This is a genomic window from Streptomyces sp. MMBL 11-1, from assembly GCF_028622875.1.
Taxonomy (GTDB): Bacteria; Actinomycetota; Actinomycetes; order Streptomycetales; family Streptomycetaceae; genus Streptomyces.
In genome coordinates, this window is record NZ_CP117709.1 from 7,861,929 (window position 1) to 7,916,912 (window position 54,984).

Here is a 54,984-nt window from a genome sequence, read left to right on the forward strand (position 1 = left end):
CCTGCCACGGATGCTCTGCAGTTCCATCGTCCGGCGCAGCGGCCCGCTCATCTGCTGGAAGACGTCCCTCAGCAGTGAGAGGTCGGCCTCGTCCGGGGGCGGGTTGCCCCGGCAGGTCGCGATCGTCGCCAGTGCGACGGTCCGGCCGTCCACCACCACGGGCACCAATGCCACGCCGGTCGCCCCGGCCTCCCGCAGCCACCGCAGGGAAACGTCCGAGAGCCCGTCCCCGGGGGGCCCGTCAGGAGGGAAGACCAGCAGCCGGGCCTCCTGGCTTTCGATGGCCCGCTGGGCGACCGGACCGAGCACGAAGTCAGGGTCCAGTGGGGGCAGGGAAGGCAGTCCGGGGGCAAGCCCCACACGCTCCGGCGATGCCGCGGTCGGTGCGTCTGAGGGCCGCCCATCGAACTCGTCGCCGTCCACCAGGCGAAAGATGGCCACCGCGTCAGCGAGCTCGGGCACAACGGCCGCCGCCGTCGTCAAGAAGGCCTCCGAGAGATCGCGGGCCGCGGGCACCGCCGCCATACGCGCCAGCAGCTTCTCCCGCATACGGCCGCGCCAGTGCTCCTCCGCGTCGCTGGCCGTCCCGACATACTCGACTTCACCGCTCTCGTCGACCACGGGCGCAGCGATGATCTTGACGTGGCGGAAGCGGTCGACGGCACCGTCGACCCGCACTCTGACGATCGTGTCGAGAGGGGACCGCTGCTGTGTGGCCCTCCGCCACGCCCGCCGGAACCAGTCGCGGTCCTTGGGGTGCACGGCGTCCATCCACGAGGCGTCGTCCCCGGGAGTCCACAGCTTCTCGGAGATCCCATTCCCGGACAACACGGTGACGACACCGTCGGGTGACATCACCCATACCGACTGCGGCACGGCCCCCATGAGCGCCTGGTACCGCCGGAGGAGATGCTCCTCGTTCACGGCCGTCCCCTCCGACGCCGGGCAGACGAGCCCGAGGACCAGGCCGACGGCATGGCACCGCCTACGGCCGTCTCCGTTCGCCTCCGCCCGCCCCGCTCTCCGGGCGGCACCAGTGGATCATCACCACTCATGCTCCGATGATCTCGCGCATCCCGGATATCAGCACACCCAGCGGCTCCGCTCGACCACCGAGCCTCCAGCGGCCGACGGCGCCGCGGTGCGTACCGTCGGCCGCAGAGTGCGCTCGCGGGGGCAGGCCCGGGCACCCGGAAGCGAGGACCCGCCCCTGAGCGCGACCGGGGGCCTCAGAACGCCACCGCCGTGCGGGTTCCGGGGACACCGCCCGCCTACGGGCACACCCATTCTCTGTGCCGGACCGACTGTCACCGTCAGGACGCCGGTGCCGGACGGGGGGCGGTCCGGGGAGACGACGAGCCGGCCGAAGAGCACCCGAGGTGCGCGCCGCCCGGGTCCGGGACCGAGTGGAAGCGCGGACGCCCCGGTCCCGCCGAGGTGAATACGTCATGGGCGGCGCTCCGCTCTGCTCGCCGGGATCGCTGTCCGCCGCCAGGGCCACCCAGGAAGCCACCGTCTCGCCCTCCCGTCCATGGGCTTTCGTGCCCTCCTACGTCGTCGCCGTCGGCCTCCGCGACAGGCTCGGTGCGCGGAGTCGTCGCCGCGGGGGCCGTGGCAGGACGGCTCAGGCGGTGTCGACGACCAGGCGGAGGTAGCGATCCCAGTCCCAGTGGACGCCCGGATCGGTGTGGTCGCTGCCGGGCACCTCGTGATGGCCGACGATGTGCTCCCGGTCCTTGGGGATGCCATGACGCTCGCAGATGTCCGCGGTGAGCCTGGCGGACCGCAGGTACATCACGTCCGTGAAGAACTCCGGGCGGTCCACCCATCCTTCGTGCTCGATGCCGACGCTCCGGGTGTTCCAGCTCCAGTTGCCCGCGTGCCAGGCGATGTCCTTCTCGCGTACGCACTGGGCGACATGGCCGTCACCGGAACGCACCACGTAGTGGGCCGACACCTGCTTGGAGGGATTACGGAAGATGCCCGCGGTCGGCGTGAACAACTGTTGGGCGACATGGATGACGACGCGGTCGATCCGGCGCTCCGAAGGGCGGGCGGGGACGGTGTAGTTGGCGGGGGCGGCCGGAGCCCACAGTGCCGTCGCGTAGTCGGTGGGGCCTGTCGGCGCCGACACCACGGCCCGCGCGGAGGCGGGCAGGACGGCGGCTGCCGCCATCGTCGCGGCGGCGCACTGAATGATCCTTCTGCGATGCAACGGCACTCCTGAGGCCGGGCCCGGGGGGCCGAGGCACGGACGGGGACGGGGCGGGAACGGGGCAGGACGGGAACGGGGCGGGAACGGGGCGGGAACGGGGCACGGGCGGGAACGGGGCACGGACGGGGACGGGGGCGTACGGAGCCGATCCGGAGCCGGCCCACCGGCTCGTGGATCATTCCCGCCGATGCGGATGACGAGCCCGCCGGACATCCGGTTCCCCGCAGTCGCTGTTCGGACACGCCACGGCTCCAGCGCGGGCGGGAGACGCGCCTGTGGCTGCCGTGCCTCCGGCGCTGCCGTGCCTCCGGCTCCCGTGTCTCCGGCGCTCCCGCGCCCGGGACACCGGGTTCGCCGCGAGCGAAGAGTTTCGCGCCGGGCGACGGACTCGCCAGGCCCCAGGCCCCCGGCGCCCTGCCCGTTGCCCCCAGCCGCCGCCCCGCCGCCCCGCCGACCCTTCCCCGACCTGCCCCGGGAACAGGACGGTTCACACAGCCCCGTCCACCTCCCCGCCGTCGGCTCCCGCCAGCGCTCCCGCCGGGTCGTCGTCCGCCGGTCCGGCAGGCACCCAACGACCGCGCTCCTTGCGGTAGGGCCACCACCGCCCGGACCGGTCCCACCGGAGCTGGAGGTCGGCGCCCGCGACGGTCCAGCGGGCCCGCCCGCTCGCCCGCAGCGCCGGCCGCTCGCCCGCCTCCCACGCGTCGTCGAGCCGGACGCGGGCCCGCCCCAGGTCCTCCGGGCCCGGCGTCCACTCCTCGTCCAGCACCGCGAGTGCCGCGACCCCTCCGTACCGCCAGGCGCGGACCGCCGCCTCCAGGTCCGCGGCCGGCCGACCGGATCCCGTGGCCAGCCGGGCCCTGACCCGCTGCTCCGGCCGGGTGTCCGCGGCCAGCCGCACCGCGTCCTGCCGCGGAGTCAGCTCGGCCGGGAGCGGCTGTCCTTCGTGCCCCGGGGCCAACGCCTCCAGCAGCATCCGGTGGGCCCGTACCGCGCTGTCGGCCGCCAGCACCTGCAGTGCCGCCGGGTCGATCCCCGGTGCGGGCCCGGTCTCCGTGTCCAGCGAAGGCCCCAGCCCCGGTTCCTCGGGGACCGGCGGGGGAGCGGGGAGCGGCGGCAGGATCCCGGCCGCCGCGAACGCCTCGCCGGCCGGTACTCCGCGAACCTCCGGCTCCCCGTCGTCGGCGCCATCCCGCGCCCCGCCGTCCGCCCGGACCGCGCGGGCGGCGCTGCGCACCTGGAGCTCGTCCAGCAGCCGCCGCTCATCGCGCCCCCGCATCAGCAGCAGCACGAACGGGTCCTCGTCCAGCAGCCGCGCCACCTGGTAGCAGAGAGCTCCCGAATGCGGACAGTGGTCCCAGGCCCCACAGGTGCACTCCGGCTCCAGGTCCCCGATGCCGGGCAGCAGTTCGACCCCGGCGTCCGCCGCGTCCTCCACCAGATGCGGCGGCATCTCCCGGTCCAGCAGCGCCGCGATGTGTCCGGCCCGGTCCACGGCCATGTCCAGGAACCGGTCCCAGGCGCCCGCGCCGAGCTGCTGGAGCAGGACGTCGCTGCGGTAGGCCGTGCCGTCCCGGTCCCGCACGACGGCCGTGATCCGCCCCGGCCGTACGGAGACCGCCCCGACCCTGCCCTCCCGGGCCAGCCGCCGGCCCTGCTTGAGTTGCTGACCGTCCAGCGCGGTGTCCTCCAGGGCCTTGAGCCAGGCAAGTCCCCACCAGGACGTGGCGAAACCCCGGCCCTGCGCGGGGGGAAGCGCGGCGAACACCCGCTCCGCTCCGCGTCGGCCGTCCCGCGACCTCCCGCCGCCCCCGTCGGAGGCGTCCGCGTCGTCCGTCCCGTACTCCGCTCCGTACGCGTGGTCGTCCTCGTAGTCATCGCTCATCGCGCGCCCCCTCGCAGCTCGACCAGGTCGGCCAGTTCCGCATCGGTCAGTTCGGTCAGCGCGGCCTCGCCCGAGCCGAGCACCGCGTCCGCGAGTCCCTGCTTGCGGGCGAGCATCGCGGCGATCCGGTCCTCGATCGTGCCCTCGGCGATCAGCCGGTGCACCTGCACCGGCTGCGTCTGTCCGATCCGGTACGCGCGGTCCGTGGCCTGCGCCTCGACCGCCGGATTCCACCAGCGGTCGAAGTGCACGACATGACCGGCCCGGGTGAGGTTGAGCCCGGTGCCCGCCGCCTTGAGCGACAGCAGGAACACCGGCGCCTCGCCCGCCTGGAAGCGGGCCACCATCTCCTCGCGCCGTGCCACCGGCGTACCGCCGTGCAGGAACTGCGTGTTCACCCCGCGCGCGGCCAGGTGCTGCTCCAGCAGCCGGGCCATCCGCACGTACTGCGTGAAGACCAGCACCGAACCCCGCTCGGCCAGGATGGTGTCCAGGAGTTCGTCCAGCAGCTCGACCTTCCCCGAACGGTCCGTGATCCGCGGATGCTCCTCCTTGAGGTACTGCGCCGGATGGTTGCAGATCTGCTTGAGCGCCGTGAGCAGCTTCATCACGAGCCCCCGCCGCTCGAATCCGTCGGCGGCGGAGATCTCCGCCAGGGTCTCGCGGACCACCGCCTCGTACAGGCCGGTCTGTTCCGGCGTCAGCGACACGGCCCGGTCGGTCTCGGTCTTCGGCGGCAGCTCCGGGGCGATCCCCGGGTCGGATTTCCGCCGACGCAGCAGGAACGGCCGCACCAGCGCCGCGAGCCGGTCGGCGGCGCCCGGATCGTTGCCGCCCTCGACCGCTGCCGCGTACCGCGTACGGAAGGTGCCGAGCCGGCCGAGCAGACCGGGCGTCGTCCAGTCCAGGATGGCCCACAGTTCGGAGAGGTTGTTCTCCACGGGCGTGCCGGTGAGCGCGACGCGGGCACGGGCCCCGAGGGTACGCAACTGCTTGGCCGTCGCCGAGTGCGGGTTCTTCACGTGCTGCGCCTCGTCGATCACGACCATGCCCCAGGACACGGCGGCGAGCCGTGGCGCGTCGAGGCGCATCGTGCCGTACGTCGTCAGCACGAACTCGCCGTCCGCCAGGCCGGCCAGGGAACGCGACGCGCCGTGGAAGCGGCGGACAGGGGTACCCGGTGCGAACCGCTCGATCTCCCGCTGCCAGTTGCCCATCAACGACGTCGGGCACACCACCAGCGTCGGGCCGGCGGCGTCCCGGTCGCTCTGCCGGTGCAGATGCAGGGCGATGAGCGTGATCGTCTTGCCGAGGCCCATGTCGTCGGCGAGGCAGGCGCCGAGGCCGAGTGAGGTCATCGTGTGCAGCCAGTTCAGACCGCGCAGCTGGTAGTCGCGCAAGGTGGCGGTGAGCGCCGCGGGCTGTCCGATCGACTGCTGGGCGGCGGACTCAGGGTCTGCCAGCCGGTCCCGCAACTGCTGGAGCCAGCCGGTCGCCGCCACCTCGACGCGACGGCCGTCCACCTCCGTCGAACCGGTCAGCACCGCGCCGAGAGCGTCGATCGGGGTGACCTTCCGGTCCTGGGTCTCCCGGGCCCGGCGCGCCTCCACGGGGTCGATGAGCACCCACTGGTCGCGCAGCCGCACGATGGGCCTGGTGGACTCGGCGAGCCGGTCCAACTCCTCACGGGTCAGCTTCCGGTCGCCGAGTGCGAACCGCCAGTCGAACGAGAGCAGCGCGTCGGCGGAGAGGAACGAGGGCATGTCAGCAGTGGTGCGTCCGCGCGTCCCGGCCCGCTGCCCGTCGCCCTCCTGGACCAGGAAGTCCCGGTCCGCGGAGTCCAGGTCCGTGGCGCCCCGGTCGTCCGGGCCGATCACGGCGCGCGCGGTGAGCTTTCTGGCCAGTTCCCTGGGCCAGTGCACCGGAACACCGGCGGCCGCCAGGGACCGCGAGGCGGCCCCCAGCAGCTCGGCGATCTCCTCGTCGGCCGGCTCCACCGAGTCCGGCACCGCGGCGGAGAGCAGCGGCGCCAGCGGCGGCCAGGCGCGGGCGGCCCGCCGCAGGGTCAGCAGGGCGTCCATCCGGGCCCGGGGCCCGAACGCGGCGGCGGTCCGCGAGTCGCCCGCCCATACCTCGGCCGCGTCGGCCACCAGGGAGGGATCGCTGACACTGTGGATCTGCAGGACGGCGCGGAACGACGGCGTGGCCAGGTCCGGACCGGACCCCTGCCCCATCGCTTCCGGGCCGGCCCCGGTGCCGGCCACCGTGCCGACCCGCGGCGAGGTCACGCCCGTGACCTCGATACGCAACGAGAGCCGTACGCCCGCGTCGTGACCGGCCGCCACATCGGCCGCCCAGGCGCGCCCCTCGGGCAGGTGCTGCGGCGGCTGGGCGGCGAACGCCGGCCCGGCGGCCGCGAACGCGGCGGCCGGTGTACGGGGCATCGCGTCGGCCACGGCGTCGAGGAACGCACGCAGCAGGCGCTCCGGTTCGGGCAGCAACGTTTCGCCCGTGGCGCCGTCCGTCGCGTACCGCTTCCCGGCTCCCGCCGCCCGACCCGCACCGTCCGCCCGACCCGCACCGCCCGTGCCGCCCGTGCCGCCCGACCCGCCGGGCCCCTCCGGCGGTTCGTCGCCCTCGCCCTGAACGGGGGTCGCGTGGGCGGTCGGTGGCATCGACGCCGCCAGTTCCCGGATCCGTTTGAGGTCGTCGGCGCTCAGCGGCCCGATCCGCCAGGCGTCGTGGTCGGTGCCGCTCAGCCCCGGCAGCAGGAGGCCGCGGGCGACGAACTGGAGAGCGAGAAGCGCGGCGGCGCCCCAGAAGGCGGTGGCGGGTGAGACACCCGCGACGGCGCGTGCCCGGGTCAGGACCGGCAGGGCGTCCCGCACGGGGAGGTACCGCACCGTGACCGTACGGGGTCGCAGGTCGGTTCCGACGACGGTCAGGTCCGACGAAGCCCGGGGAGTGTCGGCATCGGAAGGGGTGCTACCGTCCGGATCCCAGAACGCGATCCTGCCGGTACGGGCTGGATCCGCGGGGACGAAGACCGCTGAGTAGCGGGACAGTTCGGCGATCTCGGAGGGCGTTGCCGCAGGGTGCCTGTGCACAGCGATGTCAGATTCCTCAAATTTGACTAGTGGGCGGAGTCGCCGAGGGTACCCCATCTCGGGCGGCGATAGGTCATCAAGCTATGTGGCGTGCGTCACTCATTCTCTTTCCCTGATCCCGATGGTGCAGCCAGCCCCACCATCGGGACCGGGGGTTTGCCGCAGGGGAACCGGGGTGGTGACGCCATGGCCCCCATGGACCCGCGGTCCGTACGTTCGACCAGGTCAGCGCATATGTTCCAGAGACCGGAGACGTCATGCCCCAGGCGACAGCCACTGTTGCGCATCCCGCCGACGAAAGCGGTCCGGACCGCCCGGCCGACGGCCGCGGGGCGGCGGCCGGAAGCGACTTCGCGCCGCTGCTGCGCGCCGTGAGGGACCAGGGCCTGCTGGAGCGCCGCACGGACCGGTATGTGCTCGGCATCGCCGCCAATCTGGCGGCTCTGACCGCGGTGATCACCGGCTTCGTCCTGCTCGGCGACACCTGGTGGAGCCTGCTCCTCACCCTGCCGCTGGCGGTCCTGTGGACCCGTACGGCCTTCGTCGCCCACGACGCGGGGCACGCCCAGATATCCGGCGACCGCAGGACGAGCAGGCTGATCGGTCTCGTACACGCCAATCTGCTCCTCGGTATGAACGAGGCGTGGTGGAACGACAAACACGTACGTCACCACGCCAACCCGAACCACATCGACAAGGACCCCGATGTCGGTGTCGGCGCCCTGGTCTGGACCCAGAAGCAGGCCGAACAGCGTGAGGGATTCGCCCGCTGGCTGACCAGGAACCAGGCCCGGCTGTTCTTCCCGATGCTGTTGCTCGAAGGCATCGCGCTGAAGATCTACGGATTCCAGTTCCTGCGCCGACAGCCCCTCCGGGAACGGGCTGTCTCGGGGCTGCTGCTGACCGCGCACTTCGCCCTTTACGCGACGCTGCTGCTCAGCACGCTCTCCCCGGGCAAGGCGATCGTCTTCGCCCTCGTGCTGCACGCGCTGTTCGGCCTTCACCTGGGCATGGCCTTCGCCCCGAACCACAAGGGCATGGAGATGCCCGACCCCGACGGCGAGCGCTGGGGCCACCTCCAGCGGCAGGTCCTGACCTCGCGCAACGTACGCGGCGCCGTCCTGACGGACTGGTTCCTCGGCGGGCTGAACTACCAGATCGAGCACCACCTCTTCCCGAGCATGCCCCGCCCCCACCTGCGCCTGGCCCAGCCGCTGGTCAAGGCGCACTGCTCCGGCATCGGCATGCTGTACGTGGAGACCGGACTGATCGAGTCCTACCGGCAGGCGTTGTCGCACATGCACGAGGTCGGCGAACCGCTGCGATAGCGCGGCCGGCGGGGAACGTACGGGCGCGTGGACGCGTTCACACAACAGGAGCGGCGTCGGCCGCGAAGGAGGCGTGGACCATGTCGAATGGTGCGAAGGCAGCTGTCGCGGGAGTGCTGGCGGCAGCCATCCTGTGGCCCCTCATCGGATTCTGGTGGGCGCTGCTGATCGTGATCGGGGTTCCCGTGGCGGGCTATCTGCTGCTGGATCCGTCCCAGCGGCGCAGGCTCCGGAGGATCAACCGCAAGGAGATCGGTCGCTGAGCACGAGGGCGTCACGCGGGGTGGGCGGCCAACTCGTCCAGGGCCGTGAGCAGTCCGGGCAGCGTTGCTCCACGGCCGACGGGGATGACCGTGCCCGGCTCCTCGTCCAGCAGGAACAGAGCGATGTCGTCGGTCCGGGCCACCATCGACCACCCCGGGCCGTCGACGCGCAGAGTGCGCGCGTCTGCCGAGGCGTACGAGGAACGGATCCGCCCGGGCGGCGGCGGGGCCTTCGTATAGGCGGTCGCCTCCGACAGGGCCCTGCGTACACCGGGGTGCCGGGGAAACGTTGAAGGGGCGCTCTCCGGCTCGCCATCGGCGCCGTTCCCCGGCTCGCCCCCGACGCCCGGCCGCGAGAAATGCGCCTCGTCGAGCTGCTCGCGCCACACCGACCACTGCGCGGCGATCTCGTCCGCCCCCAGCCGCCGCTGCGCCGGGCCCCAGGCCTCCGCATCGGGAGGGGCCAGCGGCGCGGGGCCCTCCCCGTCCGTCTCCGGATCGTGCGGTTCCGGCACGCCGGGCGCGGCGACGGCCAGGTCCATCGGCCAGCCCGGCAGCGCGCACACCATGGAGCGCTCGTCGGGGGAGAGATCGTGCTCCATGCCGCAGTCCCACGCGGCGATGGCGACAGCCACCTGGGAGGCGTCCTCGACGACCACGGTCCACCGAGCCCCCGCGCTGTCCTGCCCGAGGACGAGTCCGTAGCCCTCCTCGTACGGTTCGAGCGCGAGAGAGTCGCACGCGGCTACGTAATCGTCCCCCAGCACGCCGGGAAACCGCGCGGGCGTCAGCAGCATCGCCGTCAGCACCAGCAGTGCGTCGTCGGCGACAGCGCCGTCCGCACCGGCCACGGGGCCCTCCCCATCGCTCATCGCCCGCCTCCTCATCCCTCGGTCCTGCGTCCCTCGGTCCGTCGGCGCACCCTAACTACTCGGTAACCCCCTCGTCGAGGCTCTGACGAGCAGGAGCGAACCCCAGCCGCGCCCTCCCTTGTCCGGGTGCGGGGAAGCCGAAGGCCCGGGCGCGGGGGAGGCGTCCGCGTAGGATTGGACGTCCGGCCGAACGAGGGGACAGCGTGGTGAAGCGGTACGACCGGCTGAAAGAGATTCAGCGACTGGACCCCGAGCGGGACTTCCTGGAGATCTACCGTCTCACCGTCACCCACGAGTTCCCCTGGGACATCACCCGCGCCCTGGAACTGGCCCTCTACCGCACCTATGCCGTGCCCAGCATCGGTCGGCTCCTCGACGAGACGGCAGAGCTGACGGACCGCTCCCAGAAGCGCTACGACGACACCGCCCTGCTGCTCGACACGGTGGTGGAGCACGGTTTCGACTCCGACGACGGCCGCACAGCCGTCCGCCGGATCAATCGGATGCACCGCAGTTATGACATCAGCAACGACGACATGCGCTACGTCCTGTGCACGTTCGTCGTCACCCCGAAGCGCTGGCTGGACAGTTTCGGCTGGCGGCGCCTGTGCTGCCACGAGCTGGGCGCCTTCGCCGCCTATTACCGCACACTCGGCGCCCGCATGGGGATCAAGGATCTTCCGGAGACCTACGAAGACTTCGAGCGCACCCTCGACGCCTATGAGCACGAGCACTTCGGCTGGGACGAAGGAGCCCGCCGGGTATCCGACGCCACCCTGGCGCTGATGGCGTCCTGGTACCCGGCGCCCCTCGCCCCGCTGGTGCGCGGTGCCAGCCTCGCGCTCCTGGACGACTCGTTGTTGAGGGCGTTCCGCTACCGCCGCCCGGGGCCGGTGGCCCGCGGCCTGACCAGGGGAGCACTGCGGCTCCGGGCTCGTGCCGTCCGGCTCCTGCCGCCCCGGCGGACTCCCCATTACGCGCGCCAGAACCCCGAGATCAAGGGATATCCGAACGGATACGAGATCGAGGAGCTCGGTACGTTCCCCACGCCGGGCGTCCGTGGCTGCCCGGTTCCGGGCCGCCGGCCGTCGCAGCCGCCCGCCGAATGACGCGACGCCCTGACGGTATGACGCGACGCCCTGACGGTCCATGCGCCGGGCCCGCTACGGCTCGGACACTTTCTGTACGGCGGCGGGCCCGGCCGCGCCGTCGGTATCAGGCCTGCCTGACGGCGAGGGCGAGGAAGCGGTCGTCCTCGTCGGTGTAGGACTCCAGCCGCCACCCCGAGCCGGCCAGCAGCGCGCGCAGCCTGGGCTCGGCACGCAGGTCGTCGTCGGTGACGGTGCGCCCCTGGCGCGCGGCAAGGGCGGCCCGGCCGATCGGGTGGAACAGAGCCAGGACCCCGCCCGGCCGGACCACACGGGCGAATTCCGCCATACCGGCCTCGGGGCAGACCAGATGCGAGACCAATCCCGCTCCGAACACGCCGTCCAGGGCTCCGTCACGCAGCGGCAGCCGCGCGACGTCGGCACGCAAGAGTGTTCCGCTCTCCCCCCGTCCCGCCCGCACCGCCGCCTCCAGCATGGCCGGGGTCAGGTCGGCTCCCAGCACCGTGCCCTCCGGCCCGACCGCGGCCCGCAAGGCGGGCAGCGCGCGCCCTGTTCCACAGCCCGCGTCGAGCACGGCATCGCCGGGACACAGCCCGAGCAGTCCGGCCGCGGTGGTGTAGGCGGGGCCGTCGTCGGGGAACCGGCTGTCCCAGCCGGCCGCACGCGGGGTGAAGAAGTCCAGGACGTGATGGGTGTGGTCGTCGGCCATGGAGACATGATCGCGCAACCGGCGCGCGGCATGCCATCACCGGAACCCGGGCTCTCCGGTCAGACATCGCCGCCGTGGTCCGAGGCGCTCAGGTCGTAGCGGGCGCCGGTGACCGGGCGTCCGGAAAAGAAGTCCTGATCCGTACGGTCGAGTACGCCGGGCGCATGCCCACCGCCCGGCTCCTCGCCTCCGGCTGCCGACGGCCCGGGCATCGCGGCACCGTCCGTCAGCCGACCATGTCGGCCATCGCGACCACTTTGTCGATCCGCACCCGCACGACCAGTTCGCCGGGCACGCCGTTGCGCCGGCCGAACTCCTCGGCGGCGTCGGCCTCCACGTAGCGGTGGGCGATCAGTGTCGCCCACCGCAGGAGTTCCCCGGGGTCCTCGCTCAGCTCGGCATGCCCCTGCACCACCACGAACGCGTACGGAGGCCGGTCGTCGTCGACGCAGAGGGCGACGTGTCCGTCGCGTGCGAGGTTGCGTCCCTTCACGCTCTCCCTGCCGGTGTTGAAGACCACCGAGTCGCCGTCGAGAAGGAACCAGACAGGTGCGATGTGCGGGCTGCCGTCGGCCCGCACCGTCGAGACTTTCGCCGTACGCGTGCCCTTCGAGAGGAAGGCCCGCCATTCTTCTTCGGTCATGTGGTGTGCCATGGGCCCATACTGAGCCGGAGCCCCGCATGGCGCGAAGCGGCGCCCCGAGAAGTGAGGGGCGCTTGCCCCCACGGTGTCGTTGCGCAAGGCTTGCGCGCGTAGCGGGGCACGGGGAACGAGGGTACGGGGAGGACGAGCACATGCCGCTTGACCGGGGACTTGACTGGCTCCTTGACGATCTCACCAGCAGGGTGCAATTCATACGGCACGCGTTGGTGCTGTCGAACGACGGCCTGGTCACCGGGGCCAGCACCGGGCTCGCCCGCGAGGACGCGGAGCACCTGGCAGCGGTCTCCTCCGGTCTGCAGAGTCTGGCGCGCGGCTCGGGGCGCCACTTCCGGGCGGGCAGGGCCCGCCAGACCATGGTCGAGTTCGATGAGGCGCTGCTCTTCGTGACGGCCGCGGGTGACGGCAGCTGCCTGTGTGTGCTGACCGCCGCTGAAGCCGATGTCGGCCAGGTCGCCTACGAGATGACCCTGCTCGTCAACCGGGTCGGCGAGCATCTCGGTGTTGCCGTTCGCCAAGGTGGGCCCGATGACGTCGGGCCCTTCTGACCTGCACTTCTCGTCGCCTGTGGAGAGTTATCCACAGGGGTGACGGATGACGCCTCCCTCGGGCTACCGTGATCACGGAGAGTATTCGATCCGACGGGGGAGGACAGTCATGACGGTCAAGGAAGCACTCCGGGCGCACGCCAGGACCCAGGGTGCGCACGCCAGGACCCGGGCCGCGCGGGCCGAGGGCGCGAAGGCACGGGCCGACGCCCGTGCCGGGGGTGTCACGGAGACGGAGTGCGAGGGCGGGCGCACCCCATCCGCCGCTCCGGCGGCGACGGTCGCGGCCGGGCGCGCGGCCCAGGAGCTGAACATCCGGCGTGCGGAGTTCGAACTCGCGGTGCACCTCGGGCTGATCGCCGTCGTCGGCGCGCCGGGCGGTGGGCGGCCACGGGTGCACGAGGAGGAGATCGCGCGTCTGCGCGAGCAGCCGGGCTTTCCCGATGGTCTGGCGGAGCGGGTACGCACCGTCGGAACAGCGGAAGGGGCGGCTCTGCTGGGCATCGCTCCGGCACGGTTCACCCGGCTCGCTCGGGCAGGCTGCGTCTCCCCGGTCACGTTTTATCTCAACCGGTATCGCGCGGTGGTCTGGCTCTACCTCGCGGACGAGGTCGCCGCCTTCGCGGCCCGGGAACCCGAGCTGCTCGCGGGGCGGACGCCGTCGGGGATGCGCACGATGCTCGAGTCGGGCACCGACCGGCGGCCGCGCAACTGGCGCTCGCAACGCATCGACCGGCTGCTGAACCGCACGGCGGACCCCTGGGCGCGAACGGCGGTCCAGGCCTCGGCACTTGACCCGGTGCAGCTCGCGGAAGTGGTGGACGACCCCTACGAACGCGCCTATCTCGTGCGGGTCCGGCCGGAGCCGGTCTTCGGACGTCCGGGGTCCATGGCGGCGAGGGAAGCCATGGGGGAGCTGATGCTGGCCGACGACCCCGATGAGATCCTCTGGCGGCGGGTCAACCTGACTCTGGAACTGGACAGGGCGCGCGAGGACCGGCCGGCCCCGTGCCCCGGGGACGACGGAGAAACCCGAGCGGTGCCGGCCGTCCGGCCCGCCGCCAATGCCCGTCCCCGGGCCGAGGTGCCGCTGTCCGCCGCCGATCCGGCTCCGCCCTCCGCCTGTGCAGGGGCGTCACGCTCCGCTGCGGCGGGCGCGCCGACCGGGAAAGGACTGCTCGCCAGGTTGGGGTGGCGTGGGAGGGGCGCCGGATAAGTCTTCGCGCTGATCGTTCGGATGGGTCATCCTGTCCGCATGCTGATCAGGGAAGCAACCTCCGAGGACTGGCCCGCCATCTGGCCGTTTTTCCATACGATCGTCTCCACGGGCGAGACGCTCACCTTTCCGCTCGATCTCGGTGAGGAGGACGCCAAGGGGTGGTGGTTCGTCGCAGCGCCGAGCCGCGTGGTTGTTGCCGTGGACGATGCCGGGACCGTGCTCGGCACGGCGAAGATGAACCGGAACCACATGGGCAACGGGTCGCACATAGCCAGCGCCACGTACATGGTCGACCCCGCGCGCTCGGGCCGGGGAGTGGGGCGCGCGCTGTGCGCGTACTCGGTCGACTGGGCTCGCGCCGAAGGATATCGGGCCATGCAGTTCAACGCGGTGGTCGAGACCAACACTCACGCCGTCAAGCTGTACCGCTCCATCGGCTTCGACGTGATCGGAACCCTTCCGGAGGGCTTCAACCACCCGACCGAGGGCTATGTGGGGCTTCACATCATGCACAAGGCCCTGTGACGTCAGGGCGACTTCACCCCGCCGCGCTCCCACCGGCGGGAGCGCGGCGATCAGGCGAAGGGGTCCGCTTCCGGCCCCAGATCCCGGCCCGGCAGTGTGCGGCCCGCCGGGCCCCCGTCCGCCTCGCCGCTCGCGGTGACCCCCGGGACGACCGTCCCGGCCCAGGAGAGAGCCGTCCATCCCGAGTCCGGCGAGCCCTCGACCACCACCACGCCCGTGTTGTCCAGGCCGTGTTCAGCGGCGAAACCGACCGTGACGTTTCGTGCGCGGGCGGCGGTCCACACACGGATGGCGGCACCGTGACTGACGAGTGCCACGGTCCCGGGCTCCCCGGCCTCCGCCGCCTCGGCCACCACGGCGTCGAAGCGGGCCAACGCCTCCGCCCCGCTCTCGCCCCCGGGCATCCGGCGGGCGATGTCCCCGGCGGACCAGGCGAAGGCGGTCGTCAGGTACTGCCGCACCGCGTCCTCATCGGCCCGCATCTCCAGGTCACCGGCCGACAGTTCGCGGATCCCGTCACGGATCCGGACCTCGATGCCCCGCTCTGCGGCGAGGGGTGCGGCCGTGAGTTGCGTACGGGTCAGGGTGGAGGCGTACACCGCGGCGATGCCCTCCCCGACAAGGGCCCCGGGGAGGGCCGCAGCCTGCCGCAGGCCCAGGTCGGTGAGGCCGGGGCCGGGCCGCGCGGTGTCCAGGAAGTTGCCGACGTTCGACGGTGTCTGTCCGTGACGGATCAGCAGCAAGCGCATAGAACGGGTCCTGCTCCGGGCTCAGGCGCACAGGCGGCGACGGATGGATGCGCGGTCCACCCTCTCATTCGGCCGCCCCGGAGGACAGCGCGACGTGAGGCCTGCTCGCATGAGGCCTGCTCGCATGGCCGGAAGCGGCGCTGGGGGACTCGTGGCCGTTGCTGTCGCCTGTCCGCCCTGAGATGTCACCCGCGCGGGCCCGGGCGCGGCTCACCCCTCTCCCCGGGCCGCGCCCCGCTCCGAGGGGTGTGCCGTACCACCGCGGCGACGCGGCACACGCCTGTACGGCCGTCACCGTTCCGCGACCGGCGGCGGTGCGGTGGCCGGTGGGGGAGCGGGGCCGATCTCGCACCAGACGGCCTTGCCCTCGCCCCTCGGCTCGATCCCCCAGCGCGAGGCGACCGCGTCGAGCAGGAGCAGTCCCCGGCCGGAGGTGGAGGTCTCGCCCGGCCTACGCCGACGGGGCCAGGCGCTGGACCGGTCCTGGACCGACAGCCGGACCCGCCGTACCGGGTCGGGCAGCACCTCCAGGGTCAGGACCGCCCCACCCTCGGTGTGCAGGAGCACGTTCACCAACAACTCGCCCGTGACGAGCTCGGCATCGTCGGCGAACTCGGCCATGTCCCAGTCGGCGAGGGCCTGGCGCACGGTCGCGCGGGCGTCCGAGAGCCCTTCCGGGTCCGCCTGGTGGATGTACTGGTGCAGCCGCGGCGCGTGCGACGACCCCACGTCGGGGCTGCGGCGCAGGACGAGGAGCGCCACATCGTCCCCCGACCCCCACCGTTCCCACAGCCGTTCCGACAGGTGATCGGCCAGCGCCTCGGCCCCGGCGGGCCCGGTGCTCACCTCGTTGCGCAGCGCGTCGATGCCGGTATCGAGGTCGGCTCCGGGCTCCTCCACGAGTCCGTCCGTGTACAGGACGAAGGTCTCACCGGGCACCAGGTCCAGGCGGGTCTCCGGGTACTCCTCGTCCTGGAGGTCCGTGGAGGTTCCCAGCGGCAGCCCGCCGCGCACCTGCGGGCTGCCGACCCGCCCGTCGAGGTGGCGGATCAACGGGCCGAGGTGTCCGGCCCGTACTACCTGCGCCGCTCCGGTCGCCAGGTCGACCTGGGCGTACGTGCAGGTGGCAAAGCGCTCGGTGTCCAGTTCGGCGAGGAAGCGGGAGGCCCGTGCCAGCACGGTGGCCGGCGGGTGCCCTTCGGCGGCGTACGCGCGCAGGGCGATACGCAACTGGCCCATGATCGCGGCCGCGTGGGTGTCGTGCCCCTGGACGTCCCCCACGACAAGCCCGTAACGGTTCTTGGGCAGGGTGATCACGTCGTACCAGTCGCCACCGACCTGTCGGCCGCTCCACGCCGCGTGGTACCGGACCGCGATCTCGCCGCCCTCGACCTCCTGTATCCGGGGCGGGAGCATCGCGGACTGGAGCTGGGTGGCGAACTCCCGCTCCTCGTCGAAGAGCATCGCCCGTTGCAGGGACTGGGCCACGATGGCGGCGAGGCCCAGACACAGAATGCGCTCGTCCGCGTTGAACACCGTGCGCTCGCGGTAGAAGAGCGCCAGACCACCGAGCGACCGGGCCTGGGCCACCAGGGGAAGGTAGGCAGCCGCCCGGAATCTCAGCCTGCCGAGATGCGGTTCCAGTTCCGGGTAGCGGCGGGCGAGCGCGGCGAGAGAGGTGATGAACCGGGGGCGTCCGCTGCGGATGGTGTCCGCGAGGGGGAGGTTGCGGTCGAGGTCGCCGGAGCCGAGCCCGTCGAGGACCTCGAGCGACTCGCCGCTCACCGCGACGATGCTCAGAGCGGAATTCTCCACGAGTCCCAGGGCGAGACCGTCGGCGCCGAGCCGGGCGAGCCCGCCGGGCCCGGTGAGGGCGGCCGTCACGTCGTCCACGGTCACCGCGCGGGACATGGCACTTGTTGTCCGTTCAACGATATCGGTCTGGCGCTGTCGTCGTTTTTCCAGATCGAGAACGAAGGCCGAATGGGTGACCTCCGCCGTCGCGTCCCGGACGACCCCCACGATCCTGTGTGCCATCCCGTCCTTCGATCGCAGGATGCGGGCCTGGACATGGGTCCACTGCGTGGTCCCGTCGTCCAGCGGCACCCGGAAGTGGACGCTGTAGGAATTGCTGCCGCCGGTGATGGCCTCGTCGATCGTGACGTCGAGCCGAGCCCGTTCCGCCGGTTCCAGGTGCTCCAGCAGTGCCCCCGGGCGCGCGTCGAACGTCGCCGGATCCACGCCGAACACCATGAGCCCGGCCTCGTCGATGTCCAGTGTCCGGGTGTCCAGGTCCCAGTCGAAACTGCCGGTCCGATTCATGGCGAGGCGTTCCGTCGGCCGGATCTCACCGTTGGACTTCCGGTCGATCCGGCGGAGCGGAGGGGCTTCGGCGTCCTGCGGCCGTTCGTCGTCGGTCATTCCAGCTCCGGAGGTCGTCCGGCGGGGCCGCACGTCGGCGGACCCCGTAGGCCTCAATTGTCGAGCCGCATCCATCGGAGTGCCACAGGGCTCGCCCGCGATGCCTTACGCCCGCGCCGCCTCGCGCTCCCGCGTGCCCGCTCCCGAGCGCACGGGTCCCCGGTCCCGCCCTCCACCGGCCCCGCGGCTCCCGGCACCGATCCGGGGGCGCGGAGTGGCGGCCGACGGCCTTCCGCGATCATGGAGGGCGACGCACGTGTCCACGAGCCCGGCGAGCGGAGCGCACGCATGAACGACGACCAGCCCGTCCTGCTGGAGAAGAGGGGCGCGTGCCTGCGCCTCACGCTGAACCGCCCCCGGGCGCTCAATGCCCTCAGCCACACCATGGTGAGGCTTCTCGACGAGGCCCTGTCCCTTGCCGAGCAGGACGACTCGATCGCATCCGTACTGCTGTCCGGGGCCGGTGACCGGGGTCTGTGCGCGGGTGGCGACATCCGCGCCCTGCACGACGACGCACGGGCCTCGGGACGGGCTTCCCTGGAGTTCTGGCGTGACGAGTACCGCCTCAATGCCCGCATCGCCCGCTTCCCCAAGCCGTACGTCGCACTGATGGACGGCATCGTGATGGGCGGAGGGGTCGGAGTGTCGGCCCACTCCGCGATCCGTGTCGTCACCGAACGGTCACGCGTCGCCATGCCCGAGACCGCGATCGGCTTCGTGCCCGACGTCGGGGGCACTCGCCTGCTGGCCGCCGCCCCCGGCGAACTGGGCACCCATCTGGCGCTCACGGGACGCTCCGTCGGGGCGGCCGACGCCGTTCTCTGCGGTCTGGCCGATCACCACGTCCCGGCCCGTCTTCTGCCCGAGCTGACCGACGCGCTGGGCGAGCCGGCCGGTCCGGACACGTCGGTGGCGGACATCGTCCAGCGCTTCGCCACGGAGCCGCCGCCCGGTGAGCTCGCGGCGCAACGCGACTGGATCGACGGTTGCTACGCGGCGGACAGGGTGGAGGACATCCTTCGACAGCTGCGCGACAGCGGTGTTCCCGCGGCGGAGGCGGCCGCGGACGAACTCCTGACCAAGTCGCCGCTCGCGCTCAAGGTCACGCTCGCCGCGGTCCGCCGGGCAGCCCGGCTCGACAGCCTGGAGGCCGTGCTCGATCAGGAGTTCCGTGTCTCCAGCCGGGTGTTCGAACACCCCGACTTCGTGGAAGGCGTGCGAGCCCGGATCATCGACAAGGACAACGAACCGCAGTGGAAGCCGGGCTCCCTCGTGGAGGTCGACGACCAGGAGGTCGCCCGGTTCTTCGCACCGCTCGGCCCCGGCGAACAGGAGCTCGGACTCGCTCCGGAGCCTGCACACGCCCCCGTCGACGAGGGGCAGGCCGGACAGGGCGGGCCGGCAGGCGCACCCCCGCTGCGCCTGGGCGTGTTGCGAAAGGAACGCCGAGCAGGCAGGACTTTCGAAGCCCGCCCCTAAGGGCTGTCCCGCAATTCCCGGCGGGCGCGCGACGACAGCTACGGCACCTCGCCGCGTTGTCGGAACGTCCACATACATCCAGTATGCGGACGTCCCTCCGCCTTGCGATGCACCGCATCTGACGCCGCGCGCCTATCCACCGGGAATTGCGGGACAGCCCTTAACCGTCGCTGCCGGAGAGGCTCGGCTGCAATGCCCGTACGAGAGCGAACAGCCGGTCCTCGTTGCCGGTCAGCCCCGCGCTGCGCAGGGCACGGTCGGCCTCCCTCATCGGAGACGTGAGCAGCGGCAGGTAGACCGGGGCGTCGTCGGGGTCCGCGAGCGCTGCCCGGGTGGCTTCCAGCAGGCGGACGTACGCCTGCGCCGCGGCGAGCTCGTCGTTGTCCATCTCAGCATCTCCTCGTCAGAGCTGTCGGACCGTCAAGCATCCCCCATGGGTCTGACAACGCCGCCCCTCAGGTTCGGCCGTGCCCTCCGGACACCCCGCCCGGCGGTTCCACCTCCAGGTAACGTCGCTTGCGCGGACCCCGATAAAGCAGCACCGTCCAGCCCAGTTCCCGCAAGGCCGAAGCGCAGCCGGCCAGCGCTTCCTCCTCGTCGTGAGCCGCGCCACTGCCAGGTGGCCCGGTCCACTCGACCCGTACCGAACCGGCCGACTCCCCGTCGCTCACCCGGTATCCGGCCGATACGCGGCGTCCCGACGGGTCCACGGCCGAAGGGGTGGCACCCGACCTCTCCAGCGCCAACGCGACCGCTCTGACCGGGCGGTTCATTTCCCACGGAGCCGGTGCGGCCACAGGGTCGGGCTGCCCGGCCCCGGTGAGCCGGCGGATCTGCAGCAGCCCATCGAACGCGGTCCGCACCGAAGCGGCTCGTGCCGCCGGGGGCTCGGCGGCCGGTGGGCCGTCACCGGTCGCAGGCTCGAATCCGCTGTTCTCCCCGATGCCCATGCGTCCCCCTCGCGTTCCGTACCGTGCCCAGTGTGCACCGGGGGCAAGAACACCGGGCAGCCCTGCCCCGACCCTGAGCGCGACCTCCGCTCAGCTTCCGGTGCCCCGGGCGTCCGCCTCCAGGGCCGCCTTGAGACGCTTCAACGTCGTACGGATGTTGCCGCGCTGGAACTGCGCGAAGGTCTTCCCGCCCGTCGCCACGCGGTCGAAGGCATGGGCGAGGAAGTCGGGCCAGCGGCGCCGGTCGTCGGTCCACGTCTCGGTGACCCGGGTCGCACCGTCCACCTCCTCGAAACGGTACTCCCACGTGGCGATCGGCCCCGGAAGCCGAGGGCGCCGCAGACCGATCGCGTGCACCCGGAAGGCGAAGCGCTCGCCGGGGTCGGCCGCCGTCACCGTGCACCGTGTTGTCCAGCGTGCCGCACCGCGCTTGTTCCGGCCCTCGAAGACCATGCCGACGTACGCACCGCGCTGATCGCCGTGCACGGTCGCACCATGGTTCTCGGGGCTCCAACGCCCCATGGCCGTGGGGTCGCTGAGCTGTTCGTAGACCTGCGCCGGGGTGGCGGCGATGAGGATGCTGTCGGCTACGGACATGATGCGGGGCATGGGGCCACTCCCTTGTCCACGGCCGTCGACGGACCACGCCCAGGTGCCGTACGGGCCGTGGGCAGGCACCCGGGACCCATACCTTACTTGCGAGTAGATTCTATGGTGAGGCGGGTAGCGGGAGGAGGTCCGGAGCACAGGGCCCGCACATCCCCGTTTCCCGCCCGGCCGGATGGTCGCCCGGTCGTCCCTCCCGCGTGACGCCCGGTGTCAGGCGCGCCACTCCGCCGTGCGCTCCGGCGACGCTTCCGAGAGGGCCTTCACGATGGCGTCGACGTCGCCCTGGCTGCCGTACACCGGAGTACCGGGCTGCTGGCGCCACGAATCGTCCAGGCCGCCGCTGTCGACCGTGTCGAAGCCCAGCGCGTCGATGAGGTCGCGGACCGCCTGCTTGGCCGTCGGGTCGTCGCCGGCCACCGGGAGCGCCTGCCGGCCGGGAGTGTTCCGCGGACGGCCCCGGTCCAGGATGTCCTGGGCGTACGTGCCGTTGAACGCCTTGATTACGGGGTGGCCGATCTGCCGCTCCGTCCACCGGCTCTCGGGCAGCCCGTCCTCGATGGCGGCGATGCGGCCGTCGCGCTGCCGCGGGTAGTAGTTGCCCGTGTCGATGACCGCGGCTCCCTCCGCCGCGTCGTCGAGGAATCCGGCGGGCAGATCGGGCACGGCCTTCAGGGGCACGGTGACGACGACCACCTGGGCGCCCCGCGCGGCCTCCGAGGCGGCCACCGGTTTCGCCCCGGTCTCTTCGGCGAGGGCGGTGAGTGTGTGGGGGCCGCGGGAGTTGGCGACCGCGACCTCGTGCCCGAGTGCGGTCAGACGGCGCGTCAGGTTGCCACCGATGTTGCCCGCGCCGATGATGCCGATCTTCATGGATCCGACCTTCCGAAACGTGCCGAGTGGACAGGAGCGAGGAGAGAAGTGGTTCTGTCGATTCACCAACTCCGGCGCCGGAGTGGCTATTCCGTTGTTCACGAGGGAATATCTGATCGGATCCCGGACGTTGACGCCATCTTTCGGACGCGTCGGCCGAGGCCGGAGCGCTCGCCGTAGGCCATTTGAGTGTCCTTGTCGGCCGCTCGCCCCGGACGGGGAAGGATGTCCCACCGCACCGATCGCCGCGGGTCCATTCTGGTCGCCGAGTCCACACGGGCCGTCGACCGAAGGAGCGTCGTAGTGACGACGAGGGGCATCTCGCAACCGGTGGAGACCGATACCGCCGACCAGGACGAAATGCCGGTACGGCGCGGCGAACCCGGCAACGTGGTCATCAAATGGATGACCAGCACGGACCACAAGACCATCGGCACGCTCTATCTCGTCACCTCCTTCGCGTTCTTCTGCGTAGGAGGGCTCATGGCGCTGGTGATGCGGGCCGAGCTGGCCCGGCCCGGTATTCAACTGATCTCCAACGAGCAGTTCAACCAGGCGTTCACGATGCACGGCACGATCATGCTACTGATGTTCGCGACGCCGCTGTTCGCCGGATTCGCGAACTGGATCATGCCGCTGCAGATCGGCGCGCCCGACGTGGCGTTCCCCCGGCTGAACATGCTCGCCTACTGGCTGTACCTCTTCGGCTCGCTCATCGCGGTGGCCGGATTTCTCACCCCGCAGGGCGCCGCGGACTTCGGCTGGTTCGCCTACGCCCCGCTCAATGACGCGGTCCGCTCGCCGGGCATCGGCGCCGACATGTGGATCATGGGCCTCGCGTTCTCCGGCTTCGGCACGATCCTCGGCTCCGTCAACTTCATCACCACGATCATCTGCATGCGCGCACCCGGCATGACGATGTTCCGCATGCCGATCTTCGTCTGGAACGTCCTGCTGACCGGTGTTCTGGTCCTGCTGGCCTTCCCGGTCCTCGCCGCGGCCCTGCTGGCGCTGGAGGCCGACCGCAAGTTCGGTGCGCACGTCTTCGACGCGGCCAACGGCGGCGCCCTGCTGTGGCAGCACTTGTTCTGGTTCTTCGGCCACCCGGAGGTCTACATCATCGCCCTGCCGTTCTTCGGCATCGTCACCGAGATCTTCCCGGTCTTCAGCCGCAAACCGGTCTTCGGCTACATCGGCCTGGTCGCGGCCACCATCGCCATCGCAGGCCTGTCCGCGACCGTGTGGGCGCACCACATGTTCGTCACGGGAGGGGTGCTGCTGCCGTTCTTCTCGTTCATGACCTTCCTCATCGCCGTGCCGACCGGCGTGAAGTTCTTCAACTGGATCGGAACGATGTGGAAGGGCTCCCTCTCCGTGGAGACCCCGATGCTCTGGGCGGTCGGGTTTCTGGTCACCTTCCTGTTCGGCGGTCTGACCGGGATCATCCTCGCCTCACCGCCCCTTGACTTCCATGTCTCCGACTCGTACTTCGTCGTCGCCCATTTCCATTACGTCGTATTCGGCACCGTGGTGTTCGCGATGTTCGCCGGATTCCACTTCTGGTGGCCGAAGTTCACCGGGAAGATGTTGGACGAACGCCTCGGGAAGATGACGTTCTGGACACTGTTCGTGGGATTCCACGGCACGTTCCTGGTGCAGCACTGGCTCGGCGCCGAGGGCATGCCGCGTCGGTACGCGGACTATCTCGACGCCGACGGCTTCACCGCGCTGAACACGATCTCCACTGTTTCCTCCTTCCTTCTCGGCCTGTCGATGCTGCCGTTCTTCTACAACATCTGGAAGACCGCGAAGTACGGCAGGAAGATCGAGGTCGACGACCCGTGGGGTTACGGCCGTTCGCTGGAGTGGGCGACTTCCTGCCCGCCGCCGCGGCACAACTTCGTCACCCTGCCGCGGATCCGTTCCGAATCCCCGGCGTTCGACCTGCACCACCCGGCGCTCCGTTCGCTGGAAGAAGCCACCAACCGTCCCCAGAACTCCACGATCGTCGCCCCGGGGGACAAGCACGAGTGAACACGGTCCCAGCCATGCGCGTGCGAGGGAGAGGAGGACAGGGTGAAACCCGACAAGGACTGCGCCCGGGGCCTGGCGCAACTGGAGGGCTTTCTGCTGTGGAACGCCGAGGTGGAGCGGGCGCGACGACAGGCACGGCGGTTCACCGACCGGTTGCCCTGGTTGACCACGGCGCAGCGTGAGGACGTCGAGCGGGTGTTCATCGCCGAGCGCGTCGCCGCTTCCCGGGAGTCGCTCACCCGCGTCCGCGACCGCGCGGACGAACTGCGTGAGGAGTACACCGGGCGTTACCTCCGGCTCCGGGCCCGCTGCGTCGCCGTCTCGGCCGGCGCGGTGGGCGCGGCGACCTGCCTCGGGACGGCGCTGACGTTGGTCCTGCGCTGACACCGCGCGAGCCGCGGTGAGGTGCCGCGAGGTCCGGCGTGTCCGGGGCGGCCGGTCGTCGGCCGCCCCGGGCGGACCCGGGGCGCGCGAGCGGTGCCGGAACGGTCAGCTCTTCACCAGGCAGAAGGGGTGCCCGGCGGGATCGGCGTACACGCGCCAGCCGCGTCCTTCGTCTCCGGCGTCGAGCAGGGACGCCCCGCGTGCCAGAACCTCCTCGTGCGCGCGTTCCTGATCGGTGACGCGGAAGTCCAGGTGGAACTGCTGGGGCGGGTCCTGCCCGGGCCAGCGCGGCGGCAGGTGGTCGGCCACCCGCTGAAAGGCGACGACGAGCCCGCCGGGTGTGTGCAGCGTGGACCAGTCCGCGTCGCACTCCCACCGCCGGTCGGGGCGGTCGACCTCACCCCCGAGCAACGACGCGTAGAAGCCGGCCAGGGCCCTCGGGTCCGGGCAGTCCAGGACCACGCACTCCAGTTCAGCGATCATGGCCGCATATTAAGGGCCCCGGACGCCGCCCGGCAGGGGCCGGTCTGATCGTCAGGTCCCCTGAGGGGTGGCCCGCCGATCCTGGCCGTGTCCACGCCGCCCGGTGCGGCACCCCGGGACCGTGGGGCCGGGCCCTTGGGTGCCGCCCCGCGTGGTCTCAGCGGGCCCCGAACACCTGCGTCCACACCGGACCGCCGCCGGAGTCCTGCTTCCCCACGCCGATCTCCTCGAAGGAGCAGTTGAGGATGTTCGCGCGGTGCCCCGGGCTGTCCATCCAGGACCGCATCACGTCGGCCGGGGTCCGCTGTCCTTTCGCGATGTTCTCGCCGTAGGTGGACCACTGGTAGCCGGCGGCGGTGATCCGGTCGCCGGGGTTCCTGCCGTCCTGCGAGGTGTGCGAGAAGTAGTCCTTGGCCTCCATGTCGGCGGAGTGCCGTAGCGCGGCCGTGTTGAGCCGGTCGTTGACGGTCACCGGTCCGCAGCCCTCCTTGGCCCGCTCCGCGTTGACCAACTCGGTGACCTGCTCGGCCGTGCCCGCCGGGGCGGGCGGCGCGGGCGCGGGCGGTTCTGGCTTCGGGGCCGGAGCAGGGGCGGCGGTGGTGGGCGCGGGCGGTGGCGGGGTGCCCTTCTCCGGCTTCGCCCCGGGCGTACGTGAAGCGCTCGGCGACAGGGCGGCGCTGGGCGACACGGACGCGGTGGGCGGGGGAGAGGCGGACGGCATCGGTGAGGCCGACGTGGGCGCCTGGGAGCGGGGGGCCGGAGCGTCGGCGGTGACGGTCGTCGCGTCCCGGTCGTCGCCGTCGGTGTAGAGGTGTACCGCTGCGCCGCCCGTTCCGAGCGCGGCGACCGCGACCACGGCGGCGACGGCGGAGTTACGACGGCGCCGCCGGGCCTGCACCCGTCTGCGCTCCGCGCGCCCCGCCCCGGCGCCGTGCGAGCCCCGGCCGGGCGCCTGGAGGTGCGCAGCCGTGGTGAGCAGTTCGGGAGCGGCCCCCGCCCCCGCCGCGGCCACCGGGACCAGGGCGAGACCCACCAGCAGCCCTTCGGCGGGCACGAGCCCCGAGCGGAGTCCCGCGCACACCGTGCATGCGCGGGCATGGCGGGCCAGCCGCTTGCGCCACAGGGCGGAGGGTACGCCGTCCCAGCCGGTGGCGAGGTCCTCCAGCAACACGCACGGCGGTTCGGCCGCCAGTGCGCCCACCACGACCCTCGCCGCCTCCAGCTGGGCCTTCATCCGCTGCACCCGTACGGCGGTGTGCTGCGGGGAGAGTCCGAGAGCCGCGGCGACCTCCGCGCGGGACAGGTGCCCGGCGGCCTCCAGCCACCACAGCGACAGCAGGGCGCGGTCGTCCTCGTCCAGCCAGCGCGTCGCCTCCGCGACCTGGCGGCGCTGGCCGGTCAGGCCCAGTTCCAGGATCGTCGCCTCGACGAAGTCCGCCCGTGGATCCGGCAGGTCGTACGCGGCGTCCAGCCGGTCCGCCGCTGTCGCACCCGACTGCCTCTCGCGCCAGTGCGCGCGTATCTCGTTCATGGCTATCGCCACCAGCCAGGAACGGAAGCGCGACGGGTCGCGCAGTTCGGGCAGCCCCCGGAGCATGCGCAGCACCGTCTCCTGCACCACGTCGTCCACGTCCGCGTGACCGTCCAGCGCACGTCCGACCACGTTGTACAGCAGCGGCAGGTACGCCGAGACGAGCTGGTCCTTGGCCTGCTGATCGCCGCTCCGCGCCGCCGCGATCAAGACCGTCGGGTGATCCTTGCCCATGCTGTGCTCACTCTTCCGGGGTCCGGTGCTGTCACTTCCCACACTCGGGAGACGGGGTGCGGGCGGGGCGATAACAACAATCCGGCGGGCAACCCCGGAAACTTCGCCCGCCGCACCCCGCCACAGGGCCACGGCGGCCCCGGTGGTGGCGGTGCGCGCGTCAGGCCGGAACGCACTCCGCGCACCGGTCCGGGCCACGGAGAGCGCTCCGTGGCCCGGACCGGTGCGCGGGACGTACGGCAGCCGTACGGTCGCCGGCGGGGCGGCTCAGGTGCGGGGCGGCCCGTCCTGGTCGCGGTCCGTCCCGAACTGCTGCCTGAGCTTGTCCTGGGCGGTGTCGACGTGGCCCTTGTACTTGCCCTTCGTACGGTCGTCGACCATGTCGCCGGCCTTGTCGACGCCCTTGCCGACATGTTCCTCGTGACCCTTGAGCATCTTCTTGATCTTGTCCAGTGCGGACATGCGTCCTCCTCGTCGACTCTGCGCCCCCACCACCTCAAGGGTCACCGCACCGAGCACCGCGCGCATCCCCGCCGGGCACGACGAGGACGCCGACAGGTGGGACGGAGGAGGATGGGACGTGTGAAGCGGCGCCCACTGGGCACATACCGGTTGACCAGGAGGAGGTGGTGGCAATGGGCCGCATCCGAGTCGTCGTCCGTCGTCCCCCGCCCCCTTCGGGGCCCCCGCCACTGGATCTGCGCACCCCGTCCGGGCGCCCCCTGCCGTACTGACCGCCGGCGCCCCGGCCCCTGGAGTCACCGGTGCGCCACCGTGCTATCGGTGATCCGGGTGGGGACCGCCGTCGAGCGGTCCATGCCGTCGTGGTCGGTCCTCGTACCGCGCCGCGGCCGGCCCCGACAGCGGCGCCAGCCGTTCCACCAGGGCCTCCAGCTCCTCGACGGCGTGTTCCGTCTCGCGACGGATGTTCTTGTGCTCCGCGACGACGGCCCCGAGCAGCAGCGCGGTGAGCGCGACGCTGCCGTTGAGCAGCGAGAGGTTGGCCATGATCTCCATCAGGCTGTGCCCGGCGAACGGCCCCAGTCCATCCGTCGCGGCGATGATGGCGAGCACCGAGACGACCAGGGCGCACGGAGCGCTGCCGGGCAGCTGGAAGCGCAGGGCCGCCCAGATGATCACGGGGAACACCAGATAGATCATCGACAGCGAGCTGCGCGTGGCGATCAACGACGACACGACCACGACGGTCGCGAGGACCGACGCCTCCAGCCACCGGTCGGACGGGCGGGGCCACCGCACCCCGCGCAGGACCAGCAGCACAGGGGTGACCACCAGGACCCCCATCACGTCCCCCGCCCACCAGGACGCCCAGACCAGCCAGTACCGTCCCGGCGGAGCCTTGCCGTCGAGCAGCAGCGTGAAACTCCCGATGCCGGCGCTGATCAGCATCCCCGCGAACGCCCCGAGAAACACCAGGCAGACGCCGTCCCGCAGCCGCACCAGCTCACTGCGGAAACCGACCTTCCGCAACAGGGCGTACGAGGCGAGCGGGGCGACCGTGTTGCCGAACATGATGGCCAGACTGCTCACGGTGAACGCGCTGCCGGTCTCGAGGACGGTGAGCAGCGCGCCCAGCGCGATGCCCGGCCAGACGCGGACGCCCAGACACAGCAGCGCGGCCAGGGCGATCCCGGTGGGGGGCCACAGAGGCGTGACGACCGCGCCGTCCACGACGACCTGACGCATCAGCCCGAGATGCCCCGACAGGTAGTAGGCGGCGGCCACGCCCAGGATCTGCGCCACGTACACGGCCCGGCGTCTGGCTTCCTCGGTGCGGATCACACCCCTCATCAGACACCGACCGTGACGGGACTCGGCAGGTGACACGCGCGGTACGGTCCGGCGTCACCGCGGCCCGCGGCGAGCCGCAGCATGCCGCAGGACCAGTACGGCGGCATCGTCCTCGTGCCCCGTCACCTCCGTCGCGCGCAGGACTTCGTCGGCCAGCTGCGCCGCGCTCGCACCGACGTGCGAGGCGACCAGCCCCCGTACTCGCTCCAGGCCGTCCTCGATCAGCAGCGAGGGCCCCTCGACGACCCCGTCGGTGAGGAGCACGATCGCCCCGTCCGAGTCGAGGGTGCGCCGGGTGACGGGGTAGCCCTCGCCGGGCTCGATGCCCAGCGGCATACCGCCCGGGTCCTCGGTGACGCCGGAACGGCCCTCCGAGGTGGCCCACACGCATGCCACGTGCCCGGCCCGCGCGCAGTGCAGTTCCCAGGTCGTCGGGTCCAGACGCATGAAGGTGCAGGTGGCGAAGAGGCTCGAGTCCACGGACACCAACAGATCGTTCGTCCGGCCCAGGACCTCGCCCGGATCGGACGCCGTGCCCGCGATGGCCCGCATCGCGATACGGACCTGTCCCATGAAGGCGGCGGCCTCGACATCATGACCCTGTACGTCGCCGATGGCGAAGCCGAGGGTCCCGTCCGCGAGCGGGAAACCGTCGTACCAGTCGCCGCCGATGTCCAGGCCGTGGCGGGCGGGCGCGTAGCGTGCCGCGGACTGGAGACCGGGGAGCGTGGGCAGGGCCGCCGGAAGCATGTCGCGCTGGAGTGCCTGCGCGAGCTCCACCCTGGCCTGGTGGAACTCCACTTCGCGCCGAGCGCGGGCAGTGAGGTTCTGCAAGGTGTTGAGCAGGTCTTCGGCGCTAGCTGAGCGGGGAGTCCGACGCCGGTTCATGTGCCGCTCCGCGGTGCGTTATGTCCCTGAATCATAGGGCGGGCGACCCCGAGCGGCGACTGCGGGCGCTTTCGCGTCCCCGCCGGCCCGGGGCACCGCTCAGGACGGCCGGGCGCGATACAGATCGCGGAGCAGGGCGATCTCGGCACCGTGGTGCAGCACCTCCTGGTTGACCCACCAGACGACGTCGACGAAGAGGTCCTCGGCGTCGCTGCCGTTCGGATAGGTGCTGTAGCCGACGGTGTCCAGGGCCGCGTCGTCGGCGGTGAGCAGGGCTTCGCGCCAGGCGGCGGACGCGGTCTCGAAGGCGGCCACCGCCCCGGCGGCGTCGCCCGGAGTCCGGTAGCCGTCGCGCGTGAGCGTCCTGCCGCCACGGGTGTGGTCGGCACGGAGGGTGAGCATCTCGGCAAGATGACTCAGACGCCACGCGAGGGTGGTGAACGGAGGGGGGAACGGATGCGGGGAGTCCGCCGAGTCCCGCCCCCAGTCCCCGGCTCCCGCCAGTACGGTCGCCCGCGCCCCGGGGCCGTCGCCGCGACGGCGTACGGACCAGCAGTCGGGCACGGGCTCCCAGAGGAGCTCGTCGTCATCGAGCGGGGTGACGCCGATGTCCGTGCCGTTGCCGCTGTCCATGACGGGGCCGGCCAGGCGGGCGAGGAGCCGTTCGCAGGCGAAGTCGAACTGTTCCAGGAGCGGAATCAGGCGGAGTGGAAGGGCCATCGGAGGAGCGTGCCACGGCCGACGGACGGGCGCGAGCCCAATTTCCGGCGCCCGCACCCCGCAGGGCCGCACCGGCCGCCGCCAAGCCTGACGCTGGCCGGATGGACCCTCGTACCGAGCCGTTGTCAGTGCCCGGTGGGATGCTGCCCGCATGGACGAGCTGATGAGGCAGCGACGGGTGTACGGCACCGACCACGACGACCCCCGCCCCGGGCCGAGGCCGGGGCACGACTACCGGGAGCTGGTCGGCGGCCCGCTCGACGGGCTGCTGCTCGACGTCACCGGCTGGGGCGAGGCGGATCTGCGCGACGGCGTCGGGCTGGTCACCGAGATCGGCGCCTACGGGCCCGGAGGACGTGCCGAGTACGGGCCGCGGTCGCCGGACAGCCACCAATGGGACTGGCGCGGCGACGTGCGGTGAGAGACCGGGTGACGAGGGCAGGGGCGGCAGGAATCGAACCTGCGACATACGGTTTTGGAGACCGCCGCTCTGGCCGCTGAGCTACGCCCCTTGGTTACGGGTGAAGCCTGGCACGCGCGCGCCAGGACACCAACAGATTTACCGGGCGTGGCACGGGACCCCGTCAGGCACGCGGAACGGCCCCACGCGCGGCCGGGGGCCGGATGACGGTGGGGAGCCGCCCCCGGGGCGCCGGGCGAGCCGGGGGACGGGCTGTGGGCCGGGCCACGCCGTCCGATAGGTTGGCCGGTCATGTGGGCTTTGAGCGCGGTCGGGCACCGTCGGCTGGGTGTGGCGGGATCCCTGACGATCGTCGTCGGTGGCTGGTTCGCCGGGAAGCTGCCGGTTCACGACCCCTGGGGTCTGTGGACCGACCACGGCTCCGCCACGAAGGCGGCGGCGGCCGTCCTCGCCTACGTCGGACTGACCGTGCTCCTCGTGGCCTGGTGGCAGTACGGCAAGACCGGCTCCACCGGCCGTGACACGCTCGTCACCCTCGCCTGGTGGACGGCACCGTTCCTGCTCGCGCCCCCGCTCTACAGCGCCGACGTCTACAGCTACATCGCCCAGGGCGCGATGGTCCTCGAAGGGCACGACGTCTACACCGCGGGACCTTCCGCCCTGGACCCCGGCGGAATCGGCGGCGATGCCGCGGCGAGCGTCGGCAACCACTGGCGCGACACCCCGGCCCCGTACGGACCCCTCTTCCTGCTGCTTTCCGCGGCCGTCGCCTGGATCACCGGCGGAACGATCGTTCCCGCCGTTCTGGCGATGCGGATGCTCGCGCTCGTCTCCCTGGCCCTGATCGTCTGGTCCCTGCGCCGCCTGGCGCGCGAACACGGCCGCAGCGAGAGCCGCGCCCTGTGGCTGGGAGCCCTCAATCCGCTGCTCCTGATGCATGTGGTCGGCGGCGTGCACAACGACGGGCTGATGATCGGCCTGATGCTCGCAGGCCTGGTGCTCGCCCTGCGCGGCAGATGGATCGCGGGCAGCGCCCTCGTCGGCCTGGCCATGATGGTGAAGTCCCCGGCGGCCGTGGCACTCCTGTTCATCGGGGTTCTCGTGCACGCGTCCGCGGCCGGCCCCCAGTGGCGCCGTTGGGCCAAGGGACTGCTCGCGCCGGGCGTGATCGCGTGCGCGGTCGCCGGAGGTGCCACGCTGATCAGCGGCACCGGATTCGGCTGGCTCCAGACCCAGGGCGTCGCCGCGAACATCCACACCGCGCTCTCCGTCACCAGCGACGTCGGCCTCGGCCTGGGGGAGCTGGCCCGGCTGCTCCTGGGTGTCGACGCGGCGCCGGTCAAGTCCGCCGTCCAGACACTGGGCCTGGCAGCCGCGCTCGCAGTGATCATCCTGCTGGCCCGGCGGGCGATGCGGGGCAGCATGACGCCCGCCCACGCCCTCGGCCTGTCGCTGCTCGTCCTGGTAGCCCTCTCGCCCATGGTCCAGCCCTGGTACCTGCTGTGGGGCATGGCCGTCGTCGCCGCGACCGACCAGTACGGCCGCCTCTCCGCCGTTCTGATCGTGCTCTCGGCGGCGCTGGTGTACGAGACCCACCCCATGGGCGCCACCCCGCCCTACGGATTCGCCCTGGCCGGACTCGCCGCCGTCCTCGGTACTCTCGCGATCCGGCGGGCCCCCGTCGTGCCGCCCGGCGTTCGGCTGCCCGGCCAGCGGGGGCCCGCGGATCCGGCGGAGAACCAGGAGACCTCCGCGTCCGTCACCTCCCCCGCCCCGGCCCCGCAGAACGCTCCCTGAACACATCCTCTCGACGCCCGGCAAGATCGTCGGCTACGCTGAGCAAGTCCTGTTGTCTCCGATAGAGGTGGACGTTGCGCATCTGAGGTCCGCGATCATCGCGCGGTACGGCCCTGGCCCGTACACGGTCACGACGCTGTCGGCACTTCTGCCGCCCGTGGCTTCCGCGTGGATGCGACCTCGGTGCTGAGCCGTCCCTCACCTTCGCAGGACTGTTCTTCCCACCACTTTCCGGCCCCCGGCCGGGTCGCCGCGTGCTGTTCGCATACGAAGCCCCCCGTTCCTTCCGCTTCCGACTGCGAGAACCCCATGACCCATCCCCCCGCGCCCAGCGCCTCCGTGGCAGCCTCCAACCTCACCTTCCGGTGGCCCGACGGCACGAACCTCTTCGACGGGCTCTCCCTCACCGTCCCCCGGGGCCGCACCGGTCTGGCCGGGGCCAACGGCGCCGGCAAGTCGACCCTGCTGCGCCTGTTCGCCGGACTCCTGCGACCCTCGCAGGGATCCGTCACGGTCGGCGGCAACCTCGCCCACCTTCCCCAGAACATCACCCTGGACACCTCGCTGCGCGTCGACGCGGCCCTCGGCATCGCCGAGCGTCGGGCCGCACTGCGCGCCATCGAATCCGGAGACGTACGGGAGGAACACTTCGAAACGGTCGGCGACGACTGGGACGTCGAGGAGCGCGCCCTGGCCACGCTCGGCTCCCTCGGGCTCGGTGCCGTCGAACTGGACCGCACCGTCGGGCAGTTGTCCGGCGGCGAGACCGTCCTGCTGCGGCTGGCCGCGCTGCTCCTGGAACGCCCGGACGTCCTCCTCCTCGACGAGCCGACCAACAACCTGGACCTGTTCGCCCGCCGCAGGCTCTATGACGCCGTCGACTCCTGGCGCACCGGGATCCTGATCGTGGTCAGCCACGACCGGGACCTGCTGGAGCGGGTCGACCGTATCGCCGAACTGCGATCGGGCTCGGTCAGCTGGTACGGGGGCGGCTGGTCCGCGTACCAGGAGGCCCTCGCCACCCAGCAGGAGGCCGCCGGGCGGATGCTGCGTGCCGCCGACGCCGACGTACGCCGCCAGCAGCGTGAACTGGAGGAGACCCGGATCAAGGTGGCCCGCCGCCAGCGCCACGACAAGAAGCTGGACGGTCAGCGGAAGGCCCCACGCATCGTCGCGGGGGAGCGCAAGCGCTCGGCCCAGGAGTCCGGGGACCGGCTGCGCGGCCTGCACGAGGACCGGCTGGACGAGGCCCGCGAGCGCAGGGAGGAAGCCGCCGAAGCCGTTCGCAGGGACGCCGAGATCAAGGTGAGCCTGCCCCACACCGCCGTACCCGCGGGCCGCACCGTGCTGACCGTACGGGACCTGAGCCTCCCCTACGGGCGGCTGCGCGAGGGCAGTCTCCAGGTGAAGGGACCCGAACGTATCGCCCTGGTCGGCCGCAACGGGGCCGGCAAGTCGACCCTGCTGCGGGTTCTCACCGGGGAGCTCGCACCGAGCACCGGGGAGGCCACGGCCGCGGTGCCGCTGAAGTTCCTCCCGCAGCGACTGGACATCCTCGATGACGCGCTGAGCGTCGCCGACAACGTCGCCCGCACCGCCCCGGGCACCACCGACAACCAGATCCGCTCCCAGCTCGCACGGTTCCTGTTCAAGGGCGCCCGCGCGGAGCAGCCGGCGGGCACCCTCTCGGGCGGCGAACGCTTCCGGGCGGCCCTCGCGGCGACGATGCTCGCCGCCCCCGCCCCGCAGCTGCTCCTCCTGGACGAGCCGACGAACAACCTCGATCTGGCCAGCGTGCGGCAGCTGACGAGCGCCCTGGGCTCCTACGAGGGCGCCCTCGTCATCGCCAGCCACGATCTGCCGTTCCTGGAATCAGTGGGCGTCACCCGCTGGATCCTGCTGGACGACGCGTTGCGGGAGACCGACGCCGAGGGGGTCCGAGAACTGTTCGGAAGCCCGGATTCCACCCCGGCGGACACGGCGTGACACCGACCGAACGAGCGAACGAGCGAACGAGGAGGAGATCTTGATGGGCGCTGACCTCGGCCCGTGTGTCGTACTGATCACCGGCGTGATGGCCGCCGGAAAGTCCACCGTCGCCCAGCTCCTCGCGGAGAGCCTGCCACGGGCCGTCCATGTGCGCGGAGACGTCTTCCGCCGCATGATCGTCTCCGGCCGCGCGGAGATGACACCCGACGAGGCGGAGGAGGCACGGAGCCAGCTCGACCTGCGCCAGCGGATCTCGGCGCAGGTGGCCGACGCCTACGCGGACGACGGATGGACGGCCATCGTCCAGGACATCGTCCTCGGCGAGGACCTGCCCCGCTACGTCGACAGGGTCCGCACCCGCCCGCTCCATGTCGTCGTGCTCGCCCCCTCGCCCGCGACCGTGCGCGAGAGGGAGGAAGCGCGGGCGAAGACCGGGTACGGGGAGTGGACGGTCGAAGCGTTCGACGCGTATCTGAGGAGCGGGACGCCACCTGTCGGCCTGTGGCTCGACACATCCGGTCAGACGCCCGAGGAGACGGTTTCGGCCATCCTCGACGGGCTGCGCGGGTGATCGGCGGTCCGTAGGTCCGGGGCCTGAACGGGGAGGCACGGGCCCTGCCCCAGGGGTGCGGGCGGCGGGCGCGGCGCGGCCTCTCAGGCCGCTTCGTAATGGTGGGCGCGCCCACCCCGCCACTCCACCCAGACCGGGTTGTCGAGTATCCGGTCCGCTTCTTCGAGGCCGGCCTCGTTGAGGAACACGATCACGTCCTGGTCGCTGTGGGCCAGCCCGAGTATCTCGTCCCGGCCTTCGTAGTGCACGGTCACCCGGCGGCCGCCCGAGGGGGTCGGACGGTGGATGACGATCGGGGGATTAGCCATGGGTCCACCCTGCGACGCGCCCTCCGCCCTCGCATCCCCGGCCCGCCCCCTCCGACGGCGAGCCGGGGCCGGCCGGAAAAAGGCTCCCCCGCCCTCCTTGGGGGGCGAGGAGGGCCTCATCGCGCGTCGGCCCCGAGTTCCACCGTTGTGGTGACACGCACCAGGGAGGGGCCGCGCGGGGCGGAACCGAATCCGAAGGCGACGGGCGGGTCGAGCGGGGAGAGGGGCCCCAGGCTCACCCCGTCCAGCACGGCGTCGGCGGCCACGACCGGCCGCAACCCCCGCGCCCCGTACCACTCCCGCCGCCCCGGGCCCGCGCGGCCCAGGGTGCGTACGCCGGGCATCAGCAAGCGGGCCGGCACGTCGCACAGCGCGGCCCAGACCGGGCTGCGGGCGAGCGGGGCCGGTACGGCGGACAACAACAGGCCGAGGGCCGAGCGGCGTCCTGCCCGCAGCCACAGACGCAGCGGTCCCGCCTCGACGAGCCAGGTGTCGCCGGCGACGGTGACGGTCACGGGCACCACCTCGATCCGGTCGAAGCGGTAGGTGGCGGCCACGAAGTCAGCGACCCGCCGGGACGGGGCCAGCAGGACCCGTTCACCGTCGGGACGCTCCACCATGACGTCGCTGAACGCCCCGAAAGGCGAACGCGGCCAGTGGCCGACCACCAGCCGGGTACCCGAGGCGGTACCCACACCGGCGATCCAGCCGTCGAACCGCAGTCGCTCACCCGTCACGCCCGCCAGTCTCCCCCGTCACGGGCGGCGGGGGAGGACCGGCGGCCGGCGCGGCGGGCTCCGCCGCCCTATGGGCGACTCGAAGCGGGAGGCGTCCCCGGCTCCGCGGCGTACGACCTCGGGCTCGTCGCCGGAGAAGTCGATCACCGTGGTCAGCTCGGTGCCGCAGTCGCCGGAGTCGATGACGGCGTCCACCTCGTGTTCGAGCCGCTCCTTGATCTCCCAGCCCTGCGTCAGCGGCTCCTCCTCGTCCGGCAGCAGCAGGGTGCTCGAAAGCAACGGCTCGCCGAGCTCGGCGACCAGCGCCTGGGTCACGACGTGGTCGGGGATACGCACGCCGACCGTCTTCTTCTTCGGGTGCAGCAGCTGGCGGGGAACCTCCTTCGTCGCCGGGAGGATGAAGGTGTAGCTGCCGGGCGTCGCCGCCTTGATCGCCCGGAACACGTCGTTGTCCACGCGGACGAACTGCGACAGCTGCGCGAAGTCGTGGCACACCAAGGTGAAGTGGTGCTTGTCGTCGAGATTCCGGATCGACCGGATCCGGCCGAGAGCGTCACGGTTGCCCAACTGGCAGCCCAGTGCGTAGCACGAGTCGGTCGGGTACGCGACGAGCGCACCGGACCGGATGCTGTCGACCACCGTGCTGATGGTGCGGGGCTGGGGATTTGCGGGGTGCACGTCGAAGTACTTGGCCATTCACCGAGCTTACGCGCTCGGGCCGGAACGGTAGAGCCCTCCGCCGGGAACGGTGAGGGGCGGCCCGTCGTGCGACGGGCCGCCCCTCCTTCCGCTTCACGCGGTGGCGTTCACCGCCGTGCCGGTCAGACCGCGGCGGCCCCCACCAGCTCGTCCAGTACGTCCTCCATGGTCACGAAGCCGATGACCGTGCCCTTGTCCCCGGCGACGGCCGCGAGATGCGTACCGGCGGCACGCATCGCGGTGAGGGTGTCGTCGAGCGGGGTGTCGATCTCGACCCGGATGACGGGGTGGAGGGCGCTCGTGGGCAGCGCTTCGGCGCGTTCCGCGACGCCGAGGGCGTCCTTGATGTGGAAGTAGCCCAGCAGTCCGTCGTCGGGTCCGGTGACCGGCAGCCGGGAGAAGCCCGAGGCGACGGCGGCCCGCTCCAGCCCCTGCGGAGTGATGCCCAGGTCGACGGTGACGGTCCGGTTCAGCGGGACCATCACCTCGCCGACCGGCCGGGTCCCGAGCTCCAGCGCGTCCCGCAGGCGCTCCCCGTCGGCCGGGGCCAGCAGCCCGGCGTCGCTGGAGTCCTTGACCAGCCGTACGAGCTCGTCATCGGTGAACACGGAGGCGACCTCGTCCTTGGGGTCGACCTTGAGCAGCCGCAGCAGCATGTTGGCGAAGGCGTTGATGCCGAAGATGACCGGCCGCAGCGCCCGGGTCAGGCCCACCAGGGGCGGCCCCAGCGCCAGCGCCGTGGCGACGGGGGCGGCCAGCGCGATGTTCTTCGGGATCATCTCGCCGATGAGCATGTGCAGATACGTCGCCAGCGTCAGCGCGATCACGAAGGCGATCGGGTGGACCAGCGCCTCCGGCACGCCCACCGCGTCGAACGGCGGCTCCAGCAGATGGGCGATGGCCGGTTCCGCGACGGCACCCAGCACCAGTGAGGAGATGGTGATGCCGAGCTGTGCGGTGGCCATGGCGGCCGACAGGTGTTCGAGGCCCCACAGGGCGCTCTTCGCGCGTCGGCTGCCCCGCCTGGCCTGCGGTTCGATCTGGCTGCGGCGGACCGAGATGAGAGCGAACTCCGCGCCCACGAAGAACGCGTTGGTGAGAAGGGTGAGCGCGCCGATGGCGAGCTGGATGGCGGTCATCGGGCGTCCTCCTCCACGAGGGCCGGCGCCGGTGCGGGCGCGCTGATCCGGACCCGGTCGGCCCGGTGGTGCTCGATGTCGAGCACGTCGAACTGCCAGCCGTCGACCTCCACCCGGTCCGTTCGGACCGGGATGCGGGCCAGCTGGTTGGCGAGCAGGCCGGCGAGCGTCTCGTAGGGGCCCTCCGGCGCGGCGAAGCCGATCCGGTCGAGCTGGTCCAGCCGGATGCTGCCCTCGGCCTCCCAGACCGGGCGCCCGTCGCCGAGCGGCTCCACCGGGGCCAGGTCGGGGCGCTCATGGGGGTCGTGCTCGTCGCGGACCTCGCCGACGACCTCCTCGACGATGTCCTCGACGGTGGCGACCCCCGCCGTACCGCCGTACTCGTCGATCACCACCGCCATCGTCCGGTGCTTGCGCAACTGCGCGAGCAGCCGGTCCACGGGCAGTGAGTCGGGCACGAGGAGCGGCTCGGTCGCCAGGGCGGTGACGGGGGTCCGGGCCCGCTCGGACTCGTCCAGAGCGAGCACATCGCGGATGTGGACCGTCCCGATGACCTCGTCCAGGCTGTCCCGGTAGACCGGGAAGCGGGACAGGCCGGTGGCCAGCGTGAGGTTGGCGGCGTCGGCGGCGGTGGCGTGCGCCTCCAGCGCCCGGACGTCGACGCGCGGCGTCATCACGTTCTCGGCGGACAGCTCCGCCAGGTGCAGGGTGCGGACGAACAGTTCGGCCGAGTCCTGCTCGATGGCGCCCTCGCGCGCGGAGTGCTGGGCGAGCGCGATCAGTTCCTGCGGCGTACGGGCGGATGCCAGCTCCTCGGCCGGCTCCAGACCGATGCGGCGCACGAAATGGTTCGCGGTGTTGTTGAGGTGCCGGATCAGCGGAGCGAAGCAGGCCGTGAAGGCCCGCTGCGGTGTCGAGACGACCTTGGCCACCGTGAGCGGGCTGGAGATCGCCCAGTTCTTCGGGACCAGCTCACCGACGACCATGAGGACCACGGTGGAGACGGCCACGCCGAGGAGGGTGGCGACCGTGGACACGGCGCCGGCCGGAAGCCCGGCGCCCTCCAGCGGGCCGCGCAGCAGCACCGCGAGGGACGGTTCGGCCAGCATGCCGATGACCAGGGAGGTCACGGTGATGCCGAGCTGGGCGCCGGAGAGCTGGAAGGTGAGCCGCTTGGCTGCCTTGAGCGCGCTCTCGGCACCACGCTCCCCGGCCTTCACCGCGCGTTCGAGTTCGCTGCGCTCGATGGTCGTGAGCGAGAACTCGGCCGCGACGAATACCGCACAGGCCAGTGTCAGCGCGAGGGCGAGGAGGAGAAGGGCCACTTCGCTCACCGTGTCACCTCCGTCCCCTGGTGCGTGGGGTCAGGGATGACACGGTTCGTACTGGGAGGCTCACCCATTGCGGTGCGCAGCTCCTTCTCTGTTCGGGTCGTCGGGATCGACGGTGGAAGACGGGTGTGAACCCGCCCCATAGATAGTAAAGGGAGCGCAAAGCAATGGGGAGTGGCGGGTGTCACACGGAGTGCCGTCCCGGGGCGGCACGTCATCCGCGGCCTTGACGGCCGGAGCGCGGGGCCGCTCGGAAACGGTGGCCTCAGCCGGTGGGCCGGTCGGCCGCGTCCGGAGCCAGCCGGTCGGCGAGAGCGGGCAGATCCGGGACGAACCAGATGTCCCGGCCCCGATTGGCCTCGCGGACGAGGGCGGGGAGGGCAGAACCGGCTGCCAGGTGATGCCCGATGTCCCCGACGACGACGAGGCGGAGCCGGTAGTTCGCGAACTTCTGCAGGATGGCTCCGGCGAGTCCGGTGCTCAGGTCGAAGAAGCGGTCGTCCAGCCGTGTGGAGGGCACCGCGACCACCTCCGCACACGCGAACGCCGCACCGATCAGATGGTCGAGTGCGTCCTGGACATCGGCGATGGCGACTCCACCGGCGTCGCATACGAGGACCGGGATGCCGTGGTACTCGACGACGTCAGGCACGGTCCGCCCCCTGCGTCGGCGTGGAGGCGGATGGGAACAGGCCGCTCTCCGGGCCCAGCAGGCCGTCGATCATATGCAGCAGATCGGCGGTGGCGGTAGCGCCGCCGAGTATGACGATCTTCATCCGGGCTCGCTCCTTGTCGTAGACCGTCTGGATGCGCAGGGGGTCCGACGTGTCCCGCGCGGACTGCGCGCCGGCCGTGACGAACGTACTCAGCCGGTGCGCGGCGTCCGGGCCGACCGCCTCGATCTGCAGGATGCTGGACACCTCGACGTGCCCCGGCACGGTTGCCGGTCCCGGGGCTGTGGCGTCCACCGGCCGCCCGGTGAGGGCGGCCAGATCCTCCTTGCTGATCCGGTACTGCTTGCCGATCCGGACGGCCTTGAGCCGACCGTCGCGTACGTAGTTCCGGACGGTCCGCACATGCAGCCCCAGCAGCTCGGCGACCTCGCCGACCGAGTAGAGCTCCCGCTCGTCATTCCCCATAGTTCCGTATCCTACGCTAAAGCGCTGCGATATTACGTCAATGCATGAGGATGAGGTTCTTTGCGGTAAACCGCAGCTGACGGCGGCCCACCCCGGACGTACTCGGCGGGTGCGGTGAAGCCCCGGGTAGCAAGCTGGAAGGCGGTAACACGGCAGGAGACAAACGGCCGCCCACGGACAAGGAGCCCCATGAACCCCGAATCCCGGCCGCCCCATCCGCGGCACCAGCGACCCGAAGGCGTGACCGACGCGACCGTCGAGGCCCTCGGGGCCCTTTCGAAGGCGCTGGAAACCGCCGAGCGTGCCCGCGGCTCCCTCTACGACTTCCATCAGCTCACCGGGAGTGCCGACCTGGAGCTCGACGACGCCGTACGGCTGCTCCGCGCCGCGGGGCACGGACAGCACGCCGAGCGGGTCGAGCGGGAGATCCTCGGCCGCAACGTGATCCCCGGGCACTGGACGTTCCAGATCGTCGAGGAGTACAACGCCACCTACTACGACGTCTTCCGGACGACCGAACGGCAGATCAGACAGGAGCTCGCCGAGGGCCGCGACCACCTGTACGAGGCCGAGATGAAGGAGGCCCGGCGGACCGAGGGGCATCCGGACCACACCGCCGAGTGACGGGCGTGCCCCCCCGTGTGTTCCGGCGGGCGGACCCGACGCCCGTGACCGCGTCGCCCCTGCCCGCACGGACCGCCGCCGGTACGGGGAACGCCCGTGCCGGCGGCGCCGGTCACGACGGATTGGCGGTCGCCGCCCTCGGAATCCAGGCCTTCGCCGTCACCGAACGTAGCCGCACGAGATGCGGACCGCACCGACTCCGGTGACGCTGGGGCTCCAGTCGCGCACGCAACGCTGGTTGCGACGGAGGACCGATGACGGAGGACGTCCCATGAACCTGTACGACACCCCGGGGGAGCGAGCCCGCCGCACCCGTGAACGCGCCGAGGAACTGGGCCGCGCCGCAGACCGGGCCACCGACCCCGAGCACCGGCAGCGGCTGCGGGAGAAGGCGCTGCGGTTGCTGCGCGATGACCCGGCGGCCGATTCCCGTCCCTCCTGAGAGCTGTCCCGCGCTTCCCGGCGGGCGCGCGACGACAGCTACGGCACCTCACCGCGTTGTCGGAACATCCCTGCACATGCCGTATGCGGGCGTCCCTCCGCCTTGCGACGCACCACGTCTGACGCCGCGCGCCGATCCACCAGAACCTGCGGAACAGCCCGTGGCCGACGTCTCGCCGGTGTGCGGGGAATGTCGATTGCCGGGCTGGCCTCGCCCGGGTAGCGTCACGCGCCGTGACCCCGACCCTGCGCACCGAGCGACTCCTGCTGGAGCCGTACGTCCCCGAGGACGAAGAGGACTTCGTCGCCCTGTTCCAGGACACCGAGGTGTCCCGCTGGATGGGCGACGGCCCTTCCTCCGAAGCGGAGGACCGAGCCCTGTTCGGGCGGGTCTTCACCAAGGTCTACGCCCAGGACCTGTTCGCGGTCTGGGCCGTCCGCCGCCACGGACTCCTCGTCGGGCACGCCGAGATCAAGCGGACCGACGCCGTCGACGGCCACGAGATCATCTACGCCCTGGCACCCACGGTCTGGGGGGCCGGCCTCGGGACCGAACTGGCACAGGCCGTCGTCGCCCACGGCTTCGGCGCCCTCGGACTGACCGAGGTCCATGCCACGGTCGCCGCCGCGAACGAGGCCTCGCTGGCCCTGCTGCGCGGAATCGGCTTCGCGCACACGAGGGACATCGAGGAGGATGACGGCAGCATCACCCATGTGCTGACCCGCCGCCGCTGAGGCGAAGCGCGCGCCCTTTCCCCCTGTCGGCCCGCTGATCCTCCTGATGCCCGTCCCCGACGAACCCGACGTCGGCTTCCCCGTCCCCATGCCCTCAACCGATGGTGTCCGCAGGGTGTTCAGCCCGCGGGCGCCACGATCGCACCCTCGGCTCCATGACGCTTCAGGGCGTCGGCGACGAAACCGTCCGCCTTCATCTCCTCCACGAACGACGCCAGCAACTCCTGCGCCGCCGCCCCGCGCCCGGCCGGCACCCCCATGGCCTGCCGGATCACCATGAACCGCCCAGGCAGCACCCGTACGCCCTCGGCCCGGGCGGCCTCGGCCTCCAGCAACTGCCGGATTCCGGCTGCCACCTCGACCTCCCCCGCCCGCAGGGCCGCGAGCGCACGAGGGGCGCCCTCCAGCCGCACGACCTCGGCCCGGCGGATCTCGCGGGTGAGGAAGAGGTCGTACGCGGAACCGGCCCCGACGGAGATCCGGGTGCCCTCGCGGTCCACCTGGCCGTTCTCGGAGATCGGGGACGCGTCCGGCACCAGATACGCGCCCTCGATGAGGACGTACGGGGCGGTGAACCGCAGCCCTTCGCCCCGGGCGGGATCGACGGCGAAGAACCCGATGTCCGCCCGCCCGTCCCGCACCGCCTCGACCGACAGTGCGGCCCTCTCGAAGGACACCAGCTCGACGGGCACCCCGAGCCGCCGCCCGAACTCCCGCGCGAGGTCGACGGACACCCCGGCCGGCTCGCCGCTCGCCGGATCCCGGTGGGCCAGGATCGGATTGCCGAGGTTGATCGAGGCACGCAGGGTGCCGCCGGGCGCGAACGCGGGGGCGTGGGCGGAAAACGCCGGCTGCTGAGTCATGGCGCCGAGTCTACGAGCGCGTCCGCCGCGGTCGAAGGGTGTACGGCACCAGCGGCGGACGCGGCGGTGCGGGTCCTACCGCCCTTCGCGGTCTCAGGCACCCACCGTGCCGTCCACCCCTTCCCGCAGCAGGTCCGCGTGGCCGTTGTGGCGGCCGTACTCCAACAGGACGTGCACCATGACCATCCGCAGGGAGACCTCCTTCTCCCAGCGCGGCTGACGACCCACCAGATCCAGCGACGGGGCCTCTCTCTCGATCCGGCGCGAAACCTCCACCTCCGCCTCCCAGGCGGCGAACACCTCGGCCCGGGTCGAGGTGCTCGCGTCGTACGCCGCCTGGAAGTCGAACGCCTTCTCCGACCACACCATCGGGGCCGCCTCGTCCTCGAACACCCGCCGGAACCACGCGCGTTCCACCTCGGCCAGATGCCGCACCAGAGCCAGCAGCGACAGAGTGGACGGTGGCATCGAGCGCTCGCGCAACTCCTCGTCGTCCAGCCCCGCGCACTTCATGGCGAGGGTCTTCCGCTGGTAGTCGAGAAAGGCCCGCAGCGTCTCGCGCTCGCTCCCCAGCAGGGGAGGGCCGACCCGGTCGTCGTTCGTCATGATGAGGCCCCTCAGTCCGTGTTCCGGCCGACAGTATGACCGGCCCGTGCCCCGCCGACGTGGCTCAGGACAGCCGCGCTCTGACCGTCTGCGTCGCCCCGCGCGTCCCCGGGAGGTCGCCGAAAGCGAGGCGCGGCGACGCACCCGTGGCCGCCGATGTCACCGTGGCCGGCTCGGACGCCGCGTACGCGTACGGCTCCTGCCCGGCGCGGCCGAGCAGCGCACGGGCAGAACCGCGCTGGGATCGTTTCGAGCGGATGTGATCGATATGGTTGGTGCGTGCCGGACGGGTCCCGGGCGGCAGCCGTGCGAGCACAGGGACCCGAGCGGTTCCGTCGCCCGGGCGGCGGCCGGTCGGCCGCCGGAACACCGTCAGGCCAGAGCCCAGCCGTCTCCGAGTCCAGGGGGATCCATGCGACTGCACGTCGACCAGCGCCACGAGCGGGTGCTCCAGCTCGTCCGCGAGCGCGGCAGCCTCCGCGTCGCCGAACTCGCCGAGGAACTCGGCATGTCCGCCGTCACCTTGCGCCGGGACGTCGAGGCGCTGGCCGCCCAGGGCCGCGTGGAGCGGCTGCACGGCGCGGTGGTGTGGCCCACCGGGCAGTCCCGGCCCGCCACCGCCGCGGCGCTCCCCGCCGAAGGGCTGGTGGTGGGCATGGTGGTGCCGACCACCGAGTACTACTACGCGGACGTCGTGCGCGGCGCCCGGCAGACCGTCGAGGCCGCGGGCGCCCGGCTGACGATCGGGCTCTCCCGCTACCTCCCCGACGAGGACGCCGCCCAGGCCCGCCGACTGCTGTCCACCGGCGCCGACGGGCTCCTGCTGACGCCGACCTGGGAGCGCGGCTGCCCGGAGCTGGGTGAGGGGCTGTGGGCGGCGGAGCAGGAGACCCCGGTCGTCCTGGTGGAACGCTCGGCGCCCCTCGGCCATCCGGCGGCGGGCCTGGACCGGGTGCGCTCGGACCACGCGCACGGCGCCGCCGAAGCGGTGGCGCACCTGGCCGGGCTGGGGCACCGGGCGATCGCGCTCGCCGTGCAGGACAGCCCGACCGCTCCCCGGCTCCGGGTCGGGTACCGGGCCGCCGTGGAGGCGCTGGGGCTGACCCCCGTGTCGGCCGCGCCGCTGGAGGACGCCCGGGCGGGGTCGGAGGCGAAGCGTTTCGAGCGGACGCTGGAGTACCTGTGCGAGGCAGTGGCGAGCGGCAACGTGACCGCCGCGATCGTGCACAGCGACGCGGACGCGATCGTCCTCATCCCGCGGCTCCAGGCCCGGGGCGTGCGGGTGCCCGAGGACCTCGCGGTGATCGCGTACGACGACGAGGTCGCCGGGCTCGCCGACTTGCCGCTCACCGCCGTGGCCCCGGACAAGCACGCCGTGGGGGCCGCCGCCGCCCGGCTCCTGCTGGACCGTCTGGGCGTGACGGAACCCGGCGCGACGGACACGAGGGCGGGGACCGGGGCGGGGGTGACGGGCCGGGGTTCCGCCGCCCGCAGGCACCTGGAGATCCTGCCCACCCTGCGGATCCGGGTCTCCTGCGGTGCGGTCGCCGCAGCCCCCTGACGGAAGAGATGCCGCGCGAAGAGCCGTGCCCGGGCCTGCCGGCCCTGCGGGCACGGCTCTTCGCGTGCCCGCAGGGCCGTGGGCTCAAGGTCGAAACCGAGCTGAGGATGATTGATTTGATTGAAGTGGCCACTTGCTCTTGACTGTGATCGCTTCGCGCAAAATGATGTGTGCCGATCACCTCGTCTTCCGCGGTTCGAGGTCCCGTAGGAGCCGGCCCATGCCCTGCACCGCCCACACGTCCCGCCTCGCCCCCGCGGTGTCCGCCGCTCACCCGCCCCTGATCGTCGCCTTCCTCCGCCTCCAGCGCTTCCGGCGCTCGGGCCTCACCGCAGGAGCCGTCAAGTGAGCCACTCCGCCGCCCCCCGGCCGACCCGCCCCCGCACTGTCCTGGCGATGAGCGGCGAGACCCGCGAGGCGATCCTGGCCCCGGAAACCCTGGACCGGCTCGCCCGCGTCGCCGACCTCGTCCCCGGCCTCCTCGTGACCGACTTCGGCGCCGACGACCCCGCCCAGCGCACCGGACTCCACAGCGCCGAGGTCCTGTTCACCGGCTGGGGCTGCCCGCCCCTGGGGCCCGCGGCGCTGAGCGCCATGCCCCGGCTGCGCGCGGTGATCCACGCCGCCGGCTCCGTGAAGCACCACATCACCCAGGACGTCTGGGACCGGGGCATCGCCGTCAGCACCGCCGCGACGGCCAACGCACTCCCGGTCGCCGAGTACACGGTCGCGGCGATCCTCTTCGCCAACAAGCGGATCCTGGCGAGCGCCCACGTCTACCGCGAGGCCCGCTCCCGGGTGAACCTCCTGAAGCGGTTCCCGGCCGTCGGCAACTACCGCCGCACCGTGGGCATCGTCGGAGCCTCACGCATCGGACGTCGCGTCGTCGAACTGCTGCGCCCCCACGATCTGCGCGTCCTGGTCCACGACCCCTACCTGGACGAGGACGGAGCCCGGACCCTGGGCGTGGAACGCGCCGGCCTCGACGTCCTGGTGGCGCAGAGCGACGTCGTCAGCATCCACGCCCCCGAACTCCCGGCGACCCGGCATCTGTTCGACGCCGGGCGTCTCGCCCTCATGCGGGACGGGGCCACCCTCGTCAACACCGCGCGCGGCTCCCTGGTGGAGACCGAAGCCCTCGTGAGGGAAGTGGTGACCGGACGCCTCAACGCCGTGCTCGACCACACGGAACCGGAAGTCCTGCCCGCCGACTCACCCCTCTACGACCTGCCGAACGTCCTTCTCACCCCGCACATCGCCGGGTCGCAGGGCGGCGAACTCCAACGGCTCGCGGACGCCGCCGTCGACGAGCTCGAACGCTACGCGCGCGGCCTTCCGTTCGCCCACGCGGTGGACCCCCGCACCCTGCACCAGCAGGCCTGACCCGTACCCGTACCCGTACCGCTGCCGGCCGGGGCGCCCGGCGGGACGACCCGGCGTGGCGTCACGCGGCGTGAGCCCGCCCCGGGGGCAGGACCGCGATCATCCGGGCCACCGTGTGGGCCATCGCGTCCCGGCCGTCCGACAGATAGCGGCGCGGATCCACGCCCCTCTCGTCCCGGGCCAGCCGCTCCCGTATCGCGCCGGTCATCGCGATGTTGAGCGCGGTGCCGATGTTGACCTTGCGGATCCCGCCCGCCACGGCGCGGGCCAGCTCCTCGTCGGAGGCCCCGGACGAACCGTGCAGCACCAGCGGAACCGGCACGGCCGCCCGCAGCCTGCCCAGCAGGCCGTGGTCGATGGCCGCGTCCCGCGAGGTCATGGCGTGCGAGGTGCCGACCGCCACGGCCAGCGCGTCGACCCCGGTGGCCGCGACGAACGACCGTGCCTCGTCGGGATCCGTACGGGCCCCGGGCGCGTGGGCGTCGAGCGCCGCCTCCCCGTTCTTCCCGCCGACCTGCCCCAGCTCGGCCTCCAGCCACAGGCCCCGCTCGTGCGCCCATACGACGGCGGCGCGGGTGGCCGCCAGGTTCTCCGTGTACGGCAGCCGGGCGGCGTCGAACATCGCCGAACTGAAACCGCAGTCCGCCGCCCGGTGCAGCAGCTCGGTCGACTGCACATGGTCGAGGTGCAGGGAGACGGGGACGCCCGCCTGGTCGGCCACCTCCGCGGCGGCGCGCGCGAGCGGCCGCGGCCGGCCCCGGTGGTAGGCGACCGCGTTCTCGCTGATCTGCATAATCACCGGCGACCCCGCCGCCTCCGCGCCCTCGGCGATGGCTTCCGCGTGCTCCAGGGTGATGACGTTGAACGCGGCGACCGCACGGTGCTGTGCGGCGGCCTCGGCGATCAGATCGCCGGTGGCGGCGATGGACATGGCGACTCCGGGGTGAGGGACCGTCGGGCGGGAGGGGCGGCCGGGGCGGTCAGGCCGTGCTGCTGAGGATGACCGAGCGGGTGAGGTGGCGCGGCCGGTCCGGATCGAGCCCGCGGGCCTTCGCGATGGCCAGCGCCAGACGCTGCACCCGGACCAGCTCCGCCAGCGGGTCCAGACCGCCGGCCACCCATCGGGCGCCGGTCGCGTGCACCTCGTCCATCAGCCCGGACGGGGCTTCGCCGAGCATCCATGTCGCGGTGGAGGGGCTGGAGATGCTGATCGGGCCGTGTCGGTACTCCATCGCCGGGTACGCCTCGGTCCAGGCGAGCGCGGCCTCGCGCATCTTCAGCGCGGCCTCGTTGGCGAGCCCTACGCTCCACCCCTGTCCGAGGAAGGTGAACTGGCCGCACTCCACCAGTCCGGTGGGCAGCGGCTCGGCGAGCGCGACCAGGGCGTCCTCGATGACCGCGTCGCTGTGCAGGCCCAGATGGGCGCGGAGCAGGGTCAGCGCCGAGGTGGCGAAGCGGGTCTGCACGACGGACTTCTCGTCGGCGAACTCCAGCACGATCGTGTCGTCGGCCATTGCCGCCATCGGGGTGTCGGGGTCGCCGATGACCACCGTGCGGCGAGTCGTGTGCCCGATCTTCCCGAGGAGTCCGAGCACCTCCGTAGTGGTGCCGGAGCGGCTCAGTGCCACGACCCGGTCGTAGTGGCGGCCCGCCGGGAACTCCGAAGCGGCGAAGGCGTCGGTCTCGCCCTGGCCGCTGCCCTCCCGAAGCGCCGCGTAGGCCTGGGCCATGAAGTACGAGGTACCGCAGCCGACCACGGCGATGCGCTCGCCGGCCGCCGGAAGCCGGTGGGCGAGCCCGTCCGCCATGCCGGCGGCGACCCGCCAGCAGTCGGGCTGACTGGCCAGCTCCTGAGCCACGTGCGTCATCTGTGCTCCCTGTTCCCGACCGTAGATGCTCGAAGCTGCATATTAGGCAAGCATTTCAAGCAATATCAAGCAGACGGGTGGGGGTCTGTGAGCCGCGGGCGGTCCAGGACCCGATCTCGCGGCCGCCGGGCAACACCCGGCCGAGGGCGTGGTCGCTGTGAGAGCTCCGGCCGATGCCGGGGAAGGGGCTGCCGGGAGATCGAAGGGGGCGCGGCGCCGGGCGGGACCGGCCTCGCCCGGCGCCGCGCCCGTCCCTCACGCGCCCGCGAGCAGCGACTCCCACGCGGTCGCGGTGTCCGGGTGACGGGCTATCAGCGCGGCGCCGCCCTGGCCCGCTCCGGGCGCCGCCCACCTGCCGTCGCAGCCGAGCAGCTCCGCGACCGCGTCGAGCGTCCGCGGGTGCGCGAAGAGCAGTGCGGCGCCCCGGTTTTCGCCGTCGGCCGCCTTCGTACGGTCGGCGGCGGGCGCACCGCCTTCCGGCGCCTCGTGCCACGGCGGCACCCAGGTGTCCAGCGCCGCGAGCCGGGCCGGGAAGATCCGCCCCGCCTCACGGATCAACAGCGGGGCCAAGTCCGCCGCTCCCGCGCGCAGCGTCGTGATCAGGGAGGGCAGCCACGGCAGCAGGACCGGGTCCGGCAGCCGCCCGAACGCGTTCGACACGGCCTCCACCACCACGTCCGCCAGCCCCGGCACCGGCACCAACGCGTGCACGAAGCCGCTGAGATAACGCGGGTAGGCGGGCACCACCATCGGGTTCGCCAGCAGCTCGCCGCAGCGCTCCCGCAGCTCGGCCCGGGACAGCGCGCCGAGCTGCACCTGCGCCGCCCACAGGAGCGCCGTCCGCTCAGGATCCGTGGGGCGCGACTGGGCGACGGCCAGCTCCAGCTGCGCCCGGTCGCAGCCCAGCGAGAGCGCCAGGCCCTCCATGCTGAACAGGAAGCCCAGCATGGCCGCCACCTGCCCCGCGGTGACGTCCTCGTCGGTGAACGCGGTCGGCAACAAGGTGCAGTAGTGCGCGTAACCGGCCTTGACGAACGACTCCACCCATGGCGGCAGGACCGGCTCGCCGGTCCGGTAGTACGTCAGCAGCCCCCGCACCCGGCGCAGTACCTCCGGAGCCCCGTCCACCGTGCGCTCGGCGGTGAGGACCTCCAGGGCGCGGGCGCCCAGCTCATCGGCGAGACGGCGGCTGCCGAGATACAGCGTCGCGTCCTCGACGGCGGCGAGGACGCCCGCCGCCGTCGCCCTCGGCCCGTACGCGTCGCGGCGCAGCCGCTGTTCCAGGACCTGCTCGATGCTCACGCCCTCGTACCCGAGCTCGATCAGCGCCCGCTGATGGGTGCCCAGCGCCAGGTCCCACGACTCCTGGATCGAGCGCTCGCCGAGTCTTCTCTCCCCCATGATCGGCCGGGCCGCGCCGTGCGGCATCAGACGGCGGAGCATCCACAGCACGTCGGAGCACGCCCCGAGCTCCGGCCGCGCATGCATGTCCAGCAGGGCACGTCGCACGCCACGCTGCTGGAGCTTCAGCTCCAGCGGTGCGAGCCGGTCGTGCACATCGCGGGCCAGCGGCGGCAGCGCGTCGTAGCCGACGCGCCCGATCCGGTCGCCGCCCATCATGATCTCGACGAGCCGGCGTACGTCCCGCCGCCCCGGCACCGTGTCCTTCTCGATGCAGGTGATCGCCGCGTCCTGGAAGTCGTACGGAGTGGGCTTGGCCCGGTCCCGCATCCCGGCCAGCAGAATCGACGTCTCGAACACCGCGATGGCGTCGGCGGTGGACGCCGGATAGCCGGCGCGCCGCGCGGCGCGCACGATGTCCACCGACCAGCCGAGCAGCTCGGTCTCGTCCAGCGTGTCGAGGACCGGCGGCCGGCGCAGAAATCCCGAGAGCCGGTCAGCGGCGGCTTCCGGCGGGGGAGCGGGGGCGGCCAAGGCGGCCTTCTTCGGCGGGCGCGGCTTCTTCGCGCCGTCCTGTCCGGCCAGCCGGTACGGCTGGACCCGGGTGCGCTTGAGGTTCTTCGCCCACTGGGTCGCGGCGATCGACACCGACCCGGAGGCCAGCCCGAACTGCGCCTCGATCGCCGCGTGGCTGGACGGGATCAGCCCGTGCTGCCAGGTGGTGGCGGAGCGCGGGGAGATCTCGAACGACCCGCCGCCCGCCACCCCGAACTCCTCTACCCGGCTGGCCGCGTGGAAGGCACCGCACACGTACAGGCAGTCCTCCGGGGCCGCCCCGCTCGACGCCAGGTGCTCGCGCATCCGGGTCCACATGTACCGCTCGCGGTCCTCGTCCACCCGGAGCCGTTGCCCGTCACCGGGGGCGAGCCGCCGGAACAGGCTGCCGACGAGGAACATGACCTGGCGATAGGCGGCGTGGTCGCTGTCGCCGAGCGGGATCTCGACGTACTGGTGCCACCACTCCGACCAGTGCCGCACCTTGCCGTGACGCAGCAGATGCTCCTCCAGCTCCGCGAAACGGGGGCGCAGATCACCGATCTCCACGCCGACCGCCTCACCGTGCAGCGCGGCTTCGGGCTCCGCAGACCCGTCCGCAGGACCGGGCGCCCTCCCGGGGGTGCTCTCGCCGTGCCGGGTGTCCCACTGGAATACGTGGTCGGAGGACCGGTCGACGAGGACCAGCTCGACGCCCGGGGTGTCGAGGGCGTACGCGATGGCCTGGTACTCGGCGGAGGCCTCGGTGATCGGGGCGACGACCGACAGCGGGGCCCACTCGGCGGGGAACCCGTCGACCTCGCTCGCGAACGCCTGGACCGCCACCGGCAGGCGGCAGTTGCGCAGCTCGCCGAGGAGCGGCGCCATGTCCTCGCACAGCTCCAGATAGACGACCTTGGGCTGCTTCTCCCGCAGCCGGCGGGCCATGGCGAGGGCGGAGGCGGGCGAATGGTGGCAGACCGGAAAGATCTCCAGCGGCTCGCGCACCGCCCGGTCGACGTCGTCGACCATGCCGAGGAGGATGCCCTCCAGCGCGTCGGGCCCGTCGGCGAAGGCGGTGGCGGCCTCGTGCAGCTGCCCGCGCAACGCGGCGAACGACGTCTCCTCGGAGCCGTGCTGCCCGGGGCCGTCCGTGGGGGCCCCGCTCATGACAGAGTGGCGATCGTGTCACGGCCGCCGTCCAGGAACTCCGGCCACGAGCCGCCCTCCTCCTTGCTGCGCGGTTCGACGACGCCGTGCAGATACTTGTTGAAGATGGCCAGGTCCTCCGGGTCCCGCCGGGCGAGCGAGCCGACGAGCGAGGAAGCGAGGGTCCGGGCGGTCAGCGTGCTCTCGCCGAAGAAGTTGCTGTGCAGGACGGCGTCCTCCAGCACACCGATCTGCTCCGCCGTCGACAGTGCGGACTCCAGCTTCTCCTCGTCGCTGCCCGCGGCGGCGGCCGAGGCCCGCAGATCGGCGAAGCTCTGGAGAAGGATGTCGAGCAGTGTCGGCGGCACGTCCAGGTCGATCGCGTGACGGCGCAGCAGTTCCTCCGTGCGGAAGCGGACGATCTCCGCCTCGCTCTTCCTGTTCGTCACGACCGGGACGCGGACGAAGTTGAAGCGGCGCTTCAACGCGGACGACAGGTCGTTGACGCCCCGGTCGCGACTGTTGGCGGTCGCGATGATCGAGAAGCCGGGCTTCGCGAAGACGATGTTGTCGCCCCCGTCCGCGCCGTCGCTCTGCAGCTCGGGAACGGAGATGTACTTCTCCGAGAGAATCGAGATCAGGGCGTCCTGGACATCGCTGGTGGAACGGGTCAGTTCCTCGAAGCGGCCGATGGCGCCCGTCTCCATCGCGGTCATGATCGGCGACGGAATCATCGACGCACGCGACTGTCCCTCGGCGATGACCATGGACACGTTCCACGCGTACTTGATGTGATCCTCGGTCGTGCCGGCCGTACCCTGCACCACCAGCGTGGAGTTGCGGGAGATCGCGGCGGCCAGCAACTCCGCCAGCCAGCTCTTGCCGGTGCCGGGGTCACCTATCAGCAGCAGACCGCGGTCCGAGGCGAGCGTGACGATGGAACGCTCGACGAAGCTCCGGTCGCCGAACCACTTCTGTGAGATCTCGCGGTCCAGGCCGTCGGCGCGCTCGGACCCCAGGATGAACAGCCGGACCATCTTCGGGGACAGCCGCCAGGAGAACGGCTTGGGGCTGTCGTCGATCGACTCCAGCCAGTCGAGCTCCTCCGCGTACTTGGTCTCGGCGGGGGCGCGCAACACGTCGGACATCAGCAGGCCTTTCTGAACAGGCGGGAAAGTGGGGAAGGAGAAGGAGGGAGGGACGCGAGGAGAGAGGAGGAACGCGAGACGAGAGTGCGTGCGGCGGGGCGGGCGGCCCCGCCCCGCGGGGCGTCAGGTCAGAAACGTCTTGAGTTCGTGTACGAGCTTGTCCACCCGCCCGGAGACCACCGGCGTGCCCAGGGCCTTGAACCGCTCCCGGAACCAGGGATTGACCTCCTGCCGTCCGGAGCTGGTCACCGAGCCGACGGGGATGAACTTCACCCCGGAACGGTGAACGGCCTCGATGCCCTCGAACAGCGGCTGGGAGCGGTCGAACTCGTAGAAGTCCGAGATCCACACCATGACGGTGTTCTTCGGCTCGGCGATCTTCGGACGGGCCATCGCCATCGCGACGGGGCCGTCGTTGCCACCGCCGAGATTCGTGCGCAGCAGCACGTCGAACGGGTCGTGCACCCACGGCGTGAGGTCGATCGAGCGGGTGTCGTAGGCGACGAGATGGACGTCCACCTTCGGCAGCCCGGCGAAGATGGAGGCGAGGATGGTGCAGTTCACCATCGAGTCGACCATGGAGCCGGACTGGTCCACCACGGCGATCAGCCGCTGCGGCGTTGTTCTGCGGACGGTGTGCCGGTAGTAGAGGCGATCGACGTAGAGCCGCTCCTCCTCCGGACTCCAGTTGGTGAGGTTCTTCCAGACCGTGCGGTCCAGGTCGAGGTTGCGGAAGACACGCTTGGGCGGCACCGAACGGTCCAACTCGCCCACAGTGGCCTTCTCCACCTGCGTACGCAGCACCTCGGCCACTTCGTCGACGTACCGCCGGATGAGTGACTTGGCGTTGGCGAGGGCCACACCCGACAGATTGCCCTTGTCCCGCAGCAACTGCTCGATCAGCGACATGCTCGGCGTCAGCCGCGCGGCCAGCGCCGGATCGGCCAGGACCTCCCGCAGCCGCATGCGCCCCACGAGATCCGCCTCGATCGCCGCCAGCTCGGGCCCGAGGCCGCCGGAACCAGGGCCCGCACCCGCCGCCCGCCCGCCGCGAAGCGCCCCGGGCCGGCTGCCCAGCGCCCGCTCCAGCCAGCCCGCGTCGGACTGCCAGCGCGCCAGCTGCTCGGCGGTCACCGTGCTCGAACCGGTCGCGAAGACATTCAGCAGCACCTTCGAGACCAGCGCGGCCCGCCGCACCTCCGCCGCCCGGTCGCGGAGACCGGCCACCTCGTCGTCCGGTGTCATCAGCCCGTCGAACTCGGCGGCCAGCTCCGGATGACGCTGCACGACCGAGTCGAGCGACGTCCCGGGATCCAGCAGTGCGGACGGCAGCCCGATGTCCTCGACCACCCCCAGGCTCGCCGACTCCAGCGCGGGCTGCTCCTCACCGTCGAAGAGGCGGGCCAGGAGCCGCCAGTACAGCACCTGACGGCGGTTGTCGTACGGGTCGGGGCCGGTCCGGGACGGGCCGACGGGCCCGAGCGGCTGCCCGGTGAGATCCTCGGTCATTTCCGCAACAGCCTTCCGGCGCGCTCGCGCAGCACGGCGACGGCGTCGGTGGCGGCCTTCTCCGCCCGGACACCGGCCTTGTCGGTGGTGCCGCCCGCCCACGCCCCGGCGTGGGCGCCGACGGCCTTCTTCCGCACGGTCGCCTCGACCGCGAGCGGCTGGAGCAGGAACTCCCCGGCGTCCCAGCGCAGCAGCCCGACGCACGAGTGGGAGCCCGCGACCGCCTCGGGCGTCAGCGGACCGGCCGCGGGCGCCCGGTCGGCGTCGACGGCCAGAAGGTGCCCGGCCAGATCGAACACGAGCCGGCCCTCCTCGCACCTCGCGGTGTACCCCTCCAGCAGCACCGGCACGGCGATCCGGACGGGGTGCCGGTCCAACGGGGCGACACGGGCGGCGGTCGCGGTGGACAGCATCACGCGCGCCGTGGCGAAGGCGTCGGCGGGCTCGCCCGGGCGGGCCCGCCCGTCGTCCCAGAGCAGATCCCCCTCAGCGGTCACCGGCATGGCGTCCAGCTCCATCGAGCGGCCCTCGCTCACGGCGCCGAGCAAGGACATGCAGGGGCGCAGCAGCTGCCACAGACCCGCCCCCACGACGGTGTCGGGCTTCGGGGCCGAAACACCGGCGCGCACCAGACGGGGCACGCCTCCGTCCGCCGGTTCGAACACGGCATGGACCTGGGCCTGTACGGCCGTCGCGTGCTCCTGTACGTCGACGCCGAGCGGCAACAGGCGGCCGGTCACCGGGACGGTGGAACGGTCACCGGCGGAGCCGGGCACCGTCAACAACAGGGCGCGTGACCACAGATCGGCCCAGCGGCGCACCGGCACCCGCTCCAGAGTCGCCCCCGGGCAGGACGCCGCGAGCTCGGCGGCGAACCCGTCGAGCAGCGTCGCCCGCCGACGCAGGCCCGGATCGGGCAGCATCGCGGAGACCACCGGCGCGGCCCCGGCGACGAGCTCGTGGTCGAGGCCCCGCCAGCCGCCGCGCGCGAGGTCACATAGCCAACTGCGCGCGGCGGCGAGGAGGTTCGTCTCGGGGTCCGCCACGGCGGACGCCGGTCCGGATTCCTCCGCCGCGTCCTCGGCAGTGGGCCGGCCGACGGCCTCGTCGATCCGCCGCGTCAGGGCGTCGTGCACGGAGCCGAGCAGCGCGCACCGGGCGGCGGCGAGCGCCACGAAGTGTTCCTCCCCGGCGGCGCCCACCGTCGCCCGGCCGGCCGCCTCCGCGACCCGTGCGGCCAGCGGGGTCCCGGCGACGGCGTCGGCGAGCCCGGCGACCGCTGCGGCCTGCGCCGGCCCCGGCCGCAGCAGACCGGCCACCAGCGCCTCGTCGAAGGCGTCCACGGCGGCGAGCGCCTCGTCGAGCCCCTCGACCGGATCGGACAGCAGATCGCCCCGCATCAGGCCACCGCCCGCGTCGACGGGAA

The 54,984-nt window shown here is 72.1% G+C and carries 53 protein-coding genes, 1 tRNA gene and 2 pseudogenes (2 of these 56 running past the window's edge); 20 read left to right on the plus strand and 36 right to left on the minus strand.

The features are described from left to right. From PSQ21_RS34775 to PSQ21_RS34790, 4 genes are all read right to left on the minus strand, one after another. Positions 1–924: the 5' portion of a SpoIIE family protein phosphatase gene (locus PSQ21_RS34775; RefSeq protein WP_274035421.1), read on the minus strand. Its footprint begins 726 nt before the window's first position; 924 of the gene's 1,650 nt are visible here — the first part of the coding sequence; the start codon lies at positions 922–924; the stop codon falls past the left edge of the window. A gap of 700 nt (positions 925–1,624) precedes the next feature. Beyond that, complete coding sequence (locus PSQ21_RS34780; protein ID WP_274035423.1) at positions 1,625–2,215, minus strand: N-acetylmuramoyl-L-alanine amidase; 591 nt, start codon at positions 2,213–2,215, stop codon at positions 1,625–1,627. A gap of 487 nt (positions 2,216–2,702) precedes the next feature. Then, entirely contained in the window at positions 2,703–4,100 is a 1,398-nt protein-coding gene (locus PSQ21_RS34785) for an SWIM zinc finger family protein (protein WP_274035424.1), read from the minus strand. After that, positions 4,097–7,207, minus strand: coding sequence for a DEAD/DEAH box helicase (locus PSQ21_RS34790; RefSeq protein ID WP_274035426.1), 3,111 nt, complete (start codon positions 7,205–7,207; stop codon positions 4,097–4,099). Before PSQ21_RS34790 ends, PSQ21_RS34785 begins: the two co-directional genes overlap by 4 nt. A 257-nt stretch (positions 7,208–7,464) precedes the next feature. Between PSQ21_RS34790 and PSQ21_RS34795 the strand changes: the two genes are divergently transcribed. Both PSQ21_RS34795 and PSQ21_RS34800 read left to right on the plus strand, forming a co-directional pair. Further along, positions 7,465–8,535, plus strand: coding sequence for a fatty acid desaturase family protein (locus PSQ21_RS34795; protein WP_274035428.1), 1,071 nt, complete (start codon positions 7,465–7,467; stop codon positions 8,533–8,535). An 80-nt stretch (positions 8,536–8,615) separates the two neighbouring features. Next, positions 8,616–8,798 (plus strand): hypothetical protein, encoded by a 183-nt coding sequence (locus PSQ21_RS34800; RefSeq protein ID WP_274035429.1) that lies wholly within the window; start codon positions 8,616–8,618, stop codon positions 8,796–8,798. Positions 8,799–8,809: 11 nt separating this feature from the next. Here the strand turns inward: PSQ21_RS34800 and PSQ21_RS34805 are convergent, their stop codons facing one another. Continuing rightward, on the minus strand, positions 8,810–9,670 hold the full coding sequence (locus tag PSQ21_RS34805) for a hypothetical protein (protein ID WP_274035430.1): 861 nt from the start codon (positions 9,668–9,670) through the stop codon (positions 8,810–8,812). Between the two features lie 203 nt (positions 9,671–9,873). On the opposite strand from PSQ21_RS34805, the gene PSQ21_RS34810 reads away from it, so the two are divergent. Further along, entirely contained in the window at positions 9,874–10,779 is a 906-nt protein-coding gene (locus PSQ21_RS34810) for an oxygenase MpaB family protein (RefSeq protein ID WP_274035431.1), read from the plus strand. 106 nt (positions 10,780–10,885) lie between these two features. On the opposite strand, the gene PSQ21_RS34815 is transcribed toward PSQ21_RS34810, so the two are convergent. Further along, positions 10,886–11,488: a class I SAM-dependent methyltransferase gene (locus PSQ21_RS34815; protein WP_274035432.1), complete on the minus strand. Its 603-nt coding sequence runs from the start codon at positions 11,486–11,488 to the stop codon at positions 10,886–10,888. 92 nt (positions 11,489–11,580) lie between these two features. Between PSQ21_RS34815 and PSQ21_RS34820 the strand changes: the two are divergent. Continuing rightward, positions 11,581–11,679: pseudogene (locus tag PSQ21_RS34820) on the plus strand (ATP-binding protein); the annotation flags it as partial. A gap of 35 nt (positions 11,680–11,714) precedes the next feature. Here PSQ21_RS34820 and PSQ21_RS34825 read toward each other — a convergent pair. Further along, on the minus strand, positions 11,715–12,143 hold the full coding sequence (locus PSQ21_RS34825; protein WP_274035433.1) for a PPOX class F420-dependent oxidoreductase: 429 nt from the start codon (positions 12,141–12,143) through the stop codon (positions 11,715–11,717). A gap of 140 nt (positions 12,144–12,283) precedes the next feature. Between PSQ21_RS34825 and PSQ21_RS34830 the strand changes: the two genes are divergently transcribed. From PSQ21_RS34830 to PSQ21_RS34840, 3 genes are all read left to right on the plus strand, one after another. Beyond that, complete coding sequence (locus PSQ21_RS34830) at positions 12,284–12,697, plus strand: roadblock/LC7 domain-containing protein (RefSeq protein ID WP_274035434.1); 414 nt, start codon at positions 12,284–12,286, stop codon at positions 12,695–12,697. Between the two features lie 109 nt (positions 12,698–12,806). Continuing rightward, positions 12,807–13,913 carry a DUF6397 family protein gene (locus PSQ21_RS34835; RefSeq protein WP_274035435.1) on the plus strand — a complete coding sequence of 369 codons (1,107 nt, stop codon included), beginning with the start codon at positions 12,807–12,809 and terminating at the stop codon, positions 13,911–13,913. A 39-nt stretch (positions 13,914–13,952) separates the two neighbouring features. Then, a complete protein-coding gene (locus PSQ21_RS34840; protein WP_274035436.1) occupies positions 13,953–14,441 on the plus strand; it encodes a GNAT family N-acetyltransferase in 489 nt (162 codons plus the stop codon). A gap of 50 nt (positions 14,442–14,491) precedes the next feature. Here the strand turns inward: PSQ21_RS34840 and PSQ21_RS34845 are convergent, their stop codons facing one another. Both PSQ21_RS34845 and PSQ21_RS34850 read right to left on the minus strand, forming a co-directional pair. After that, positions 14,492–15,190, minus strand: coding sequence for a histidine phosphatase family protein (locus tag PSQ21_RS34845; protein WP_274035437.1), 699 nt, complete (start codon positions 15,188–15,190; stop codon positions 14,492–14,494). Between the two features lie 291 nt (positions 15,191–15,481). Further along, complete coding sequence (locus tag PSQ21_RS34850; RefSeq protein ID WP_274035438.1) at positions 15,482–17,611, minus strand: SpoIIE family protein phosphatase; 2,130 nt, start codon at positions 17,609–17,611, stop codon at positions 15,482–15,484. 288 nt (positions 17,612–17,899) lie between these two features. Here PSQ21_RS34850 and PSQ21_RS34855 point away from each other — a divergent pair, with 288 nt between their 5' ends. Continuing rightward, a complete protein-coding gene (locus PSQ21_RS34855) occupies positions 17,900–19,090 on the plus strand; it encodes an enoyl-CoA hydratase/isomerase family protein (protein WP_274035439.1) in 1,191 nt (396 codons plus the stop codon). A 160-nt stretch (positions 19,091–19,250) separates the two neighbouring features. Here PSQ21_RS34855 and PSQ21_RS34860 read toward each other — a convergent pair whose 3' ends face one another. From PSQ21_RS34860 to PSQ21_RS34875, 4 genes are all read right to left on the minus strand, one after another. Further along, positions 19,251–19,478, minus strand: a complete 228-nt coding sequence (locus PSQ21_RS34860; RefSeq protein ID WP_274035440.1) for a hypothetical protein — start codon at positions 19,476–19,478, stop codon at positions 19,251–19,253. Between the two features lie 67 nt (positions 19,479–19,545). Beyond that, entirely contained in the window at positions 19,546–20,040 is a 495-nt protein-coding gene (locus PSQ21_RS34865) for a hypothetical protein (protein WP_274035441.1), read from the minus strand. Positions 20,041–20,130: 90 nt separating this feature from the next. Next, a complete protein-coding gene (locus PSQ21_RS34870) occupies positions 20,131–20,649 on the minus strand; it encodes an SRPBCC family protein (protein ID WP_274035442.1) in 519 nt (172 codons plus the stop codon). 210 nt (positions 20,650–20,859) lie between these two features. Further along, positions 20,860–21,942 (minus strand): NADPH-dependent F420 reductase, encoded by a 1,083-nt coding sequence (locus PSQ21_RS34875; RefSeq protein ID WP_337961693.1) that lies wholly within the window; start codon positions 21,940–21,942, stop codon positions 20,860–20,862. Here PSQ21_RS34875 and ctaD point away from each other — a divergent pair. After that, positions 21,880–23,553 carry an aa3-type cytochrome oxidase subunit I gene (gene ctaD, locus PSQ21_RS34880; protein ID WP_274036096.1) on the plus strand — a complete coding sequence of 558 codons (1,674 nt, stop codon included), beginning with the start codon at positions 21,880–21,882 and terminating at the stop codon, positions 23,551–23,553. The genes PSQ21_RS34875 and ctaD overlap by 63 nt on opposite strands. A 42-nt stretch (positions 23,554–23,595) precedes the next feature. Then, positions 23,596–23,937, plus strand: coding sequence for a hypothetical protein (locus PSQ21_RS34885; RefSeq protein ID WP_274035447.1), 342 nt, complete (start codon positions 23,596–23,598; stop codon positions 23,935–23,937). Between the two features lie 105 nt (positions 23,938–24,042). Here the strand turns inward: PSQ21_RS34885 and PSQ21_RS34890 are convergent, their stop codons facing one another. The 6 genes from PSQ21_RS34890 to PSQ21_RS34915 all read right to left on the minus strand — a co-directional run bounded on the left by PSQ21_RS34890 (position 24,043) and on the right by PSQ21_RS34915 (position 29,605). Next, a complete protein-coding gene (locus tag PSQ21_RS34890) occupies positions 24,043–24,420 on the minus strand; it encodes a VOC family protein (RefSeq protein WP_274035448.1) in 378 nt (125 codons plus the stop codon). Between the two features lie 157 nt (positions 24,421–24,577). Continuing rightward, complete coding sequence (locus tag PSQ21_RS34895; RefSeq protein ID WP_274035449.1) at positions 24,578–26,185, minus strand: sigma-70 family RNA polymerase sigma factor; 1,608 nt, start codon at positions 26,183–26,185, stop codon at positions 24,578–24,580. A gap of 267 nt (positions 26,186–26,452) precedes the next feature. Then, positions 26,453–26,647 carry an antitoxin gene (locus tag PSQ21_RS34900; protein ID WP_274035450.1) on the minus strand — a complete coding sequence of 65 codons (195 nt, stop codon included), beginning with the start codon at positions 26,645–26,647 and terminating at the stop codon, positions 26,453–26,455. Positions 26,648–26,962: 315 nt separating this feature from the next. Then, positions 26,963–27,988, minus strand: a complete 1,026-nt coding sequence (locus tag PSQ21_RS34905) for an MASE1 domain-containing protein (RefSeq protein ID WP_274036098.1) — start codon at positions 27,986–27,988, stop codon at positions 26,963–26,965. A gap of 63 nt (positions 27,989–28,051) precedes the next feature. Continuing rightward, positions 28,052–28,885 (minus strand): PP2C family protein-serine/threonine phosphatase, encoded by an 834-nt coding sequence (locus PSQ21_RS34910; RefSeq protein WP_274035452.1) that lies wholly within the window; start codon positions 28,883–28,885, stop codon positions 28,052–28,054. A gap of 99 nt (positions 28,886–28,984) precedes the next feature. Further along, positions 28,985–29,605, minus strand: coding sequence for a DinB family protein (locus PSQ21_RS34915; protein ID WP_274035453.1), 621 nt, complete (start codon positions 29,603–29,605; stop codon positions 28,985–28,987). Between the two features lie 151 nt (positions 29,606–29,756). Between PSQ21_RS34915 and PSQ21_RS34920 the strand changes: the two genes are divergently transcribed. Beyond that, positions 29,757–30,026, plus strand: coding sequence for a hypothetical protein (locus tag PSQ21_RS34920; RefSeq protein WP_003964175.1), 270 nt, complete (start codon positions 29,757–29,759; stop codon positions 30,024–30,026). Positions 30,027–30,044: 18 nt separating this feature from the next. Here PSQ21_RS34920 and PSQ21_RS34925 read toward each other — a convergent pair. Beyond that, positions 30,045–30,117 (minus strand) — tRNA-Trp (locus tag PSQ21_RS34925). 200 nt (positions 30,118–30,317) lie between these two features. Between PSQ21_RS34925 and mptB the strand changes: the two genes are divergently transcribed. The 3 genes from mptB (at position 30,318) to PSQ21_RS34940 (ending at position 34,383) form a co-directional block, all read left to right on the plus strand. Then, on the plus strand, positions 30,318–31,823 hold the full coding sequence (gene mptB / locus PSQ21_RS34930) for a polyprenol phosphomannose-dependent alpha 1,6 mannosyltransferase MptB (RefSeq protein ID WP_274035454.1): 1,506 nt from the start codon (positions 30,318–30,320) through the stop codon (positions 31,821–31,823). Positions 31,824–32,132: 309 nt separating this feature from the next. Beyond that, positions 32,133–33,809: an ABC-F family ATP-binding cassette domain-containing protein gene (locus tag PSQ21_RS34935; RefSeq protein ID WP_274035456.1), complete on the plus strand. Its 1,677-nt coding sequence runs from the start codon at positions 32,133–32,135 to the stop codon at positions 33,807–33,809. A 43-nt stretch (positions 33,810–33,852) separates the two neighbouring features. Beyond that, on the plus strand, positions 33,853–34,383 hold the full coding sequence (locus PSQ21_RS34940; protein WP_274035457.1) for an AAA family ATPase: 531 nt from the start codon (positions 33,853–33,855) through the stop codon (positions 34,381–34,383). 83 nt (positions 34,384–34,466) lie between these two features. On the opposite strand, the gene PSQ21_RS34945 is transcribed toward PSQ21_RS34940, so the two are convergent. The 7 genes and pseudogenes from PSQ21_RS34945 to PSQ21_RS34975 form a co-directional block, all read right to left on the minus strand. Continuing rightward, the gene (locus tag PSQ21_RS34945; protein ID WP_097871746.1) at positions 34,467–34,691 is read right to left on the minus strand and encodes a hypothetical protein; all 225 of its coding nucleotides are present in this window, start codon (positions 34,689–34,691) and stop codon (positions 34,467–34,469) included. A 116-nt stretch (positions 34,692–34,807) separates the two neighbouring features. Further along, positions 34,808–35,428: a hypothetical protein gene (locus tag PSQ21_RS34950; RefSeq protein ID WP_274035460.1), complete on the minus strand. Its 621-nt coding sequence runs from the start codon at positions 35,426–35,428 to the stop codon at positions 34,808–34,810. A gap of 78 nt (positions 35,429–35,506) precedes the next feature. After that, positions 35,507–36,124 (minus strand): annotated as a pseudogene (locus tag PSQ21_RS34955) (L-threonylcarbamoyladenylate synthase); the annotation flags it as partial. 125 nt (positions 36,125–36,249) lie between these two features. Next, the gene (locus PSQ21_RS34960) at positions 36,250–37,266 is read right to left on the minus strand and encodes a hemolysin family protein (RefSeq protein ID WP_274035461.1); all 1,017 of its coding nucleotides are present in this window, start codon (positions 37,264–37,266) and stop codon (positions 36,250–36,252) included. Next, the gene (locus PSQ21_RS34965) at positions 37,263–38,600 is read right to left on the minus strand and encodes a hemolysin family protein (RefSeq protein ID WP_274035463.1); all 1,338 of its coding nucleotides are present in this window, start codon (positions 38,598–38,600) and stop codon (positions 37,263–37,265) included. The genes PSQ21_RS34960 and PSQ21_RS34965 overlap by 4 nt, the downstream gene beginning before the upstream one ends. Before the next feature lie 262 nt (positions 38,601–38,862). Continuing rightward, positions 38,863–39,249, minus strand: a complete 387-nt coding sequence (locus PSQ21_RS34970) for a DUF4180 domain-containing protein (RefSeq protein WP_274035464.1) — start codon at positions 39,247–39,249, stop codon at positions 38,863–38,865. Next, a complete protein-coding gene (locus tag PSQ21_RS34975) occupies positions 39,242–39,736 on the minus strand; it encodes a helix-turn-helix domain-containing protein (RefSeq protein ID WP_274035466.1) in 495 nt (164 codons plus the stop codon). Before PSQ21_RS34975 ends, PSQ21_RS34970 begins: the two co-directional genes overlap by 8 nt. Before the next feature lie 189 nt (positions 39,737–39,925). Between PSQ21_RS34975 and PSQ21_RS34980 the strand changes: the two genes are divergently transcribed. The 3 genes from PSQ21_RS34980 (at position 39,926) to PSQ21_RS34990 (ending at position 41,536) form a co-directional block, all read left to right on the plus strand. Further along, positions 39,926–40,360, plus strand: a complete 435-nt coding sequence (locus PSQ21_RS34980; protein WP_274035468.1) for a hypothetical protein — start codon at positions 39,926–39,928, stop codon at positions 40,358–40,360. Positions 40,361–40,631: 271 nt separating this feature from the next. Further along, positions 40,632–40,802 (plus strand): DUF6381 family protein, encoded by a 171-nt coding sequence (locus tag PSQ21_RS34985; RefSeq protein WP_274035469.1) that lies wholly within the window; start codon positions 40,632–40,634, stop codon positions 40,800–40,802. Positions 40,803–41,035: 233 nt separating this feature from the next. Continuing rightward, positions 41,036–41,536 carry a GNAT family N-acetyltransferase gene (locus PSQ21_RS34990; protein WP_274035471.1) on the plus strand — a complete coding sequence of 167 codons (501 nt, stop codon included), beginning with the start codon at positions 41,036–41,038 and terminating at the stop codon, positions 41,534–41,536. 119 nt (positions 41,537–41,655) lie between these two features. Here PSQ21_RS34990 and PSQ21_RS34995 read toward each other — a convergent pair whose 3' ends face one another. After that, positions 41,656–42,399 carry a transporter substrate-binding domain-containing protein gene (locus PSQ21_RS34995; RefSeq protein ID WP_274035472.1) on the minus strand — a complete coding sequence of 248 codons (744 nt, stop codon included), beginning with the start codon at positions 42,397–42,399 and terminating at the stop codon, positions 41,656–41,658. Between the two features lie 93 nt (positions 42,400–42,492). Further along, the gene (locus PSQ21_RS35000) at positions 42,493–43,005 is read right to left on the minus strand and encodes a DinB family protein (RefSeq protein WP_274035473.1); all 513 of its coding nucleotides are present in this window, start codon (positions 43,003–43,005) and stop codon (positions 42,493–42,495) included. 412 nt (positions 43,006–43,417) lie between these two features. On the opposite strand from PSQ21_RS35000, the gene PSQ21_RS35005 reads away from it, so the two are divergent. The 3 genes from PSQ21_RS35005 (at position 43,418) to PSQ21_RS35015 (ending at position 45,949) form a co-directional block, all read left to right on the plus strand. Beyond that, positions 43,418–44,566 (plus strand): substrate-binding domain-containing protein, encoded by a 1,149-nt coding sequence (locus PSQ21_RS35005; protein ID WP_274035475.1) that lies wholly within the window; start codon positions 43,418–43,420, stop codon positions 44,564–44,566. A gap of 220 nt (positions 44,567–44,786) precedes the next feature. Further along, the gene (locus tag PSQ21_RS35010) at positions 44,787–44,915 is read left to right on the plus strand and encodes a hypothetical protein (RefSeq protein ID WP_274036113.1); all 129 of its coding nucleotides are present in this window, start codon (positions 44,787–44,789) and stop codon (positions 44,913–44,915) included. Continuing rightward, positions 44,912–45,949: a hydroxyacid dehydrogenase gene (locus PSQ21_RS35015; protein WP_274035477.1), complete on the plus strand. Its 1,038-nt coding sequence runs from the start codon at positions 44,912–44,914 to the stop codon at positions 45,947–45,949. The genes PSQ21_RS35010 and PSQ21_RS35015 overlap by 4 nt, the downstream gene beginning before the upstream one ends. Positions 45,950–46,010: 61 nt before the next feature. Here PSQ21_RS35015 and PSQ21_RS35020 read toward each other — a convergent pair whose 3' ends face one another. The 7 genes from PSQ21_RS35020 to PSQ21_RS35050 form a co-directional block, all read right to left on the minus strand. Beyond that, a complete protein-coding gene (locus PSQ21_RS35020) occupies positions 46,011–46,880 on the minus strand; it encodes a class II fructose-bisphosphate aldolase (protein WP_274035478.1) in 870 nt (289 codons plus the stop codon). A gap of 49 nt (positions 46,881–46,929) precedes the next feature. Beyond that, positions 46,930–47,817 (minus strand): SIS domain-containing protein, encoded by an 888-nt coding sequence (locus PSQ21_RS35025; protein ID WP_274035480.1) that lies wholly within the window; start codon positions 47,815–47,817, stop codon positions 46,930–46,932. A 255-nt stretch (positions 47,818–48,072) separates the two neighbouring features. Continuing rightward, positions 48,073–50,922 carry a DUF5682 family protein gene (locus tag PSQ21_RS35030; protein WP_274035481.1) on the minus strand — a complete coding sequence of 950 codons (2,850 nt, stop codon included), beginning with the start codon at positions 50,920–50,922 and terminating at the stop codon, positions 48,073–48,075. Then, entirely contained in the window at positions 50,919–52,049 is a 1,131-nt protein-coding gene (locus tag PSQ21_RS35035; RefSeq protein ID WP_274035483.1) for an ATP-binding protein, read from the minus strand. The genes PSQ21_RS35030 and PSQ21_RS35035 overlap by 4 nt, the downstream gene beginning before the upstream one ends. Before the next feature lie 123 nt (positions 52,050–52,172). Further along, positions 52,173–53,558 carry a VWA domain-containing protein gene (locus PSQ21_RS35040; RefSeq protein ID WP_274035485.1) on the minus strand — a complete coding sequence of 462 codons (1,386 nt, stop codon included), beginning with the start codon at positions 53,556–53,558 and terminating at the stop codon, positions 52,173–52,175. After that, entirely contained in the window at positions 53,555–54,958 is a 1,404-nt protein-coding gene (locus PSQ21_RS35045) for a hypothetical protein (RefSeq protein ID WP_274035486.1), read from the minus strand. The genes PSQ21_RS35040 and PSQ21_RS35045 overlap by 4 nt, the downstream gene beginning before the upstream one ends. After that, positions 54,958–54,984, minus strand: partial view of a hypothetical protein gene (locus tag PSQ21_RS35050; RefSeq protein ID WP_274035487.1) — the final stretch only. Its footprint extends 492 nt past the window's final position; only the last 27 of its 519 coding nucleotides appear in the window; the start codon falls outside the window, past its right edge — the gene reads right to left on this strand; the stop codon is at positions 54,958–54,960. Before PSQ21_RS35050 ends, PSQ21_RS35045 begins: the two co-directional genes overlap by 1 nt.

Excerpts from the sequence above, each read along its gene's own strand:
- PSQ21_RS34785 (WP_274035424.1), bottom strand. The coding sequence starts at position 4,100 with ATGAGCGATGACTACGAGGACGACCACGCGTACGGAGCGGAGTACGGG.
- PSQ21_RS34795 (WP_274035428.1), top strand. The coding sequence starts at position 7,465 with ATGCCCCAGGCGACAGCCACTGTTGCGCATCCCGCCGACGAAAGCGGT.
- PSQ21_RS34800 (WP_274035429.1), top strand. The coding sequence starts at position 8,616 with ATGTCGAATGGTGCGAAGGCAGCTGTCGCGGGAGTGCTGGCGGCAGCC.
- PSQ21_RS34805 (WP_274035430.1), bottom strand. The coding sequence starts at position 9,670 with ATGAGCGATGGGGAGGGCCCCGTGGCCGGTGCGGACGGCGCTGTCGCC.
- PSQ21_RS34815 (WP_274035432.1), bottom strand. The coding sequence starts at position 11,488 with ATGGCCGACGACCACACCCATCACGTCCTGGACTTCTTCACCCCGCGT.
- PSQ21_RS34825 (WP_274035433.1), bottom strand. The coding sequence starts at position 12,143 with ATGGCACACCACATGACCGAAGAAGAATGGCGGGCCTTCCTCTCGAAG.
- PSQ21_RS34830 (WP_274035434.1), top strand. The coding sequence starts at position 12,284 with ATGCCGCTTGACCGGGGACTTGACTGGCTCCTTGACGATCTCACCAGC.
- PSQ21_RS34835 (WP_274035435.1), top strand. The coding sequence starts at position 12,807 with ATGACGGTCAAGGAAGCACTCCGGGCGCACGCCAGGACCCAGGGTGCG.
- PSQ21_RS34840 (WP_274035436.1), top strand. The coding sequence starts at position 13,953 with ATGCTGATCAGGGAAGCAACCTCCGAGGACTGGCCCGCCATCTGGCCG.
- PSQ21_RS34845 (WP_274035437.1), bottom strand. The coding sequence starts at position 15,190 with ATGCGCTTGCTGCTGATCCGTCACGGACAGACACCGTCGAACGTCGGC.
- PSQ21_RS34850 (WP_274035438.1), bottom strand. The coding sequence starts at position 17,611 with ATGACCGACGACGAACGGCCGCAGGACGCCGAAGCCCCTCCGCTCCGC.
- PSQ21_RS34855 (WP_274035439.1), top strand. The coding sequence starts at position 17,900 with ATGAACGACGACCAGCCCGTCCTGCTGGAGAAGAGGGGCGCGTGCCTG.
- PSQ21_RS34860 (WP_274035440.1), bottom strand. The coding sequence starts at position 19,478 with ATGGACAACGACGAGCTCGCCGCGGCGCAGGCGTACGTCCGCCTGCTG.
- PSQ21_RS34865 (WP_274035441.1), bottom strand. The coding sequence starts at position 20,040 with ATGGGCATCGGGGAGAACAGCGGATTCGAGCCTGCGACCGGTGACGGC.
- PSQ21_RS34870 (WP_274035442.1), bottom strand. The coding sequence starts at position 20,649 with ATGCCCCGCATCATGTCCGTAGCCGACAGCATCCTCATCGCCGCCACC.
- ctaD (WP_274036096.1), top strand. The coding sequence starts at position 21,880 with ATGCCGGTACGGCGCGGCGAACCCGGCAACGTGGTCATCAAATGGATG.
- PSQ21_RS34890 (WP_274035448.1), bottom strand. The coding sequence starts at position 24,420 with ATGATCGCTGAACTGGAGTGCGTGGTCCTGGACTGCCCGGACCCGAGG.
- PSQ21_RS34895 (WP_274035449.1), bottom strand. The coding sequence starts at position 26,185 with ATGGGCAAGGATCACCCGACGGTCTTGATCGCGGCGGCGCGGAGCGGC.
- PSQ21_RS34900 (WP_274035450.1), bottom strand. The coding sequence starts at position 26,647 with ATGTCCGCACTGGACAAGATCAAGAAGATGCTCAAGGGTCACGAGGAA.
- PSQ21_RS34910 (WP_274035452.1), bottom strand. The coding sequence starts at position 28,885 with ATGAACCGGCGTCGGACTCCCCGCTCAGCTAGCGCCGAAGACCTGCTC.
- PSQ21_RS34915 (WP_274035453.1), bottom strand. The coding sequence starts at position 29,605 with ATGGCCCTTCCACTCCGCCTGATTCCGCTCCTGGAACAGTTCGACTTC.
- PSQ21_RS34920 (WP_003964175.1), top strand. The coding sequence starts at position 29,757 with ATGGACGAGCTGATGAGGCAGCGACGGGTGTACGGCACCGACCACGAC.
- mptB (WP_274035454.1), top strand. The coding sequence starts at position 30,318 with ATGTGGGCTTTGAGCGCGGTCGGGCACCGTCGGCTGGGTGTGGCGGGA.
- PSQ21_RS34935 (WP_274035456.1), top strand. The coding sequence starts at position 32,133 with ATGACCCATCCCCCCGCGCCCAGCGCCTCCGTGGCAGCCTCCAACCTC.
- PSQ21_RS34940 (WP_274035457.1), top strand. The coding sequence starts at position 33,853 with ATGGGCGCTGACCTCGGCCCGTGTGTCGTACTGATCACCGGCGTGATG.
- PSQ21_RS34945 (WP_097871746.1), bottom strand. The coding sequence starts at position 34,691 with ATGGCTAATCCCCCGATCGTCATCCACCGTCCGACCCCCTCGGGCGGC.
- PSQ21_RS34960 (WP_274035461.1), bottom strand. The coding sequence starts at position 37,266 with ATGACCGCCATCCAGCTCGCCATCGGCGCGCTCACCCTTCTCACCAAC.
- PSQ21_RS34975 (WP_274035466.1), bottom strand. The coding sequence starts at position 39,736 with ATGGGGAATGACGAGCGGGAGCTCTACTCGGTCGGCGAGGTCGCCGAG.
- PSQ21_RS34980 (WP_274035468.1), top strand. The coding sequence starts at position 39,926 with ATGAACCCCGAATCCCGGCCGCCCCATCCGCGGCACCAGCGACCCGAA.
- PSQ21_RS34985 (WP_274035469.1), top strand. The coding sequence starts at position 40,632 with ATGAACCTGTACGACACCCCGGGGGAGCGAGCCCGCCGCACCCGTGAA.
- PSQ21_RS34995 (WP_274035472.1), bottom strand. The coding sequence starts at position 42,399 with ATGACTCAGCAGCCGGCGTTTTCCGCCCACGCCCCCGCGTTCGCGCCC.
- PSQ21_RS35000 (WP_274035473.1), bottom strand. The coding sequence starts at position 43,005 with ATGACGAACGACGACCGGGTCGGCCCTCCCCTGCTGGGGAGCGAGCGC.
- PSQ21_RS35005 (WP_274035475.1), top strand. The coding sequence starts at position 43,418 with ATGCGACTGCACGTCGACCAGCGCCACGAGCGGGTGCTCCAGCTCGTC.
- PSQ21_RS35010 (WP_274036113.1), top strand. The coding sequence starts at position 44,787 with ATGCCCTGCACCGCCCACACGTCCCGCCTCGCCCCCGCGGTGTCCGCC.
- PSQ21_RS35020 (WP_274035478.1), bottom strand. The coding sequence starts at position 46,880 with ATGTCCATCGCCGCCACCGGCGATCTGATCGCCGAGGCCGCCGCACAG.
- PSQ21_RS35025 (WP_274035480.1), bottom strand. The coding sequence starts at position 47,817 with ATGACGCACGTGGCTCAGGAGCTGGCCAGTCAGCCCGACTGCTGGCGG.
- PSQ21_RS35030 (WP_274035481.1), bottom strand. The coding sequence starts at position 50,922 with ATGAGCGGGGCCCCCACGGACGGCCCCGGGCAGCACGGCTCCGAGGAG.
- PSQ21_RS35035 (WP_274035483.1), bottom strand. The coding sequence starts at position 52,049 with ATGTCCGACGTGTTGCGCGCCCCCGCCGAGACCAAGTACGCGGAGGAG.
- PSQ21_RS35040 (WP_274035485.1), bottom strand. The coding sequence starts at position 53,558 with ATGACCGAGGATCTCACCGGGCAGCCGCTCGGGCCCGTCGGCCCGTCC.
- PSQ21_RS35045 (WP_274035486.1), bottom strand. The coding sequence starts at position 54,958 with ATGCGGGGCGATCTGCTGTCCGATCCGGTCGAGGGGCTCGACGAGGCG.